This is a genomic window from Arthrobacter sp. MYb229 (genome assembly GCF_002975405.1).
GTDB lineage: Bacteria > Actinomycetota > Actinomycetes > Actinomycetales > Micrococcaceae > Glutamicibacter.
The window spans coordinates 172858-230528 of the sequence record NZ_PCPS01000004.1; the positions used below are offsets into that span (position 1 = coordinate 172858).

Genomic DNA, 57671 nt, shown 5'->3' on the forward strand with positions numbered 1-57671 from the left:
TCGTCGCTAATCAGTACGACTTTTGCTCCTACGTCGCGAGCGCGTTGGAGCAATACGCGAAGGTCGGCAAGCATTCGCCCAGGGGCGAAAACCATCACTGCGTCCTCGGCGCTGATCATCAGCAGTTGGTCGGCCAGTTGAAAGCCACTGGCGGATATGAAATGGGAGGGAAGCCCGATGCGATTGAGCTTGAGAGCAAGATGCTCCGCTGCCAATCCCGAGGCTCCGACGCCATAGGTGATTACCCGCGGGGCCGCCAGCGCCAAGTGCACGGCGCGCGTCATTGGTTCGATGGAGGATTCGGCGAAAGCCAGTTCCAAGCGTTCCGAGGCCTCCGTGTTCACGCTGCGCCAGACCTCCTCAATGTTCCCTCCGATACTCTTGATCCGTTGGCGTGCCCGAATCTCGGGGGAGACCGCGGCGGAGAACGGCGCCGCGACCTGCTGTTTGAGTTCGGAGAGACCGCTGTATCCGAGTGACTGGATGGTGCGCACCACCGTGGCGTTGCTGGTTCGGCTCTCTGCGCCAAGGTCTTGCGCCCCGGCGTAGAGCAGCCGCTCGGCAGTGGTGCGCACTAGTAGTTGGGCCACCGAACGTTCGGCCTTTGATAGTTCTTCCCAGTGGTCGCGGACCCGCTGCTGTAAAACTAACAAGCCTGGATTCTCCGTAATGTCTGTTACATCACCAGATTTTGTTGTATCGTTCATTTCAAGCACTTCCCTTCTTGTAACAGACAATACATCTGTTTATGGGAGCGGCACCAACGGCAACGGGCATTCGCGCCAATAAGGAACACCTTCAATGGAACAGTTGAAACTTCGCACCCTAGAGATTTCGGGAACCCCGCGAGAACGGGGTAGGCAATACGGACAAGGAGCTGCCGACCTAATCACGAAGGCCATTTCCTTCTACACGGAGGCCTTTGACCAACAACTCGGACGCAGTTGGGAGGGGATGCGTGAACGGGCGGCGGCTTGGGTGCCACTGTGCGCCGAGAAGGCTCCGGAGATCATGGAGGAGATCGCCGGGATTGCCGAGGGCGCCGGGGTCCAGATGCTTGACATCCTGTTGTTGAACCTGCGAGGGGAGGTCATCTACGACGCGGCGGCTCTGCCCGCCCCGGACGAAGATGAAGTTGAGGGTTGCACGAGCTTTGCGCTGCTGGATTCTGCCAGCGGAGACGGGCACGTCTACGCTGGACAAAACTGGGATTGGCGCCATGGCACTCGGGACACGGTGCTGATCCTGCGCGTTGTTCAGGACCCGCTGCCAACGCTGATCATGCAGGTGGAGGCCGGGCAGATCGGCCGGCACGGGGCCAATAGCGCGGGCATTGCGCTGAACGCCAATGGGTTGGGTGGCCGATTCGGCACTGCCTTGGGGCTACCGCAGACCTTCATCCGCCGTATGGTGCTGAATCAGAGCGAATTCGCCGACGCCCTGAACACGCTGGTGCGCACCAAGACTCACATCGCCTCCAACGCGTTACTCACTTTCGCGGACGGATTTGCCATTGACGTGGAAACCACCCCGGGGCGCAGTGGCTGGATGTATCCCACGAACGGGCTGCTCGTGCACGGAAACCACTACCAGGCATTCATCCCCGCCCAGCTGGCTGAGAGCTACCAGCCGGTCTCGGTGGACTCCCTCTTCCGGGTACCGCGCACAGAAGCGGGCTTGAGCCAGGTACGCATGGCCACGGACAGCCAGCAGGCACGCCAGCTGATTCATCAAGCCATGTCTGATCATCTGGGCTACCCGGAGTCGGTGTGCACCCACCCGGATGTGCGCCGTCCCGAAGTCCGCCAGTGGTCGACGCTGCTCTCCAGCTGCATCGACTTGACCACAGGCGAGTACTTCATTGCCCCGGGCAACCCCTGCACCAATGACTACCAAATTCTTCCCTGGAACGTCCTTGATGGCCCGGGCAGCCGCAACTCAATCGCAATGGGAACCACGAAGGAGAACGCATCATGAACAGTCCACTTCGCCGTAGCGCCGGACGCCGCACCATTCCGGCGCTGCTCGCCGCCCTTGCTCTCGGCCTCAGCGCCTGCTCCGGAGCCGGAGGCCCCACGGCGGTGCCCGAGGTCGAAGTGAGCTTCGGGCCCACCACCACACCTGCAACCGGGGACCTGGCCAAGGCAGTGTGGATGCTCTCGAAGGAACCGAGCACGCTGGATCCCGACGCCGACAGTGCCACCAGCGCCAGTACCGTGCTGGCCAATATCTGTGAGCGTCTCATGCAGCTCCAGCCGGACCTGAGTATTTCCGGCCATCTGGCGCAAAAGGCCGAATGGGTGGACAAAGCCACGGTCGTGTTCACGCTCCGCAAGGACGTGACGTTCCACGATGGAACCCCGATGACCGCCGATGACGTGCTTTATAGCATGAAACGCCACATGGCCGAGGGCGCCGAGGAATCGGACGAATACGCCAACGTGAAATCGCTGGAGAAGACCGGATCGCACGAGGTCACTGCCCACATGCTGGACGAAGACGCCATCTTCATCCAGGCGATGGCAGGCAACGGTGGCATCATCTACAACCGCAAGGCCCTCGAAGCTCAGGGCGAGGCTTTTGGCGGCCCGAGCGGCTCCGATGCCTGCAGCGGCCCCTATGAGCTTGGCAGCTGGAAGTCCGGCAGCGAGGTCGTTCTGAACCAGGCCGTCGAATACTGGAACCCGGCCAAGGCCGCGAAGACCGAAACCCTAACTTTCCGGTGGGCAGACGAAAATGCTGTGGTGAACGCGTTGATCAGCGGGGAAGCCCAAGGCGCCTACCTGGACTCGCCGGCCGCAGCCGTTCCGCTGCAGGGCAAGGACAATGTCGCCGTGTCCCAGGGGCCGGCCACCAACGTCTGGTCGCTGATTGCCACCGAACGCGGGATCCTGAAGGATGCGAACATCCGCAAGGCGCTGTCCCTGGTGCTCGACCGGCAAGGCATCGCCACCGCCGCATTCGGATCACTGGCCGAACCCTGGAAGACCCCCGTGGGCCCGGGCTCCTGGGGTTATGAACGCGAGACGTTCGAAACCGCCTACGACGCGCTTGAGGGCGCGCCCGCCAAACCGAGCGAGGCAGACATTGCCGCGGCCAAGCAGCTCGTTGCATCCTCCGCATTCCCCAACGGCGAGTTGGTCATTGCCAGCGACGGCAGCTCGGTTCGCAACGTGGTGTCCAACGCCCTGGTCGCGGCCGCCCAAAGCATCGGCCTGAGCGCAAAGATCATCACCGTCCCGCCACAGCAATACGGCGACTTCTATTCGGACGAGACCCTGCGCACCAGTGCCGACTTCTTCTCCGATGAGTACTACATCTCCAAGAACGACCCGGTGGGCTTCTACAAGAACGGCGAGAGCACCGCCCGGGTGAACTATGTCGGATTCTCCGATCCGGCCTACGACGCACTGGTGGCCAAGGCCAAGGCAACCACCGACGACGCGGCGCGCGCCAAGCTCTCCATCGAGCTGGAAGCGCGCTGGACCGAAGCCATGGTCTGGGTTCCGGTGGTTCAGACCCCCGCGACGGTGGCGCTGAATGCCGAAGTCACCGGCGCCCCCTCGTCGGCCGCCTTCATCTACTACCCGTGGGCCGCCGACCTTGGCGCGGCGGCGGGAAAGTAGCCTCACATGAAACGCATTATTGGCCGGCTGGCAGGTATGCTGGTGACCCTGCTGGCCGGGTCGTTCATCATCTTCATGGCCATGCACGCGGCCCCGGGGGATCCGGTCACCTTCCTGATCGGCAACCCCGAGGGCATCACCCCGGAACGAATCGCGGCCGTGCGCGCCCAGTACAACCTCGACCAGCCGGTGCTTGTCCAGTACTGGCTGTGGCTCACCCACGCGTTCACCGGCGACTTCGGGACCTCGTTCCACTACCTGCAGCCGGTGTCGGACTTGATGGCCACCCGGTTGCCCAACACGCTGTGGCTGGTTGGCTATGCCTCGGTGCTGTTCATCATCCTGGGCATCGGGCTTGGCATCGTTTCGGCGATCCGCCGTGGCTCGCGGGTCGACTCGGCGATCACCGGCTCGACGACGCTTGCAGCATCGATCCCCTCCTTCGTGACCGGCTTGCTGCTGGTCTACTTGTTGTCCGTCACCTTGGGCTGGTTCCCGGTCACCGGGGCCGGGGACGGAATCGCCGGACGGCTGCACCACTTGTTCCTTCCCGCGGTCTCCCTGTCCATCGGGGCGCTGGCCATCGTCAGCCGGGTGACCCGGCAGTCGATGATCGAACAGTTGGACGCAGACCACGTCGAGGCGGCCCGCAGCTTCGGGCTGGCGGAACGCAAGCTGGTGGTGCGGCATGTACTGCGCAACGCCTGGGGTCCGGTGATCACCATGGTCGCCCTGGTGGTGGCGAGCATGCTCGCCGGCACCGTGGTGATCGAGGGGGTCTTCGGGATCAGCGGCGTCGGCGCGCTGCTGGTCGACGCCATAAACACCCATGACTTTGCCGTCGTGCAGGCGGTGCTGCTCTACATGATCGTCGCCTACATGCTGGTGACCACGCTGGTGGACATCGTCCACCCACTATTGGATCCACGGATCCGTGCCAGAACGGGGAAACCATGAGCACCTCAACGACCCTGATCAATGCGCCGCGGAAACGCACCATGGGGTATGGTGCGGCCTTCAACACCTGCCTGGGATTTCTGGTCCTGGTGATCCTGGGAGCGGTCCTCGCGCCCTGGATCGCACCGTATGCCCCGGACGAGATCGACTTCTCGGCCATTTGGACCTCGCCCGGGGCCGGGCACCTGTTCGGCACCGACCAATTGGGCCGGGACATCTTCTCCCGAGTGCTCTTCGGGGCGCGCGAAAGCCTGATCGGACCGCTGCTGCTGCTCGCCCTGGCCACGGTGCTCGGGGTGTTGATCGGCACGCTCGCGGCCTGGCACGGCGGATGGGTCGATACGCTGCTGGCCCGCATCACCGACGTGATGTTTGCCTTCCCCGGGCTGCTCTTCGTGGTGCTGGTCATCGCCGTCTTTGGCAAGGGGCCGGCCACCGCGATCCTGGCCCTGGCGCTTGCCTACGCGCCGGTGATCGCGAAGTTCACTCGCAGTATTGCGCTGGCCGAACTTTCCCGCCCCTACATCGACGCCTACAGGATCCAAGGCGTGAGCGCGCCGATGATCTGCCTGCGCTACCTGATCCCCAACATGTCCCCGGCCTTACTGGGCTACCTGGTGGTGCTCTTCGGAGAGGGCCTAATGAGCCTCGCCACGCTGAGCTTCCTCGGCTTCGGTGCCCAACCGCCAAGCTCCGAATGGGGGCTCATGGTCCAGGAGGGCCAGGCCGGGATTATCCAGGGCCATCTCTGGCCAACGCTCGCCCCGGGCTTGGTCATTGCCGCCGTCGTCGTCGCGGTGAACATCGTCGGCGTCCGACTCTCGGACCAGCTCAACGTCAAGAAGCCATAAGGAAGACAATGCTCCTGGAGATCAAGAACCTGCAACTGGATTTCGCCACGCCCGGAGGCAGCACTCGCGTGCTGCACGGGGTGGATCTGCACGTGGAACGCGGCGAGGTGGTTGGCCTGGTAGGGGAGTCCGGCTCCGGCAAGTCGACCACCGTCAGGGCGGCCCTTCGGCTGTACCCCCAGTCGGCCTCATGTACCGGCACCGTCAACGTCAATGGCGAGAACGTGCTTACCTGCGGGGAGGATGCACTCCACTCGGTGCGTTCCCGGGAGGTGGCCATGATTCACCAGGATCCGCGGGGCAGCTTGAACCCGGTGCGGCGCATCGGTGACTCGCTGACCGAACGCCTGGTCCACGTGCTGGGCGTGGACAAGTTCGCCGCACGCGCCAAGGGCACGGAGCTGCTGCGCGCCGTGGGGCTGACCCAGCCGGAGAAACGCATGCGCCAATACCCGCATGAGTTCTCCGGCGGCATGCTCCAGCGTGTGGTGATAGCTGCGGCGCTCAGCAGCGAACCTCAGTTGATCCTGGCCGACGAGGCTACCAGTGCCTTGGACGTCACCACTCAGGCTGAGGTGCTATCGGTGCTGCGCGAGGCCCAACGCTCACGAGGTTTGGGCATGCTCTTCATTACCCACGACCTGCACCTGGCCGCCGCCTATTGTGACCGGGTCTATGTCATGTTCAAGGGTCGCATCGTCGAGGAGCTGGAAGGCAATAACCTATTTGCCGCCGCGCGTGAGGAATACACCAGGGAATTGTTGTCGGCAGTTCCGAGCTTGAAGGGACAAAGACTGTGAGTATCGTCGTTCGGGAGCTTTGTAAGAGCTTCGACATGGGCAAGGGGCGCCCCGCCGTGGTGGCTGCGAACAAGGTCTCTTTCGACTTGGCGCCGGGGGAATCCCTGGGACTGGTGGGTGAATCCGGGTCCGGCAAGACCACGGTGGCACGTATGCTCGTGGGCTTGGAGACTCCGGATTCCGGTAGCGTTGAAATTGCTGGCCGCGACCGCGCACTCAATCGGCGGGGTGCCGCGGGGCGAAAGGAACGGGCCGCAGAAATTCAGATGGTGTTCCAAGATCCGTATGGATCCCTGGACCGCAGGCTGTCGGTGAGCCAGTGTTTGGGCCAGGCGCTGAAGTTGCAATCGCCCCTGCGCGGCGACGAGCTGCAGCGGGCAATCACAGAGCTCATGAACTCTGTGCGTCTTGAACCGCGACTTCTGTCTTCCTTCCCGCATCAACTCAGTGGCGGCCAACGCCAACGTCTGGCCATTGCCCGCGCGTTGGCCAGCAGCCCGAAGCTGTTGGTCCTCGACGAGGCCGTGTCGGCACTGGACGTGTCGGTGCAGGCACAGATTCTTCAGGTGCTCAACGAGATCCGCGCGGAGCGCGGCATCGCGTTGCTCTTTGTTAGCCATGATCTAGCAGTCATCCAGGAGGTCAGTGACAAGGTGATGGTCATGTATCGAGGGGATCCCATCGAGCAGGGGATAGTGTCAGACGTGTTGCAGAATCCGCAGCACGACTACACCAAGCTGCTGATTTCTTCGGTCCCCGGTCTCGGGTGGGACCCAGACGAGGTCATGGCACGTCGTCGGGAATTCGATCTGCTCCAGTCAGTACGCTGACATAGCAGATTCGAATTATTGGTTCGACAGTGTCAAGGCTCCATGTTGAGATTGGTCGGCCGGCAGTCACTACGATCCTCTTTTTTGGGCTATTAAAATTAACTGGGCACGTTGTTCTGGACGCAGCGTGTAGTCGATTTGAAAACGTCATTTGGCCGATGCTAAGGTATTACTCGTTGTATTCCTCCATAGCTCAATTGGCAGAGCATTCGACTGTTAATCGAAGGGTTACTGGTTCAAGTCCAGTTGGAGGAGCTTTCTTAAGGCCCCAACCGCATGACGCGGTTGGGGCCTTATTCATTAAAGCTTCACCCATTGGACTTCGGGATATCTGCGCGATCTTCAGGGGAAACCCTGATAGCGTCGCGAGTTGGGCTCTGGCTAGGATATTTATTAGGTAATCGCGTGTTCGCTCCGGTGCGTTTTGAGACGCGGCGGACGGCTAGAGGTTCGGGTAGTCAGCATGGACTATATAAAACTGATCCTTGAGAGCGAATCGGATTTCTGGTCGGTGAGGTATTGACGGGCCTCGGACACGATTAGTCGGCAGGTAACTGATGAACAGGATGTGAACTACGGGGCATGCATATTGATGCGGTCGCTTCCTATAAGCTCAAGTGGATAGACGATAGACTTTCAAATCGTTAACAGTTACACCCGTGGCATGAGATTTAGCTGTGGGGTTTACGCCTGAAGACTGATACGTAGGCGGTAACCGGAGTGCTAGCGTGGAAACACCGGTTGCCGAGCGATCGAGAATATGGAGAAACCATGTCTGAAGCTGATTCGATGCAAGCAGATGAAAGCCTGAAGTCGAGCGTCAAGAGTGCCAAGGCGCAAGTCGATGGACTCAAGGAGCTTGTCCCGCAGCAGCTCTCGGACGAGATCAAGCTAGGAACCACCTTGCTCAAGAGCAAGGGCATCAGTTTGGGTGTGGCCGCCGGACTTGCGGCGGGCGCACTTGTAGTAGTTTCGCTGTTTGTAGTTGCAGTGGTTGTCACCTTGGTGAACGTGTTGGCTATCTGGTTCCAGGGCTGGGCAGCTGCACTGATCGTCGCAGGTTTCTTCCTGCTGGTGGCAGCAATTCTTGCCCTTGTTATTTATCTCAAGGTTAAGAAAGCCTTGCCGCTGACTCCAGAAGCAGCGATTCGCGGCCTGCGCCACGATATCGGTGTGATCAAGGACGGCAGCAACTTCGACGTCAGCACCTTGGATGAGCCAATGCGCAAGAAGGACGAATCCGAAGAGTCCGCAAAGGACAAGAAGAAGGAACCTAAACCTCCGGCTCCTAGCGCGGATGAATTGGTACTTCGCACAAAGCGTCGCCGCCGCCAGATACAGGCGTTGCGCGACAACTTGGGTCAGAGCGTTCTAGGACCCAAAGCCAAAATCGACAAAGCACGCCAGTTTGCCGAAAACGCCGGAGACTCGGTGACTAACGCTGCTGCCAAGGCACGTAGTTTCGTCACCCCGTCGGTGAACAATGGTGAGAACAGCGAAGCTGATCGTGCAGGACAAGAACGGGTGGAGAAGGCTAAGCCTTTTGCGATCATTGCAGCGTCGGCCGGGGCTCTCGTTGCGATCATTCGTAAGCTGGTCAAGCGCTCCTAGGTTCTTGAACCGATGAGGTGGCGCGGCGATATCACGCAACCGCGCAGCATGGCCTCTCGGAATACAAGGAACTAGTGGGAAAGGCACTGACATGGTTTGGATCGCTATTGCAGCGGCACTATGCGGTGCCTTTTGCCTTGCCTTCGGCGCGCACTTCCAATCGAGCGCCGTAAAGTCTGCCGCCGGTGGTTTGGATGTCACCCTCGGCAATATTGGCAAGCTGATGGGCAATGGCCGGTGGATGAGTGGTTTGCTGCTGCTCGGGCTTGGCATGGTGCTCAATGTCTTCGCATTGGCCAGCGCCCCGCTGACCGTCGTACAGCCAATTGGCGCCATCGCGCTGGTGGTGACCACGGTGGTCAATGCGCGCGAACACAAGCTCACGATGAATCTTCCGACGGTACTCGCGATCGCCGCTTGTATGGTTGGCTCGGCCACGTTCGTACTGATGGCAATCAACGTTACCGGTGATCAGCATCAGGTCAGCAACTCCGAGGAGTTGCTGATCGAGGTGATTCTGGCGTGTGTTATCGCAATGATCGGAATCACTGCACTGTTTTTCCACCGGAAACTCGGGGCTATCTTCTACATCGTAGGGGCCGGTGTGCTCTTTGGCTTCGTAGCGGTGCTGGTACGTACCGTCGCAATCGATGTGCTGCACTTGGGCAGCCAATTCTGGTCATCGGTGCCATGGCTTGCTCTAGCAGCTGTGGTGGTGGCGGGGCTGCTTGGTTCATATTTTGTGCAAAACGCCTATTCAAAGGGACCGCCGGACTTGGTTATCGCAGGACTGACGGTAATTGACCCGATTGTCGGCATCGCCATAGGCATTACGATCCTGGGTGAGCTTCGTCCGGATGTGCCTGCCATGCTGGCTGTGGCCATGGCGCTGGCCGGGGTGCTTGCGATCGTTGGCGTGGTGGCGCTGTCTCGTCATCATCCGGTGGTTCTGGATCGCAAAGCCAAGGCGCGGCATTTAAAAACCCTGTCTAGCCATGACACATAGAAATAGCTAAGTACTTCTCACAAGACAATATGTTGATCGAACAAGGACAATACGTGGCCGAGGAAAAACCGCTGACGATCGTCATCGCCGCCGATACCTACCTGCCGGATATCAATGGCGCGGCCATGTTCTGTTATCGCTTGGCCACCGCCATGAAAGAGCGTGGGCATCGCGTGCACGTCTTGGCGGTACGCGGGGAGAACGGCAAGACCTTCACCGAAGTTCGTCCGGAGGCGATTGTGCATCGCCTGCAATCCCACGCCGTACCAACCCACGAGTACTTCCGGATCGTTTTTCCTTGGGAAGTTAACTCACAGATCAATAAGCTCCTGGCTGATATCAAGCCGGATGTGGTGCACGCGCAGAGCCACTATATGATCGGCCAGCAGACGATTGCCTACGCACGGAAGCACGGTGTGCGCTCGGTCGCAACAAATCACTTCATGCCCGAGAACCTCGACCCGTTCTTGCCATTCCCGAAGTGGTTCAAGAAAATTGTCGCGCGTAACTCCTGGCGCGATATGGGAAAGATCTTCGGCAAGGCCGACGCGGTTACCACGCCCACCCCTCTGGCGGCCAAAGCCATGAAAGACTATGCACGACTGACCAAGGTTTTGCCGCTGTCCAATGGCATTGAAGCCGGAAATTATGAGTTGGCTGAGGGCGAAGAGATAGTTCGCAACGAAGCGCCGACGATTCTTTTTGTTGGCCGTTTAGCTGTTGAGAAGAACGTCAATGAACTGATCGAGGCGTTGGCCATCATGAAGCAGGTTCCCGACGCAGTCCTCGAAGTAGTCGGAGGCGGTGAACAGCGCGCACCCCTGGAGCGTATTGCCCACGAGCAGGGATTGAGCGATCGAGTTCGGTTCCTAGGCCACGTCACTACCGAGGAGCTTCGCCTTGCGTACCTGCGCTGCGACGTATTCTGTCAGCCGGGCACCGCCGAATTGCAGTCTCTGGTGACGTTGGAGGCGCTCTCCGCATCGAAGCCTGTGGTGCTCGCCAATGCGATGGCACTGCCGCATCTTGTCGATGTGGGGGTGAACGGCTACATGTTTGAACCCGGGAACCGCGAAGACCTGGCGCAGAAGCTTGATACGGTGCTGAGCATGGACCAGCAGGCCCGCGAACGACTGGGCGAAGCTGGCCATCGCAAGGTCATGAATCATGCGCAGGAGAAGACCATGAATTCCTTCGAAGCGCTATACCGCGGTCAAAGCGTCAACCAGCATTAGAGCGTGAGGACACCACCGCGACCTCGAATCGAGATTTTGGCTGGTCATGCCCTAGAATATTTCGAGTGTGGTTACCGCTGTGGCGGTAATTCTCATAGTGGGGCGTTAGCTCAGTTGGTTAGAGCAGGGAACTCATAATTCCTTGGTCGCCGGTTCAAGTCCGGCACGCCCTACGGTAAAAGCCACCGAGCGACTTGTGGAAACAAGTCACTCGGTGGCTTTCCTTTTTGCTATGTCGGCCATGAGCCGAGCGAATCCGCAAGTTCAGTCGTTCAGCGGCAATAGGATTGACGGGCGCAAGTCCTCGATCAAGAGCGCTGGATCAATATATTCTCCGTCCAGTCGCACGCCCCAGTGAATGCATCGGCCGGTGCAGTGCGCCCCCACCGCCACGAACCCGAGTTTGGCGCCGGGCTCAACCCAGCTGCCCACCTGCAGCTCACTGGTTACCGGTTCCAGGCTCGTCTTAAAGCCGTAGCCGTGGTCAATAACCAGCACGGGACGGTCCACGACCACCCCGGTGAAGGTGATGCGTCCACGATTCGGGGCAATCACTTGGGCGCCTTCTGCTGCGGCAAGATCCACGCCACGATGACCGGCCGACCATTTTTCGGCCGGCTTATCAAAGGCATTCAGGACCTTCGGCTCACCGGTCAACGGCCAACGCCACACGGCCGCAGCGGTTGGTTGCGCGAGGGAATCCACTGGCTGTGCGTGGGCTCCCGGAGGAATCAATGACAGCACTAGCAGTGCTTGGGTCAGCAGCAGGAGGTGTTTCGAATTCATCTATTCAGCATGCGCGGCCGAATCTGGCTAGACCTCGGATCGATGGCCGTTTGTGGGTAACTTCCGGGATGAGTTTATAGGCGCTAGATCACCAAGGATCTCTGTCAGCCGGACGGGGTCGGTGTAGTACACTTGGAACTGCAGTTTCTTGTCATAGGTGTGTCCAAAATTGGTGCACCAGTCAAGAGATTGACTTCGCGTGCGAGGTTCCACGACCTTTACAGGAAGTGGGCGCAAGTTCCAGTGGTCCGAGAGAATCGGTGGACTTGCGCGGACTGTCAAGCAGTCCGGGCCGCGCACTAGGGCAGATAACCAAAACGGGGATCTGCGTACAACCCAAACAACTAAGAGCAGTTACCGCGGACGCGCATGCGTCCGGTCCGCCACTGCTGAGAGGAGTTGCGACATGCCAGTCGTAACCATGCGAGAGCTGCTTAACAGCGGCGTCCACTTCGGCCACCAGACCCGTCGCTGGAACCCAAAGATGAAGCGCTTCATTCTGACCGAGCGCAACGGCATCTACATCATTGACCTGCAGCAGTCGCTGTCGTTCATTGACCGTGCCTACGAGTTCGTCAAGCAGACCGTCGCCCACGGTGGCACCGTTCTGTTCGTCGGTACCAAGAAGCAGGCTCAGGAATCCATCGCCGAGCAGGCTAACCGCGTTGGCCAGCCATACGTGAACCAGCGCTGGCTCGGCGGTATGCTGACCAACTTCCAGACCGTCTCCAAGCGCGTTCAGCGCATGAAGGAACTGGAAGAGATCAACTTCGAGGACGTTGCCGGTTCGGGCCACACCAAGAAGGAACTTCTGCTGCTCAAGCGCGAGCTGACCAAGCTGCAGAACAACCTCGGTGGTATCCGTAACCTGACCCGTACCCCTTCCGCTATCTGGATCGTTGACACCAAGAAGGAACACTTGGCTATCGACGAAGCTCAGAAGCTGGGTATCCCAGTTGTGGCCATCTTGGACACCAACTGCGATCCGGACGAAGTTACGTTCCCAATCCCAGGTAACGACGACGCCATCCGCTCCGTCAACCTGCTCACCCGCGTTGTCGCAGACGCTGTTGCTGAAGGCCTCATCGCCAAGAACAACAAGGCTGCCGGCAAGACCGAGGGCGCTGCAGAGCCAATGGCCGAGTGGGAGCGCGAGCTGCTCGAAGGCGAGAAGGCAAAGGCCGAGGCTCCTGCCGAAGCTGCAACCGAAGCACCAGCTGAAGCAGCAACCGAGGCACCAGCTGAAGCTGCTGCTGAAGAGGCTCCAGAAGCCAAGTAGTCATCTGACTATCTCTTAGAGTTTGCTTTCACGCGCTACCATGCGTGGAAGGATGCTCAATAAAGTCTCGTGGGACGGGTTGGTTATCCGACCCGTCCCACGAGCGACATAAACTTGAAACCTCCTAGTGAACGGGGATGCACGTGGCAAACTACACCGCTGCTGATATCAAGGCTCTGCGCGAACGCACTGGCGCTGGCATGATGGACGTGAAGAAGGCTCTCGACGAGGCTAACGGCGACGCCGAGAAGGCCATCGAGATCATCCGCGTCAAGGGTCTGAAGGGCGCTACCAAGCGCGAAGGCCGCTCGACCGCAGAAGGCCTCGTAGCCGCCAAGGTCGATGGCACCGTTGGTGTCATGATCGAGATCAACTGCGAGACCGACTTCGTCGCCAAGAACGAGAAGTTCATCGAGCTGGCAAACAAGGTTCTGGATGCCGCTGTGGCCTCCGGTGCCGCAGACGCCGAAGCACTGCAGGCTTACGAGCTGGACGGCAAGCCACTTTCGGAGATCGTCATCGAAGAGGGCGCAATCCTCGGCGAGAAGATCGTTGTCCGCCGTGTTGCCCGCGTCGAGGGTGCAAGCGTTGCAGCGTACCTGCACAAGACCAGCAAGGACCTGCCTGCACAGGTTGGCGTCCTGATGGCCGTTGATGCGGATTCCGAAGCCGCCGCAACCGTCGCCCACGACGTTGCAGTGCACACCGCCGCATTGGCTCCTACCTACCTGTCCCGCGATGAAGTTCCTGCGGACAAGGTTGCAGACGAGCGTCGCATCGCCGACGAAACCGCACGCGCCGAGGGCAAGCCAGAGGCCGCCCTCACCAAGATCGTTGAAGGCCGCTTGACCGGTTTCTTCAAGGAAATCGTGCTGGTTGACCAGGCTTTCGCCAAGGACGCAAAGAAGTCCGTAGCCAAGGTCTTCGAAGAAGCTGGCACGAAGCCAGTTGCCTTCGCCCGTTTCCGTGTTGGTGCCTAAGGGTTCAGCCACACAGTAAGCGAATGCCGCTTCTAGCGAGCGGCTAAACAAGTCAAGGGAGGTGAGCCACCGAGCAACTCGGTGACTCGCCTCCCTTTTCTTGAGCCCGGATGACAAGATAGTTTGAGATCCGGATACAGATTTCTCAACCCCAGGAGACAGACCCCATGCCTACCAGCCCAGAAACCAAACGCCGCCGCGTCTTATTGAAGCTTTCCGGAGAGGTCTTCGGCGGAGGCAACGTCGGCGTTGACCCAATCACCGTGCGTGGTGTCGCCGAACAGATCGCTGCGACCGTCGGCGAGGTCGAGGTGGCAATCGTCGTCGGCGGCGGCAACTTCTTCCGTGGCGCCGAACTTTCGGCCGCGGGCATGGACCGCTCCCGTGCGGACTACATGGGCATGCTCGGCACCGTGATGAACTGCTTGGCGCTGCAGGATTTCCTGGAACAGTGCGGCGTGGAAACCCGCGTGCAGTCGGCCATCGCCATGGCGCAGGTTGCGGAGAACTACATCCCGCGCCGCGCCATCCGCCACATGGAAAAAGATCGCGTGGTCATCTTCGGCGCCGGCGCCGGCCTGCCGTACTTCTCCACCGACACCGTGGCCGCCCAGCGTGCCCTGGAGGTGGACGCGGACGAAGTCTTGATGGCCAAGAGCGGCGTTGACGGCGTGTACACCGCGGACCCGAAAAAGGACCCAAGCGCGAAGAAGCTCGAGACCCTGACCTACTCGGAGGCGCTGCAGCGCGATATCCGGGTTATGGACCAGACCGCGATGACCATGTGCCAGGACAACAACGTGAACATGCTGGTCTTCGGCATGGAAGGCGAAGGAAATGTGGCAAGCGCCATCCGCGGCGAGCGGATCGGCACCACCGTCACCCCATAAGGGTGTTCGTGGCATAGGATTGATTTAGATCTATTTGTTCGGTTGCTTCACCTGCGTGTTATCGCGGTTGAGGCAGCAGAGCGCAGGCAAAGTACTGAGGAGTACCGGTGATTGACGAAACGTTGGCGGATGCCGCCGAAAAGATGGACCGCACCATTGAAGCCGCCAAGGAGGACTTCGCGACGATCCGTACCGGTCGCGCCCACCCTGGCATGTATTCCAAGGTCATGGTGGACTACTACGGTTCCCCAACCCCACTGATGCAGCTAGCCTCCTTCGCTGTTCCAGAAGCACGCACCATCACCATCAGCCCCTTCGATGTTTCGGCCATGCGCGCCATCGAAAAGGCCTTGGGCGACCCAGAGGTCGGTGCCAACCCATCGAGCGACGGCAAGATGATCCGCGTGGTGCTTCCGGTGCTCACCGAGGAACGCCGCAAGGAATACGTCAAGCTTGCCCGCACCAAGGGCGAGGACGCGAAGGTTGCCCTGCGTAACCACCGTCGCAAGGCCAAGGACAGCATCGACAAGTTCGTCAAGGATGGCGAAATTGGCGAGGACGAAGGCAGCCGTGCCGAAAAAGAACTCGACTCGCTGACCAAGGCGCACGTTGATTCGGTCGATGAGATCCTGAAGAAAAAAGAAACTGAGCTGCTGGACGTCTAATGCCAGGCTCGACAGACAACACTGAGGGCAACGCTTCGGCGGTGCCCTCAGTGGCATCCGGCGAAGACCAGCCCATGACTCGGCGTGAGGCCCGCGCTAAACGCGAAGCCGCCGAACGCGGAAACTCACGCGCCTCGAAACTCAAGCGAGCGCTCTCCGGGGCGCAAGCCGAGCCTGCGAAGCCAGCCGGGGCTAAGGCCGCCGACAAGGCGAAACCGGCTACGGCCCAGCCGGCAGCCGAGACCGCTTCGCCGTCCCCAAAAACTTCTGCACCGACCGCGCAGTCGGCCGCCGCTCAGACCGCGCCCCAACGTGCACCCGAAACCGCCAAGCCAGCCGCTCAACCGGCAGCAGGCAAAACCGCAAAGCCCGGAGCGGCTAAACCGGACGCCGAAGCTCCCGCAAAGCCCGAACCTGTTTCGGTGGCTCGCCCGGATAGCGTCAAAGCCCCCGAAGCTACCATCGGTTCCTCCCCGCAGCCGGCCCAGGCCGAAGGCTCGTCGAAACCAGCCGAAGCTGCCGGCGCTGACCAAGCTCCGCAAGCTCCCAAACCGGTAGTCGATGCGGCCAAGGCGAAAGCTAAAGCGCAGGCAAAGGCGCAACTAGTTGCCCCTGCGCCGGCGTCGAAGACCTCGGACGGGCAGCCAGCGGCGGGAAAGCCAGCGGAAGCAACGCAGCCAAAACCTCCGCAAGCGAACAGCGAGGACCTGGCCGAAACCGGCAAAGCCGAACCCGAAGAAGCGGAGATCCCCGCAGAATTGCTGATCGGGGGACCACCGAAGAAATCCCGGGCGGGGCGAAACCTTCCGGCGGCCATCGGCGTGGGCCTTTTGATGCTCGGCTTGGCGATGCTGGGACTGTTCTGGATGCCAACCCTGCTGGTGGTTCTGATCGTGGTGCTCGCCGGGGTAGGTTCCTGGGAGGTGGCCCGCGCGACAACCCATGCGAAAACCGAGGTGCAGCAATTCCCGCTGTATTTGGCGGCCATATTGCTTCCGGTCAGCGCTACCCTCGGTGGCCTCGACGCGTTGGGTTTCGCCTATCTGGGTAGCTTGATCTTGGCATTGCTCTTCCGAATCCTCGAGGGGCTCAAAGGTGCGGCAGCCTCGGTGATGAGCAGCGTCTTCATCATCAGCTGGGTTCCCTTGCTGCTCAGCTTCGCTCTCTTGGTGATGCGTGGCGAGAACGGCAACCTGCTGATTACAACGATTCTGCTGTTGGTGGTCAGCAACGACACCTTTGGCTACGCCGTGGGCGTGCTATTCGGAAAGCATCCGATGGCCCCGAAGATTTCGCCCAAGAAATCATGGGAAGGCTTTGCCGGGTCCATGGTCGGGTCCATGGCCATCGGCGCGCTGGCAGCCAACTACTGGCTGGATATGCCTTGGTGGTCCGGAGTGATTCTCGCCTGCTTCACCACGGTCGCAGCGACCACCGGTGACTTCGCTGAATCCATGGTCAAGCGTGAATTGGGCATCAAGGACATGAGCAACCTGCTTCCGGGGCACGGCGGCATTATGGATAGACTTGATTCGCTGTTGTTCGCCATCCCGTTGGCCTATCTCATCTCGCACCTCTTGGCCTGGAGCGTCGCGGTTTTCTAAACGCGTGAGGCGCAGAACCGGTGACGGATCTGCGCCGGACGGTGTGCCCATGGCAGCAAAAGATTTCACAACACATAAGATTGAAGGGTGCCGCATCATGGCGGTACGCCTAATGACTTTTCGTCTAGAACTAAGGAATAGTCGTGTCGCAGCAACAAGATGCTCCGTTCTCCCGGGTCCCGGACAAGGAATTCGGCTACAACGTAAAGCAGGTTGATGCTTTTCTCAGCCGGGCGCGTGCCACCTTTAACGGCGGCGGAAACGATGATGCCGTGGTGACCAGCCACCTGATCCGCCGCACTACCTTCGCACCGCAAAAGGGCGGCTACCAGGCCCGCGAAGTGGACGGCGCACTGGATCGGCTGGAAGACGTATTCGCCAAGCGCGAGCGTGATGACCTCATTGCCCATCAGGGCGAAGAGGTCTGGTTGCAGCAGGTCGGACGCCTGGCAGCGATCCTCCGCGGGCGTTTGCACCGTGCCAAGGGTGAGCGTTTCCGCCGACCTTCACGCTCCAACGCCTCAAGCTACAACATAGAAGACGTCGACCGGCTCTGCGATCAACTGATCGACTACTTCGAACGCGATGTGCCGATGGCCGTCGACTCGGTACGCCGCGTGGAGTTCCGCTCAGCGGTAGGCACCGAAGGCTATGAAGAGTCCCAGGTGGACGCCTTCCTCGACCGCGTGGTCGAGCTGATGGCTTCGATCGACTAGGAATTTTGAGACGCGCCAACCGCGGCTCTGGCAGACCAGCAGGCCTGTCAGAGCCGCGGTTAGTGCTTTAAAGCGTCCTGGGCTGCATCTCTTCGATTCGTGGTCGAATCAGCGGAGCCGGTCAGCGCCCGTGTCACCAGCTGGCTTGTAGCTGCGCTCGGGCACATGCAGCAGCTCCATCACGCGGTCTGCATTGGCTGGGACCCTGCGCCTGGTGGACTTGGAGACCAGGATCATCACCACGAAGGCCAGCGGAACGCTCCACGCCGCCGGCTGGCGAAGCATCAGCACCCACAGCGAATCGCTGCTTTCCGGCAGCATATTCGATCCGAGCAACGCCAAGCCGCAGCAGGCCGCGCCGACGGACATGCCAGCAATGGCCCCGCGGGCGGTGAGCGAACGCCACCAGATGCCCAGCAGGAGCAGGGGGCAAATGGTCGAGGCGGTAAATGCGAAGACATTGCCGATCGCGCCAGCCAACGCCAAGGAATTCGTGAGCAAGGCAATCAGCACCGGCAGCGCGGTGGCGAGCACCGTAGAGATCCGGAATCCGCGCACGGTGCCCTGGAAGAACTCTTGCGACAGCGCTCCGGCCAAGGAGACGGCCAGCCCGGAGGTGGTGGACAGGAACGCCGCGAAGGCTCCTCCCACCACGATCGCGGTGAGCAGATCGGCGAGGAACCCATCGAAGATGCGTTGCGGCAGCAGCAGGATCGTCGCGTCGGCGTTATTGGCACCCAGATCCTGGGTATAGAGAATCCCCAGCACCCCCAGGGTGGTGGGGAGCAGGTAGAACACCGAGAGCAGGCAGAGCACAATGGCCGTCGTGGTGCGTGCGGCTTGCCCCGAGGGGTTCGTGTAAAAACGCACCAGCACGTGGGGCAGGCCCAAGGTGCCAAAGAGCAAGGCCAGGATGATCGAAATCGTCTCATAGAGGCTCATCCCGCCGATGGACTGCAACTGCCCGGCGACCGCTGCCGCCCGCTCGGGCACCGAGTATTCCGGCATGACCTGGAAGAGCACGAATAAGGTCGGGATCACCAGGGCCGCAAGCTTGAACCAGTATTGGAAGGCCTGCACGAAGGTGACCGAACGCATCCCGCCGGAGACCACTGTCAGGCACACCACCGCGGCGACGATGACCGGTCCGACCCAGCCGGGCAGCCCGGTGGCGATGGATAGGGTCAGCGACGCGCCATGCATCTGCGGGACGATATACAGCCAGCAGATGATCACCACCAGATAGGTGGTGATCTTGCGCAGGAGCACGGAGTCTTCGAAGCGGATCTGGGCGAAGTCCGGGATGGTGTAGGCCTGGGAACGGCGCAGCGGAGCGGCCACAAAGAGCAGCAGCATCAGGTACCCGGCGGTGTAGCCGATGGGGAACCAGAGCCCGGACTGGCCGCTGAGCACAATCAACCCGGCCACACCGAGGAAGGAGGCCGCCGAAAGGTATTCTCCGCCGATGGCCGAGGCATTCCACCAGGGTTTTACGGTGCGCGAGGCCACGTAGAAATCGCTGGTCGTGCGGGAGAGCCGCAGCCCGTAGAACGCGATGAGCATGGTGGCCACGCAAACCATCAGCAGCGCCAGGATGGAAAGCACGCCGGTCATCGAGAGATGCTCCGGTAGCGTCGCTCGTTGCGCGCCGCGGCCCGATTGAACAACAGCCCGGCAACGATGATCATCGGGTAGATTCCCACGCCCAAGATCCACCAGGGCAGGGGAATGTGGAAGAGCGTCACCTGGGCGACCACCGGCCAGAAGGCCAAGATCGCCGAGATGCCCACCAGCATGATGAGCAGCCCCGCAGCGACCGCCACCGCCAAGCGAAGCTGGGAACGGATCAGCTGGCGCACGTAGAAGGTCTCGGCGCTCTGCTCGGGGCGGGCGGCGGCGATATTCAGGCTTGCGTTCTGCGGTGCCTGCACGCGCACGCGTTGCGGGCGCTGTTCGGCAAATCGGTCTTGCTCCGGGCTCACAATGGGCGGATCCGGTTCGCGGCCAATCGTTCACGCAGGTCGGGCAGGGCGCGCCGGGAGATCGGCAGCTCGGCGCCGTGGACCACTACCGCCGCCTTGCCCGTTTGCAGCCGCACCGTCTCGATCTTGTCCATGCAGACCAGATAGGAGCGGTGGATCCGCACATAGCCGGATCCGGCCCACTGCTGTTCGAGGTCATTGAGCGGCACGCGAATCAGGTAGCTGGCATCGCGGGTGTGCAGCCGAGCGTAATCGCCTTGGGCTTGGACATAGCCGATATCTTCGCGGGCAATGAGCTTGGTGATGCCGCCTTGGTCAACGGTGATCATTTCGGGTTTGGCCGGTTGGTCATCGACCAGTTCGCAGATGCGGCGCACCGATTCGGCCAGGCGCTGCGGGCGGATGGGTTTGAGCACGTAGTCGATTGCCGCCAGCTCGAAAGCCTGGAGTGCCTGGTCCTCGTCGGCGGTGACAAACACGATCAGCGGCGGGTGGGTGAAGCGGGAGATGACTCGGGCGATATCCAATCCGGACAGCGCCGGCATGTGGATGTCCAGGAACAGGGCATCGACATCGTTTTCTTCCAGTGCCTTCAGCGCCGCGGCGCCGGAGGTGGCACGGTGGATTTTTCCGATACGCGAATCCTGTCCGAGCAGGAAGGAGATTTCTTCAACCGCTGGAAGTTCATCATCGGCAACGACCACATTAATCATGGCTAAAACTCTACCGTCAGTTAGGCCAATACGTCTGTCTCTAGCCCTTGTGGGGGACGGAACTTGGGGATTCTCAGGGTAATCAGCGTCCCGGCACCCGGAGCGGTGTCGATGAGCAGCCCATTGGCGTTGCCGTAGAGCTGGCGCAGCCGCACATCGACGTTGCGCAATCCGACGTGCATATTCACGGTGGTCCCGGCCAATACCGAGGCCAGCTGTTCCGGGTCCATGCCGGCCCCGTCGTCTTCCACGGCGATCACCGCGTGCAAACCGTCCTCGGTGGCGGTAATCGAAATCCTTCCGCCGTCCGGGCGGGCTTCCAACCCGTGGTGCACGGCGTTCTCCACCAGTGGCTGGAGGCACAGAAACGGGATCTGGGTGGGCAATACTTCGGGGGCGATCTGCAGCGACACCTTAATGCGATCCCCGAAGCGGGCCTTTTCCAGGAGGAGATAGCGGTCAATGGCTTCGAGCTCTTCGGCCAAGGTGGTGAACTCACCGCGACGGCGGAAGGAGTACCGGGTGAAGTCCGCGAACTCGATGACCAGTTCGCGGGCACGCGCCGGATCGGTGTTGATGAAGGAGGCGATCGCGTTCAGCGAGTTGTAGATGAAATGCGGGGAGATCTGCGCGCGCAGCGCACGCATCTGCGCCTCGAGCAGCTGCGCCTTGGACTCGTCGAGCTCGGCGGTGGTGACCTGTGCGGAGACGAAGACCGCGACCTCGCTGACGGCTCGCACGAAGCTCGCCCCGGCGCGTTCGGCCAGGGCGGTGACGGTGCCCACCGCCTGCCCGCCCACCATGATCGGGGCCGCCACCAGATCCAGCCCGGAGGTGCGGTGGACCTGTGTTTTCTGGCTGCCGATCACCGAGGAGCTGACGGACTGGGCGTGTGCTTCGAGATCGGCGGTGAACTCGATGGCCGCGTCGGTGGCGAGGATCGCCCTGGTGTCGCTGATCAGGAAGGCGGAGCAGCCCAGCAGCTTGCGCAGCGCCTTGGCGCTTTTGGCCGCACCCTCTTCGGTGAGCCCGCGTCCGAGGTGGGGGACCGCAATGGACATATGGTGCAGGGCCTGGAAGGTGGCTTCCTCCGCGTAGGTCCCCAGTTCGTTGGTGGAACGGGAGATCTTGAATCCCAGGTAGCCAACGATGGCGATGCCCACGACCACGATGGTGACGATGAGGGTGATCTGCAGCGCTGGTGACATATTTCAATCCTAAAGCCCGCCGCCGTCGTTGACCGTTCGTCGTCACGCAGCGTGCCGTTGAGCGCAGGAATTTATCCGCTAATCCATTGGCGTGGCCGAACCCCTAGTGGGGGACGGGCAAATGACCAATAGTGAACTTAGTCACAATGCACATGTGTGCGTCATCACTACCCTGTTTAACTCGTTCAAGGAGGGCACCAATGAGTGCTGAATCGCAACCCGATGTCACCGATGACATTGATTTTGTGGCGGAAAGGGATTCGGAAGAATTCCAGGAACTGCGCAAGACCCACCGCAGCTTCGTTTTCCCCATGGCAATCTTTTTCCTCGTTTGGTACTTCGCCTACGTCTTGTTGGCGGACTACTTCCATGACTTTATGTCCATCAAGGTTTTCGGCAACATCAATATGGGTATCCTGCTTGGCCTGTTGCAGTTTGTCTCGACCTTCGTCATCACCGCACTGTACGTGCAGTTCTCCAACAATAAACTTGATCCCAAGGCTTCGAAGATTCGTGAGCGTCTGGAAAAAGAGGGCGTGAACTAATGAATTCTTCGCTGATCCTGGCCCAGGGGGCCGAATCGACTCAGGTCGGCAACCCGCTGGTGAATATCGCAATCTTCGCCGCCTTTGTGGGCATCACCTTGGTGATCGTGCTCAAGGCAAGCAAGAACAATAAAACCGCCGCGGACTACTACGCCGGTGGCCGTTCCTTCACCGGAACGCAAAACGGCACCGCCATCGCCGGCGACTACCTTTCCGCAGCGTCGTTCCTGGGCATTGTCGGTGCCATCGCGATCAACGGCTACGACGGATTCCTGTATTCCATCGGTTTCCTCGTCGCCTGGTTGGTGGCCCTGCTGCTGGTGGCCGAACTGCTGCGCAACACCGGCAAGTTCACCATGGCAGATGTGCTCTCCTTCCGCTTGAAGCAGCGCCCGGTGCGTATCGCCGCGGCGGTCTCCACCCTCGCGGTGTGCGTCTTCTACTTGCTGGCGCAGATGGCCGGAGCCGGTGCGCTGGTCTCCCTGCTGCTGGGCATTGATGGCAAGTTGGGGCAATCGCTGGTCATTATCGTCGTCGGCGCGCTGATGATCATGTACGTACTGATCGGCGGCATGAAGGGCACCACCTGGGTGCAGATCATCAAGGCTTGCCTGCTGATCGCCGGCGCACTGATCATGACCGTGTGGACGCTGGCGTTGTTCGGGTTCAACTTCTCCGAGCTGCTGGGCAAGGCCGCCGAGGTCGCCGGCAATCCGGAGCTGCTCAACCCGGGCCTGAAGTACGGCATGAGCGGAACCTCGAAGCTTGACTTCATCTCGCTGGCCTTGGCCCTGGTCCTCGGTACCGCGGGCCTGCCGCACGTGCTGATGCGTTTCTACACCGTGCCAACTGCCAAGGAAGCGCGCAGGTCGGTTGTCTGGGCGATCTGGCTGATCGGCGCCTTCTACTTGTTCACCCTGGTTCTTGGCTTCGGCGCGGGCGCACTGATCGGTCCGGATCGAATCAAGGCCGCTCCGGGCGGCGTGAACTCTGCCGCTCCGCTGCTCGCCTACGAATTAGGTGGCACGCTGCTGCTGGGCCTGATCTCGGCGGTTGCCTTCGCAACCATCCTCGCGGTTGTCGCCGGCCTGACGATTACCGCCGCCGCCTCCTTCGCCCACGACGTCTATGCCTCGGTGATCGCCAAGGACAAGACGACTCCGGAAAAGGAGATGAAGGTTGCCCGCCGCACGGTAGTGATCATCGGTATCTTCGCCATCGCCGGCGGTATCGGCGCCCAGGGGCAGAACGTTGCCTTCCTGGTGGCGCTGGCCTTCGCGGTCGCCGCTTCGGCTAACCTGCCAACCATCCTGTACTCGCTGTTCTGGAAGGGTTTCAAGACCCGCGGTGCGGTATGGTCCATGTACGGTGGCCTGTCCTCGGCACTGCTGCTGATCATCTTCTCCCCGGTCTTCTCCGGTTCGGAGACCTCGATGATCCCAAGCATCGATATGGCCATCTTCCCGCTGGCCAACCCCGGCATTGTCTCGATCCCGTTGGCCTTCCTCTTGGGCTGGCTGGGTTCGATCACCGATCCAGGCGTTGAAGATATTACCAAGCAGGCAGAGATGGAAGTTCGCTCGCTGACCGGTGTCGGTGCCGAAAAGGCGGTCGACCACTAGTCCGGTGCTCAGTTGCGGATAACGATTCAGGGCGGGGGCCGGGATCAGCCAGCAATGGCTGATCCCGGCCCCCGCCCGTTTAATTGCCGGCCTTGGCTCGGCGGCTACTTCTGCGCGAGCAGCCGCTCGACGCGCGGCTTGACCTCGGTGGCCAGCAACGTGATTGATTCCAGGAAGTGTTCCTGGGGCAGCCCGCCGATGTCGCTTTGCAGGAAGTGGCGCATGTGGCCCAGGTATCCGTGCAGGTGGACGATGCGTTCGGCGATCTCGTCGGGGGAGCCGACGTAGTAGGCGCCGGGGGCGGCCGCCTGGGCGTCGAAGGCTCGTTTGTCCGGTTTCGGCCAGCCGCGCAGGCGTCCCATTTCGATGTTCAGGTTGTACCAGCCCGGGTAGAAGCGTTCCACCGCTTCCTTCGTGGAGGGCGCGACAAGCCCCAGCGCCGCTACCGAAACCTTCAGGGTCTGCAGTGCGTGTCCGGCGGCCGCCCCGGATTTGCGGTAGAGCTCTGCCAGCGGCGCAAAACGGTGCGGGGCACCGCCGATGATCCCATAGGAGACCGGCAATCCGAGCCGGCCGGCACGCGCCGACGAGGCTGCGTTTCCTCCGGTGGCGAGCCAAATCGGCAGTTTGTTCTGCGCCGGGCGGGGCACTACCGCCAGATGCGCCAGGGCCGGGCGCGTGGTTCCGGACCAAGTGATGTTTTCGGAGGCGGAGTCGTTGATGCTCATGAGCAGATCCAGTTTCTGCTCATACAGCTCGTCATAGTCCTGGAGGTCAAAGCCGAAAAGGGGGAAGGTTTCGACCGAAGATCCACGGCCGGCGGTGATCTCCACCCGACCGCCGCCGGAGATGATATCTGCCGTGGCAAATTGCTGATAAATCCGCACCGGATCATCGGTGCTGATAATGCTTGCCGCGCTGCCCAACGTGATGTGCTTCGTGGCGGCGGCGGCCGCGCTGATCAACGCGCCGGGGGAGGAGGCCGGCATGGTGGTGGTGTGGTGTTCGCCGATTCCGAAGTAGTCAAGACCGCTGGCATCTGCATGCTTGATGGCTTCGAAGAGGTTGCTGATCGCTTGGGCGGTGGAACCTAGCGAACCGTCGGGGTTTCGCTGGGTGTCGCCGAAGCTATAGGCGCCGATATCCATGGTGGCAAGTTCCTTTGGGTGAGTCGGTTGTCGGGCTAGTTGGAGAGGCGAACCGCATGCAGCAGCCCGTTGAGCTCGGAGGCGTTAAACCTTCCGTTGAAGATCTCGCTTCCCGGTTCGAAGTGCCGCCCGGCGGCCAAGTCGCCGGCATCCACTGCGTCGAATCCGATATGTTCGATAAATCCGCGCAGCACCGTCTTGGCTGCGGAATTATCGCCGGCGATCGCCAGCGCCCTGCGTTCGCCGGTTGCGGCGGGAAGCGCGTCGGGTTCCATCTCGTGATAGCCGATGTGGTTGAAGGATTTCAGCACATGAGAGGCCGAGAGGAAGGCCGCAACGACTTCGCTGGAAGTCAGTGCGGTATTCACGAAGTCGGGGATCTCCCCGTCGGTGGCGGACCAGTAATTCATCGCGTCCACGACGATCTTGCCCGACAGCGCATGGGAGTCGAGGTCCTTGAACTTGTGCAATGGGATGGCCACGATGACCAGGTCGGCGGCGGCCGCTTCGGAGGCGTCGACTGCTTCGGCTCCCGGGGTGACGATCTCGATGATCAGCGAGTTTTCTTCGGCGGGTTTTGAGGTTGCGAGCTTAACTCGATACCCGGCCGCGAGGGCCAAACGGGCAATAGCGGTACCTACGCGGCCGGCTCCAAGAATGCCGATCGTTGCCTGTGGGGCTAAGCGGGCCCCTTCGAGTGTGTTCACCAAAGCCATCCTTCAAAGATTTATGCTGTTTTACAGACTATATTTGCGGCAGAACATCTTGGCAACCCCATTGCTTCGGATATGATGGTGATCATGAGCACCTCACGCAGCACACCCCTCGGCGCCCACCAGCCACTTCCCGGTTTCTTTCCAGGGGACCTCGGGTGGCACCTGGGGATGATTCTGCGCGGACATCAGCTCGCGATGGCGCAGAGCGTCGCGCCAGTGCCGGGGCAGGTGCGCGGATATCAGTTGCTTTCGACCGTGGTGCATCGCGATCCTGCGAACCAGCAGGCGCTCGGCTCCCATCTGGGGATCGACCGCACGGTGCTGACTTACCTGATCGACGAGCTGGTTGAAGCGAATCTGGTGGAGCGCGTTGCCGCGCCCAGCGACCGTCGCGCGCGCAAGATCATTGCCACCGCGCAAGGTGTCAAGCTGCTCGAAGAACTCGAGGTGAAGGTGGCTGCGGCCGAGCAGGAATTGCTCGCCGGCTTGAATGACGCGCAAAGCGCGCAGCTGGCCGGGCTAATCTCAACCCTGTCGGCAACGATTCATAACGCACAGCCCGGTGCGAACCCCTGTGAAGCCATGGATCAGCTGGGCTAGCTGGAACCGCGCGCTGGGTAGTGCGCGACCGATTCCTTGGGCGCCTCCGCAGTGCCGGCATCCTTTGGCCAAGGGGTGGCCCTCGGCAAGTTTGCTCGCGAGCTACGCCCGCCTATTTCCGTTGTCATTGGCTAGCGACAGTTCAATGAGTTTTGCGGTGCGGTAGGGGATGAGCTCCGCCATGGACAGTGCAGAATCCGCCCGATTGACCCCTTCGATACTCAGCAGCAACCCATGGACACGGAAGAGCTCCTCGGCATTCGCCGCGGCGGCGCGCACCAGGATATCTGCCGAGCCGGTCAGCCCGTGCGCTTCGAGTACCTCCGGAATCTCTTCCAGCTTTTTGGCGATATCCTCCAAATGGCGCTGGTCCACATGCAGTTCGATAAAGGAAAGCAGCCCGAATCCCAAGGCGGTTGGCGGGATGCGTCGATCCACGGTGGAGAGAACCTCGGTCTCCAGCCGGTTGAGCCGGGACTGCACGGTATTTCGGCCCAGGCCCAGCGCATTTGCCAGCGCTGAAGCGGTCCGGCGAGCGCTGCTGGACAGCGATAGGAGGATCCGTCGATCGGTGGCGTCTAAAGGCTGCATAATGCGCACATTAGCACTCGCGCAAGGGCCAAGATAGTGCGTTTTGCTTTAATTCTTTTCTTGCCATTGTGCAACATGTGCTATGTGAGTAGCATCACAGGTAGGTGGTAATGCTGAACTAGCCGTCCACCACTGACTACGCGAGAGTAAGGATGCCGATCGTGTCCACCAAGCACATCGACGTAGCCGCAGGTTGCCTACCTACGCACCAGCTGCTCAACGTCTCCGGAGAAAGAACTCCGGACGAAGAACTAGACCATCACCTCACCGGGCTTACCGAACAAGACCTGGCCGACTTCCTGCGCGACATGGTTGTTCTGCGTCGCCTGGACAATGAGGCCACCGCCTTGCAGCGCCAGGGCCAATTGGGCTTGTGGGCACCGTTGCTCGGCCAAGAAGCCGCACAGATCGGCTCGGTGCGCGCCACCCAAGACGACGACTTCATTTTCCCCTCCTACCGCGAGCACGGAGTTGCCTGGGCCAGGGGAGTCAAGGCCGAAGACCTGCTCAGCGTCTGGCGCGGCGCCACCGCCAGCGGGTGGGATCCGCACGAGGTAAATATTGCCTGCCAGCAAATTGTGATTGGCTCCCAAGCGCTGCACGCCGCCGGTTATGGCATGGGCATCAAATTTGACGGCGGAGAGCAAGTGGCGGTGGCCTACTTTGGCGACGGAGCCACCAGCCAGGGAGATGTGAACGAAGCGCTGATCTTCGCCGCAAGTTACCAAGCCCCGGTGCTGTTCTTCTGCCAAAACAACCAATGGGCCATCTCGGAGCCGGTAGCGCTGCAAAGCCGCACGCAGATCGCCGACCGCGCCAGCGGATTCGGCGTGAAGACCTGGCGGGTAGACGGCAACGACGTGCTCGCGGTCTATGCGGCGACCAAGGCCGCCTTGGCGCACGCCCGCCACGGGCTGGGCCCGACCTTTATCGAAGCCGTCACCTACCGCATGGGATCCCACACCACCGCAGATGATCCGACGCGCTATCGCAAGAACGCGCAGCTCGAAGAGTGGAAGGTCAAGGATCCGATCGATCGCTTGGTCAATCACCTGACGGTGCTCGGCGCGGACGTGCAGTCCTATCAGCAGCGTGCGCAGAACGCCGCGGACAAACTCGCCGCCGACCTGCGCGAAGCCATTACCAATATGCCGGATCCCGAACCCAGCGAGCTCTTCGAGAACGTGTACTCCGAGGTCCATGAGCCCAACCGCAGGGAAAAGGAAAACTACCTGCAGTACCTCGCAGACTTCCAGGACGGTGAAGCATGAGCACCTCAATGATGAAGGCGCTAAACCAGTCCTTGCGCGACGCGCTGACCGAAGACGAAAAGGTGGTGCTGCTCGGTGAGGACATCGGCACCCTGGGTGGAGTCTTCCGCATCACCGACGGGCTGAAGGCGGAATTCGGCGAGCATCGGGTGGTTGACACTCCGCTGGCCGAATCCGGAATTGTCGGCAGCGCCATTGGCCTGGCTTACCGCGGCTACCGCCCGGTGGTGGAGATCCAGTTCGACGGGTTCACCTACCCGGCCTTCGACCAGCTGGTCTCCCAGCTGGCGAAGCTGCACTTCCGCTCGCGCGGACGGGTGAAGATGCCGGTCACCGTGCGCATACCCTACGGCGGCGGCATCGGTTCACCCGAGCACCATTCGGAATCACCGGAGGCGTACTTCTCGCATACCGCTGGGCTTCGGGTCTTCGCCCCGTCCAGCGTAGAAGATGCCTACGTGATGCTGCGCCAGGCGATCGACTGCGATGACCCGGTGATCTTCTTTGAACCCAAGCGCCGCTATCACGAAAAGGCGGAAGTCGAGCTGCGCACCCCGGAAAAGACCGGCTCGCCCAAGGCCAAGGTGCTCAATGTTGGCGATGACGTCACGGTGGTCGGCTACGGCCCTACGGTCTACACCCTGAAGGATGCAGTGCTGGCGGCCGAGGATGAGGGCATCGGCTTGGAGGTCATCGACCTGCGCTGCCTGGATCCGCTGGATCTGGACACCGTCGCGGATTCGGTGAAGCACACGGGCAAGCTTGTGGTGGTCCATGAGGCTAGCCGCACCTCGGGAATCGGCGCGGAGATTTGCGCGCAGATCACCGAAACCTGTTTCGACTATCTGGAGCACGCGCCGATCAGGGTGACCGGTTTTGATATTCCCTATCCGCCTTCGAGGCTTGAATCCCATCACCTGCCGGATCTGGACAAGGTGATGCATGCCGTGGATACGGTCATGCGCCGCAACGAGACGCACACTGGAGGTGCCAAGTGATGGCTCCGAATACTTTCAAGCTTCCCGACCTCGGCGAAGGGCTTACCGAGTCGGAGGTCTTGAACTGGAAGATCCAGGTAGGCGAACATGTCACGCTGAACCAGATCATCGCCGAGGTGGAAACCGCGAAGGCAGTGGTCGAGCTGCCCTCGCCGTATGCCGGGATCGTGCAGAAGCTGCATGCCTCCGCCGGTGAAGTGGTACCGGTCGGCGGGCCGTTGGTGACCTTTGGAGACGAAGCCGCGGCGCCGGATGCCGATGCCCCGTCCGGCGATGACGGTGCCTCGGCGGGGCCCGGGCGCACGCCGACACTGGTCGGCTACGGTGCTCCGGCGGCCAGCGCAAACCGTCCGGCCCGGCGTGCTCGCGCAGGTGCAGCCTCCGCTTCGCCTGCCGCCGTTCCTGCGGCGCAGAATTCCGCCAGCCCAGCATCGGAGCAAAGCACCGAAGCGGTCCCTGCCGGCGCTCGCCGGACGGCCACCCGCAGCACCCCGCCGGTGCGCAAGCTCGCGCGGGACCACGGGATCGAGCTTTCCGCCGTGCGCGGCAGCGGTGCGGACGGCGCGGTATTGCGCGCAGATGTCGAAGCGCTGATCGAGGCACCGGCCAAAGCGGCGGAGCCGGCGGCGCCCGCGGTTGGCGCGGCCGCGGCCGATCGCCACGTGAAGATCAGCGCGGTGCGCCGCGCTACCGCGAAGGCGATGGTCGAGTCCGCATTCACCGCTCCGCATGCCACCGAATTCTTGACGGTGGACCTGACCGAATCGATGAAGCTCGTCGAGACGTTGCGCAAGCACCCATTGCTCAGGGACGTGAAGCTGAACATCACGACCCTCACCTCACTGATCGTCACACGGCTGCTGGGCACCTACCGCGCACTCAATTCCCGGTGGGATGCGGCGAATGACGAGATCATCGAGTTCGGCTCGGTGCATCTGGGCATGGCGGTTGCCAGCGAGCGTGGGCTGCTGGTTCCGGTGGTCAAGGATGCCCAGACCAAGTCCTTGCGCGATTTGGCCGAGGAGCTGACGCAGCTCATCGATCTGGGCAGAGCCGGAAAGCTAGCCCCAGCCCAGCTGAGCGGAGGCACCTTCTCAATTACCAATGTCGGTGTCTTCGGTGTCGATGCCGGTACCCCGATCCTCCCCCCGGGGCAGTCCGGAATTCTTGCTCTCGGACAGGTCAAGCGCCGTCCGTGGGAGTTTGAGGATCAGGTGGCCCTGCGCCATACCTCAACCTTGGCGCTGTCCTTCGACCACCGCGTGGTCGATGGAAAGGAAGCTAGCGAGTTCCTCGCCGGTGTGGGCGCGGTACTGGAAGACCCTGGAATGATGAACATTTTTATTTGATTTACCGGGGCTTTCATGAGTAAAAAATTGAGCTGATCGATGGATCAACTCAATTTCAAGCACTACTTTCATAGTTATTCATTGGTTGTTTCGCAATATTTGATGTAATCTCGTTCACTACGTGCTATGGCTCACAACTTGGAGCCCATGGCGTCTGTGAACTGCAGAAGCAGCAACGATCTGTTGAGGAGAAGAAGGATGCGATACTCGCACGCATCGAAGGCACTGGTTTTGTCCGCTGCCTTGGCATTGACCCTAACCGCCTGTGGCGGAGGGACTTCGGAAGAATCCGCCGGAGGCGGATCCGAGGGAGACGCCACCAAGGTCATCACCGCTAACACCACCGAGCCGCAAAACGGCCTATTGCCAGCCAACACCAACGAAGTTGGCGGCGGACGTGTCATGGACCTGATCTTTACCGGTTTGGTCAGCTACGACTCCAAGGGCAAGCCCGTCAATGAAATCGCTGAGTCGATCGAGACTGAGGATTCCCAGAACTACACCATCAAGCTTGCTCCGGGGCACACCTTCTCCGATGGTTCCCCAGTGACCGCTGCTTCGTTCGTGGATGCTTGGAACTTCGGTGCCGCAGCCAAGAACGCACAGCTGAACTCGTACTTCTTCGAGTCCATCAAGGGCTATGACGAAGTCAGCGCCGAGGGTGCAACGAGCGAAGAGATGGAAGGCCTGAAGGTTGTCGATGACAACACCTTCACCGTCGAGCTCAGCCAGCCGGAATCCGACTTCCCGCTGCGTCTTGGTTACACCGCGTTTATGCCGCTTCCCGAAGCAGCATTTGAAGACCCGAAGGCCTACGGCCAGATGCCGGTCAGCAACGGACCATACAAGCTGACCGAGTGGAACCACGACGTCAACCTGAAGCTTGAGGTCAACGAGTCCTACGAGGGCCCACGCAAGGCAGCCAACGGCGGTGTTGACTTCAAGGTCTACCAGTCGACCGAGTCCGCTTACCAGGACATTCTCGCGGGCAACCTAGACGTGCTGGACCAGATTCCGCCATCGGCGCTGGCCAATTACCAGGACGAACTGGGCGACCGTTCGATCAACGCTCCCTACGCCGGTAACGCAACCATCACCATCTCTGGCTACCTGGATCACTTCAAGCAGGGCGAAGAGGGCAACCTGCGCCGTGCGGCGATCTCGCGCTCCATTGATCGCCAGCAGATCATCGAAAAGGTGTACTTCGGCGGCAAGGTCAAGGCCGAAGAATTCACCGCTCCGGTGCTCGATGGCTACACCGCCGATATTCCAGGCTCCGAGGTTCTCGACTTTGATGCCGATGAGGCCAAGAAGCTGTGGGACGAAGCCAACGCCATCGAGGCGTGGGGTGACTCCGAAGAATTCTCCATCGGTTACAACGTCGATGGTGCCGGTAACAAGGAATTCGTTGAAGCCGTCGCCAACCAGGTGAAGAACACCTTGGGAATCAACGCAGTGGCCAAGCCGTACACCTCCTTCAAGGCCTTGCGTGAAGACGTGGGCAAGAAGACGATGTCCGGTGCCCACCGCTCCGGCTGGCAGGCTGACTATCCATCGATGTACAACTTCCTCGGTGCGCTGTACGGCACCGGTGCAGGTTCCAACGATGGCGACTACTCGAACAAGGAATTCGACGACAAGCTCACGGACGGGCTTGCCGCAACGGATCCGGCCGAAGGCGCCAAGATCTTCAACGAGTCCCAGGAGATCCTCTTCAAGGATCTGCCAGCTATCCCACTGTGGTACCAGGCTGTGCAGGGCGGTTGGAGCGAGAACGTCGACAACGTGGAGTTCGGTTGGAACGGCGTTCCAATCTACAACGCCATCACCGGCAAATAGGTTCACTAGCTAAGCTGCCTGCTCAGGTGGGCTTCAGCTGAAAAACGTCTCAGGGAGACCCTGCACCATTTGGGTCTCCCTTTGGCGTGTCAGTCCTGCCTCTCCAAATGAACGTCTGGCGATCGCCGACGGAAAGAGGAAATAAAATGGCCCAGCGCCTTGCGACGTCTCGAGGTGAGACGCGCTCATGTTAAGTTTTACGTTTAAACGATTTCTGCAGCTGATTCCCGTATTCTTCGGTGCCACCTTGCTCGTTTACTTCCTGGTTTTTGCTACCCCAGGCGATCCGATTACCGCGCTCTCCGGCGGCAAGCCGATGACCCCGGCGGTGGAAGCTTCGCTGCGGGCCCAGTACAACCTCGACCAGCCATTCTGGATTCAGTACGGCTTGTACTTGAAGAATCTGGTCACCTTGGACCTGGGCATGTCCTTCTCCGGACAGGAAGTGCGTGACCTGTTAATTCGCGCATTCCCGGTGACCGCGCGACTGGCAGTCATGGCGCTGGCCATCGAAGCCGTCTTCGGTATCCTTTTCGGCGTCATCGCCGGTATGCGCAAGGGCAAATGGTTCGACTCAACAGTGCTGTTCGCATCGCTGATTGTGATCGCAGTTCCTACCTTCGTGCTCGGCTTCGTGCTGCAGTACGTAGTCGGCGTTGAGCTTGGCTGGGCCAAGCCAACGGTTTCCGGCGGCGCTACGTGGGGCGAATTGATTCTTCCCGCCACAGTGCTTGGCCTGGTTTCTCTGGCCTATGTATTGCGACTGACCCGAACCTCGATCATCGAGAACAAGCAAGCCGATTACGTGCGCACAGCAACCGCCAAGGGCTTGAGCCGTGGACGCGTAGTCAACGTGCACATCCTGCGCAACTCGCTGATCCCGGTAGTCACCTTCCTGGGCGCCGACCTGGGCTCGCTCATGGGTGGCGCGATCGTCACCGAAGGCATCTTCAACGTCCCCGGCGTGGGCAGCCTGTTGTTCTCAGCTATCCGCAAGGGTGAGATCCCGACGGTAGTGGCCGTGGTAGGCGTGCTTGTGGTCGTCTTCGTGCTCGCCAACCTCATTGTTGACATGCTTTACGCTCTGCTTGACCCAAGGATCCGATATGCCTGAGAACCAGAATCCTAATCCTGAGGCCGGATTGCCCATCGGCAAAAACCGTGCCGGCAAGATCTCCAAATACCATATTCCACACTTCGTTGCACCGCTGGATGAAACCCCCTTGCAGGGAGTCGACGCGGTCAAGGAAACCGGGAAGCCGCTGTCCATGTGGGGCGAGGCTTGGCGTTCGTTGCGCAAGCGCCCGCTGTTCATTGTTTCGGTTATTCTGATCGTATCGGTGCTCGTTGTCGCAGCTTTCCCAAGCTTGTTCAGCAGCACCGATCCGACCTATTGCGCGTTGGAGAACTCCAATGAAGGTTCCCGTGCTGGGCATCCGATGGGCTTCAACTTCCAGGGCTGCGATGTGTATGCCCGAGTAATCCATGGCACGCGCGCCTCGCTGATGGTTGGAGTGTTCACCACGCTCTTCGTCGTGATTCTCGGCGGTGCCATTGGCGCGCTGGCCGGCTTCTACGGCGGTTGGCTGGATATCATCTTGGCCCGCCTGGGTGATATTTTCTTCGCACTGCCGTTGATTCTCGGTGCGATCATCGTGATGCAGCTTCCCGCCTTCCGGGAAAACCGAAGCGTGTGGACGGTTATCATCACGCTCTCCATCTTCGGCTGGCCACAGGTCGCCCGCATCACCCGCGGTGCGGTCCTGGAAGCCCGGAATGCCGACTTCGTCAAGGCCTCCCGGGCCTTGGGGATCTCAAGGTTCAACTCATTGGTACGGCACGTCATCCCGAACGCCATGGCACCGGTGATCGTCGTGGCAACCGTGAACCTCGGTATCTACATCGTTGCCGAATCCACGCTGTCCTTCCTTGGGCTGGGGCTTCCACCAGATGTGATGAGCTGGGGCAACGATATTGCCGCAGCGCAGAATCAATTGCGAAATAATCCGATGATGCTGATGTGGCCTGCATTGTTCTTGTCCCTTACGGTATTGAGCTTCATCATGCTCGGCGATGCAGTGCGTGATGCACTGGATCCAAAGACCCGAAAGGGGAACTAGCTATGGTGCAGAACGCAGATCCAAAGCCCCTGCTGGAAATCAAAGACCTGGCCATTACCTTCAGTACTCCTGATGGCCCGGTCAACGCGGTGCGCAACGCAAACCTGACGGTGATGCCGGGGGAGACCGTGGCCATCGTGGGCGAGTCCGGATCGGGCAAGTCCACGACCGCCTTGGCCGCCATCGGCTTGCTTCCGGGAAATGGCGAAGTCTCCGCCGGTCAGATTCTCTTTGACGGTGAAGATATCTCCAAGGCCAGCGAAAAGCGTTTCGTCGAGCTGCGTGGTAACCACATCGGCATGGTCCCGCAGGACCCGATGAGCAACCTGAATCCGGTCTGGAAGATCGGTTTCCAGGTGAAAGAAACCCTGAAGGCCAACGGACTGGCGGGGAACAACCCGAAGCAGCGTGTTGCCCAGGTATTGTCGGACGCCGGTCTTCCAGATGCGGCAACCCGAGCGAATCAGTACCCGCACGAGTTCTCCGGTGGCATGCGCCAGCGTGCGCTGATCGCCATCGGCTTGGCCTGCCGTCCACGGCTGCTTATTGCCGATGAACCAACCAGCGCGTTGGACGTCACCGTTCAGCAGCAGATCCTGGATCACCTGGATACCATGACCAGTGAACTGGGCACGGCGGTCCTGCTGATCACCCACGATCTGGGTCTGGCAGCAGAGCGTGCCGAGAAGGTCATCGTGATGTACAAGGGGCAGGTCGTCGAATCTGGCCCGGCCCTGGAATTGCTGCGCAATCCGCAGCACCCGTACACCAAGCGACTGATCAATTCGGCGCCGTCTCTGGCCGCCCAGCGTGGCGACAAGCACGAGCTGGCGGTAGACCAAGTCGCGGCGCAGAAGACTGAGCCGCTGCTGAAGATTTCGAACCTGACCAAGGTGTTCGACATCCGCAGGGGCTTCGGGCGCAAGGACAAGTTCACCGCGGTGGACAAGGTCTCCTTTGAGATCCCGAAGGGCACGACCACCGCGGTGGTGGGCGAGTCCGGTTCGGGCAAGTCAACGATCGCGCAGATGGTGCTCAACCTGCTGGATGCAACCTCCGGTGACATCGTCTTTGACGGGCAGGCCATCGGCAAACTCAGCGAGCGCGATCTGTTCAAGTACCGCCGCCGTGTGCAACCGATCTTCCAGGACCCCTATGGTTCCTTGGACCCGATGTATTCCATTTTCCGCACCATCGAGGAGCCGTTGCGCATCCACGGTATTGGAAATCAGGCCTCCCGGGAGAAGAAGGTCAAGGAGCTGCTGGACCAGGTTTCCATGCCGGCTTCGACGATGCACCGTTTCCCGAATGAACTTTCCGGCGGTCAGCGCCAGCGTATTGCGATCGCACGTGCGCTGGCCTTGAAGCCGGAAATGATCGTCTGCGACGAGGCTGTGTCGGCGCTGGACGTGCTGGTGCAGGCTCAGGTGCTGGAGCTTCTGGACGAACTGCAGCGCGAGCTGGGACTCACCTACCTGTTCATCACCCACGACCTGGCGGTCGTGCGCGAGATCGCAGATAACGTGTGCGTGATGGAGCACGGACAGATGGTTGAGCAGGGGACGGTGGATGAAATCTTCGAGAACGCGAAGAGCGACTACACCCGCAATCTGCTGGCGGCGATCCCGGGTGCAAGCCTGATCTAGGCGCTGTCAACGGCCTATTTCCCGTCCATTTCAGGGCAGTGACTTCATATAGAAGTCACTGCCCTGAGTTCGTTAAAAATGACTTATTCAAGAAATGTTTCAGTTTTTGAGGATGTGAAATAAATGTTGCAAAAACGTTATAAATGAGTTTGCCCACCGTCGCGCGGAAGTGCGTCTTCTGATTGAAAAAACCCAATGTGAAAGAAATCCTTGAAATCTCGCGGATGTGAGCCGGATCTCTAAACTGATCGGTAACAAGGCGATTGTAACCAGATTGTTTCCCGGGGCCACTTGGTAGATGTGAAACGCATCTTTCTATATCCAAGAAGGCAAAATCCGGTTAGTCTATTGCTCAATGGTTCCATCATGTGATGTGTTCCACACTGAGCTTCATGGTTCAGAACTCGTATCGTTCAATTTCTCAAGGAGGCGGAATGCGATTCCAACGTGTTTCGAAGGCAGTAGCAGTAGGCGCAGCGATGGCTCTGGCGCTGTCCGCATGTGCACCGGGCGGCGGTGGCGACCCAGCGGCATCCGAGTCGGGTGCAGCTGGCGGCAACGGGTCGGCAGAAGTTACCAACAGCGGCCTCGCGGATCTGGGGGATATCACCACCAAGGACGGCGCCATCAACGTGTCGATCGGTGCGCCGGAGTTCCTCAGCTACAACGGCTTCACCCCGAACACCTACTCGACCTATAACTCCGGGATCGTGGACCGCATGTTCGCAGGCTTCTCGTACTTCGGTACCGATGGAACCCTGTACCCGAATGAAGATCTCGGCTCCTACGAGAAGGTCAGCGATGATCCGCTGACGATCAAGTACACCATCAATGAGAACGCCGTTTGGTCCGACGGAACGCCAATCACCGTCGCCGACTCGGTGCTCGCCTGGGGCGTGCAGAACCTGAACCTGAACGAAGGCGGCGACAAAGAGAAGCCATTGTTCAACTCGGTCTCCGTCGACTTGGGCGACACCGTGCCAAAGGGCCCGCAGGGCGATGTTGCAGGCAAGGAATTCACCGTCGAATTCGCCGCTCCAGATCCGGACTGGGCCTTGCAGTCCTGGATGCTCCACCCAGCACACGTGGTGGCCAAGGAAGCCGGCATGAGCACCGAAGAGCTGGCCAACGCCATTCTCGCCGGCGAATCCGACAAGCTGAAGGAGGCCGCCGAGTTCTGGAACGAAGGTTGGGTGACTAATCCGGGCACCCTGCCGGACGAAGCGATCAGTCCCGTTTCCGGACCGTACAAGCTCGGTTCCTGGAAGGCCGGCGAATCGGTCACCCTGGTCGCCAACGAGGAGTACTACGGAACTCCAGCGGCAACCAAGGAACTGACCTTCCGCTTCGTTGAAGATGCTGCCATGGTGCAGGCCCTGCAGAATAAGGACCTCGACGTCATCAACCCGCAGCCAACGGTTGATACACTTTCCCAGCTTGAGGCCTTGGGCGATCAGATCAACATCCAGAAGGGTGACACGCTGACCTGGGAGCACTTGGACTTCAACTTCACCGAGGGCAACGCGTTCACCAACTTGGAATTGCGCAAGGCCTTCGCCATGTGCGTCCCTCGCCAGAACATCGTTGACAACCTGATCAAGCCGCTGAACCCAGAGGCTATTGTCATGAACGCCCGCGAGGTCTTCCCGTTCCAGGACAACTATGAAGACGTCGTCTCGGCTTCCTATGACGGACGCTACGATGAGGTCGATATCGAAGGCGCGAAGAAGATCCTGGAAGAGCAGGACGCAGTGGGCACCAAGGTGCGCATCGGCTACTCCGCTCCGAACGAGCGCCGTACCAACCAGGTCGCAGCCATCAAATCCTCCTGTGATGAGGCTGGATTCGAGATCGAGGATGACGGCGATGCGAAGTTCTTCGCACCGGGCGGCGCCCAGGATCGCGGCGACTACGAGGTAGCACTGTTCGCTTGGGCGGGTTCCGGCCAGATTTCTTCGGGTCAGAACATCTACGCAACCGGCAAGCCGCAGAACTTCGGCAAGTACTCCAACGAACAGGTAGACGCCGAGTGGGAGACCCTGGCCACTTCGCTGGATCCGGCCGTGCACCAGGAGCAGGTCAAGAAGATCGAGAAGCTCTTGTGGGATGACCTCTACGGCATTCCAGTCTTTGCCCACCCAGGCCTGAGTGCCTCGGGCTCAGATATCCAAAATGTCCGCCACACCGCGACCCAGGACCAGATCGTCTGGAACGCAAATCAGTGGGTACGTGCAGAGTAACTGCCGGTAGGCACAGAACTCAGACACCGTGAGTGAACGACTGCGGGGCCCGATAGATCGTCGGGCCCCGCAGTGTGTCCACCACATCCCCACAACGGTTCAGAATCGCCACCACCCTGGGCGCCGCGAATCGTTCGGTGACAACGAAAGTAGGACATAGACGCCGTGTTGAAATTCATCGCCAAGCGACTTGGATCGGCCCTCGCAGTGCTGTTTGCAGCCTCGCTGCTGCTGTATATCCTCGTCATTAACTCCGGTGATCCGCTCAAGGATCTGCGCGAAAGCAACGCCGATAATCGCGAGTATCTGATGGCCCAACGCATCGAGTACATGGAGCTGGACCAGCCCTGGTACCTGCGCTACTGGGACTGGCTGACCGGCGTTTCAAAGTGCTTTGTCGGCCAGTGCGACCTAGGACGGAATATCAACGGCGTGGAGGTCTCCGGATTGCTGGCAAATGCCGCATCCTCGACCCTGCGACTGGTGCTGATCGCCACCCTGATCGCAGCGATCTTGGGTATCGCCATCGGTGTGCTCACCGCGGTGCGCCAATACTCGGGTCTGGACTACACCGTCACCTTCCTGACCTTCCTCTTCTTCTCCCTTCCGGTGTTCTGGGCAGCGGTGCTGCTCAAGGAATACCTCGCTATCGGATTCAACGACTGGATCGCGGCACCGGATATCTCCTTGGGAACCTCAATACTTGTCGGTATGATCCTAGGGCTGATCCTGCAGACGTTCCTCGCCGGATCGCTCAAGCGCCGCATGCTGACCTTCGCGGTGGTCACCGTCTTCGTGCCGCTGGCCATGCAGTATTCGCTGTGGCTTAACTTCTACCGCTACCCGCAAATGGGACCGGCATTCATCGTGGTGCTCACCGCGCTCGTCGCCCTCTCGGCCACCGCGATGAGCACGGGACTGAAGGAAAAGCGAGTGCTGTATCCGGCGCTGATCACCGTGGCGCTCGTGCTGATCGCCTACTACGCGACCTTCTACCTGATGGCCGAACCGAACACCTGGATCCTGCTGGGCGGCTTAATCCTCGCGGTGCTGTTGCCCGCGCTGGTCGGACGTTTCATGGGCGGGCGGCTGCGCAAGGTCGCCGCCAGCGTCGCGATGGCCACCGGCTTTGTCGGAGCCGCACTGACCGTGGTCGATCACCTGTTCCGTGCTTGGCCAGGCTTCCTGGACAACAAGGGACGCCCGATCTCCACCATCGGCTCCTCCACGGCGAACTTCGAGGGCGGCTACTGGGACCACTTCCTGGACAATGGCACCCAGCTGCTGCTGCCCACCATTTTGCTGGCAATCATCTCGCTGGCAAGCTACTCGCGCTACACCCGTTCGTCGATGCTCGAAGTTCAGCAGCAAGACTACATTCGCACCGCCCGCTCCAAGGGCCTGAGCGAACGCACGGTGATTTTCCGCCACGCATTCCGCAACGCCATGATCCCCATCGCTACCATCGCAGCCTTCGACTTCGCCGGGCTGATCGGTGGCGCGGTGATTACCGAGCGGGTGTTCGGTTGGAAAGGCATGGGCGAAATGTTCGCCACCGGTCTGGACCGGGTGGATGCCAACCCGGTGATGGCCTTCTTCCTGGTCACCGGCACCGCAGCAATTCTCTTCAACCTGATGGCAGACATTGTTTACGCCCTGCTCGACCCGCGCATTCGCGTCTAGGCGGCCATGACAATTCACACCAATCGTGTCTGGGACATTAAGGACAAGCGATGAGTAACACCAACGACAAACTGCCAGAGAACGTCACCTCCCTTGCAGAACTGGAGGATGCGAAGCTTGCCCGCCAGGCCGAAGATTCAAAAAGCCAGGGGCGCATCGTTATTGGGCGCTTCCTCAAGCACAAGCTCGCCATGACCTCCAGCATCATTCTGGTCTTCATTACCGTGATGGCCTTCAGCTCGGTGGGCTGGGGAGTATTTCCGGGCTGGTGGGATAAGTCCTACCTCAACGCCGGTAGCGTGATCGATGGCGGCAAGCCAACCTTGAGCTTGGTCCCCACGTGGCTCGGCGGCGAAGGAATCCGCTGGGGGGAGAACCCCTTCGGGCAGGACTCCATCGGTAAGGACTACTTCGCGCTGGTGATGACCGGAACCCAAAAATCGATCATCATCGGAGTGGTCGTCGGCGTGGTATCCACCTTCCTCGGAGCGGTCATCGGCGCGATCGCCGGATACTTCCGCGGCTGGGTCGATGAGGTTTTGATGCGCATTACCGACCTGTTCATCGTGATCCCGCTGCTGGTGCTGGCCGCAGTGCTTGGCCAGCTTGCCGGCGCGACCTCCGGCTCGATCATCACGTTGGCCCTCGTCTTGGGCTTGGTGACCTGGACCGGTCTAGCCCGACTGGTCCGCGGTGAGATCCTCAGCTTGCGCGAACGCGAATACGTGGCGGCGGCCCAGGCCATGGGCTCAAAAACCTCACGGGTCATTTTCAAGCACCTGCTGCCTAACACCATCGGGGTGATCGTGGTCAACGCGACCTTCGCCATTGCCGGCGCGATCCTGCTCGAATCCGCCCTGTCGTATCTGGGCTTCGGCGTACAACCGCCGGAATCCTCGCTGGGCCTGCTGATCAGCCAGTACCAGAATGCGTTTACCTCACGTCCGTGGTTGTTCTGGTGGCCGGGCATGATCATCGTCGCCATCGCGCTGAGCGTCAACTTCCTCGGCGATGGTCTGCGAGATGCCTTCGATCCACGCCACACCGGCAAGCGCCGCCGCCGGGCAGGGCTCTTTGCCCTGCCAACCCGTAAGGAGAAGCCATGAGCACCGAAGCAACAGAAGACTATGCACTGAGCTTCAATGACCTGAAGGTCACCTTCGAAACCGCCGGACCCGACGTCCACGCCGTCAAGGGGCTATCCCTGGCGGTACGCCCGGGCGAAGTCGTGGCGCTGGTCGGTGAATCGGGGTCCGGGAAGTCCGTGACCTCCACCGCGGCCATGGGCCTGCTGCCGGAGAACGCCCAGGTCACCGGCGTCGCCAAGATAGGCAATGTCAACGTGGTAGGACTGGAGGCAGGCAAGATGCGTAAAATGCGTGCCACCGACATTGCCATGGTCTTCCAAGAACCCATGACGGCGCTGAACCCGGTGCTGACCATCGAACGCCAGCTGACCGAAGCGCTCGAACTGCACGACGTGGCCTATGGCAAGGAAGCCACCGACCGCGCCATCGAGCTGCTGACCATGGTGGGCATCCCAGATCCCGCCAAACGCATTAGGCAGTATCCACACCAATTTTCCGGTGGCCAACGCCAGCGCATCGTGATCGCCATGGCGATCTCCTGCGAACCGAAGGTGATCATTGCCGATGAGCCGACCACCGCACTGGACGTGACCGTGCAGGCCGAAATCCTGGACCTGCTCCGGGAACTCAAAGACCGGCTGAATACGGGAATTCTGCTCATCACCCACAATATGGGTGTCGTGGCAGATATGGCCGATCAGGTCGCGGTGATGTTCCAAGGAAACCTGGTGGAGACCGGGGATGTAAAGCAGGTGCTGCTGCACCCGCAACACGAATACACCCAACGCCTATTGTCTTCCGTGCCGCGGCTTTCGCGAGTGAGCGTAGAAGAGCCCGCGCCGCGCAGCGAACCGATCGCGCAGGCCGACCGCGAGCTGGTCTTGGAAGCCAAGGACCTGATACTGGAATACGACATGCGCGGCACCGTCTTCCGGGCGGTGGAAAACGTCAGCTTCGACGTCGCAAAGGGCGAGGTGCTCGGCATCGTGGGCGAATCCGGTTCGGGCAAATCGACCATCGCCAAGGCGGTGCTCGGCCTGCTGCCGGTGGCCTCCGGAACGCTGTCGGTCAAGGGCCATAATCTGCCCAAGCTCTCACCACGCCAGGCGCGCCAGGTGCGCAAGCAGATCGGGGTGATCTTCCAGGACCCGGCCGCTTCGCTTAATCCGCGATTCCCCATTGGCGATTGCATTACCGAGCCCATGGTGGTGCATAAGGTCGGCAGCAAGACCGAGCGGATCAAGCGTGCGCAGGAACTGCTGGATGCGGTGAAGCTGCCGCGAAATGTCATCAACCGCTACCCGCACGAGCTTTCCGGCGGCCAGCGCCAGCGTATCTGCATTGCCCGTGCCCTTACCTTGAATCCGGAGTTGTTGATCGCCGACGAGCCGACCAGCGCGCTGGACGTCTCGGTGCAGGCGCTGGTGTTGGAGATGCTCCAGGAGTTGCAGCGCGATTTCAACTTCGCCTGCCTATTCGTCAGCCATGATTTGGCGGTTGTCGATATGCTCGCCGATTCGGTTGTGGTGATGCAAAACGGCAAGTCGGTGGAGCAGGGGCGCGTAGATACCGTGCTGCATGCACCGACCCACGACTACACGCGCAGGTTGCTGGCCGCCGCTCCGGTGCCGGATCCGATCGAGCAGGCGGTGCGTCGTGAGGCGTGGCGGACCTTGAATTCCACGAAGTAGTCCGCGGGAACCGGGCCGGGCAAGGAAGCGGGGCGCAAGCCATGGATCTGGTATCGATCCTGATTATGTCCGCCGTCATCGCCCTCTGCGCGCTGCCGTTCATCGTTGGGGCCTATCGCAGCCTGGATCGCAAGGCTACTGACTTTGACCATAGCGATGAGCAGACGGCCAAGGCGTTGCGGGATGCAAGAAAAGATATTGATCGAGGCAAGGGCTATTACGGGCCTTGAAACCCCGATAGATCAGCATTAAACAGCTAACCGCAGTTCACACGTCGTCGGGTGAACTGCGGTTAGCTGTATTTAAGCGACTGTTAGTCGTCGAGCTGGAGAACGATCTCGGTGACAACCGCGGCACGGGCGTTCGAGAAGATCTGCTCGGTGCCTACCTGCTTGAAGCCGCGACGTTCTAGGACCTTGAGCGAACCTAGATTGTCCTGCACCACGTGTGCGGTCAGCGGACGCTTAGTGAACTCGGCCAGGAACGCGTCCACAGCGCTGGTGGTGATTCCCTTGCCCCAGAACTTGGTGGAGGTCCAGAAATTGATCTCGGGCTTCGAACCGTCAAAGACCAAAATGGAGCCGGCAACGTCGCCTTCGTGCTCGATAGTGCGAACCAGTACCGACTCATCGTTGAGGATTGAGCTCCAGTGATGATCGAATACGGCCCGGTCCGAAGGGTTGCGGGCCTGATAGGCCGCCATCAGGTTCGCCTCGGGTTCCTGCTGGTGAGCAAAGAAGGCGTCCAAGTCGGAAGGGCGGACTTCACGTAGTTGCACGGTAAAGGCCTTTCTTTCGTGAGGTGGTACGCGCCCGATTGAACGCGCCCAGAATAAGTGGGACTTAGTTTCTAGACTACCGGGGATGTGAGAGCCGCGAGTGCCATATTGGAGAGCAACGGCTTTAACCCGGATTTCTTGGTGCGTGGTGAGTGCGCCGAGTGTGCGGTGGAGTTCAACAGGCCAAAGACCGCGTGTGCCCTAAAGCGATGCGACTGCGGGCTTCCGGTGGGATGCATTTGGGCCAGCTGCTCGGTCCACAACGCAATGTAATTATTCTGAAGTTTTCGGACTAAGGCGAGTTCGGCCTTCGGGAGCGACTTCAAGTCGCGGTCCTGAACCTGAAGGATGTCTGGTCGAGAGAGGGAGAAATCGGTATGGAAATCAACCAGTCGGGACAACACCTCCAACGGCTTGCCGCCACTCTCTGCGGCCTTCAGACCGCCGGCGTAGATGTCCTTAGACATATCTACCAGCAAAGCGATGAGGAGCGCCTGTTTGCCGGCAAAATGCCGGTACACGGCAGGCCCCGAGATGCCGCAGGCGGCTCCCAGATCTTCTAAGGAAACACCGGCGTAACCGTGCAACGCAAAGAGCCGTGTCGCTTCGCGCAATAGCGCATCACGGCGTTCGGCCTTGGCACGCTCGCGTTCGGTTGGCTCAGTGAGCGATTGATATCTGCTCAATGCATTTACTCCTTCGAAAACCCCGTCCAACTATGGACAACTATGAAGTACGCCACTAGTGTCAAAATGTAGCTGGACATACACAGTTAATAGAAATTAACCATACGCGCCGGACGGTCAGCTTCCAAGATATGGCCTCCGCGTCCAACATGGCCCGCCATCGATCATTGCGTCAAAAACGCAAGGACGGTGTGGACAACCTCGAAAGAAGAGAGTGCCCGTGATTGATCTCGAACTCGACGAACTGTACCAAGACCTGGTCGACGTCGTCCGTGAATTTGCCCAGCAAGTCGTCGCGCCGGTCAGCGCTAAACACGATGCGGAGCACAGCTTCCCCTATGAAGTTGTTGCGCAAATGGGGGAGTTGGGCCTGTTTGGATTGCCGATCTCCGAGGAATACGGCGGATCTGGCGGCGATTACTTCGCTCTGGCCCTCGCGCTGGAAGAACTTGGTCGAGTCGACCAGTCGGTAGCCATTACCTTGGAGGCAGGTGTCTCACTCGGGGCGATGCCGATCTTCCGTTTCGGAAATGAGGAACAAAAACAGCGTTGGCTGCCAGATCTCGCCGCCGGCAAGAACCTCGCAGGATTCGGACTGACCGAGCCCGGTGCCGGATCTGACGCATCGGCCACGAGAACCAAAGCAAAGCTCGAAAATGGCCAGTGGGTTGTCGACGGTTCCAAAGAATTCATCACGAACTCGGGAACAGACATCACTTCGCTTGTCACGGTCACCGCGGTGACCGGAGTCAACGAGGCCACCGGCAAAAAAGAAATCTCCACGATTATCGTTCCATCGGGTACCGAAGGATTCACCGCGGAACCGGCTTACAACAAGGTCGGCTGGCATGCCAGCGATACCCACCCACTGAGCTTCAACGGTGCCCGAGTCCCCGAAGAGAATCTCCTCGGCGAACGCGGACGCGGATATGCCTATTTCTTGGAGATCCTTGACGAGGGTCGTATCGCCATCGCGGCTCTTGCGACCGGCGCCGCCCAAGGCTGTCTGGATGAGGCGGTAACCTATGCGAAGAACCGACAGAGCTTTGGCTCTTCAATCGGCAAGAACCAGGGAATCTCATTCATGATTGCGCGCATGGCTTCGCGCGTCCACACCGCGCGCCTTGCCTATTACGCGGCCGCGGCCAAAATGCTTGCCGGGAAAGACTTCAAGATCGAAGCAGCCCACGCCAAGCTCGTCGCTAGTGAGGCGGCCATGGACAACGCCCGGGACGCCACTCAGATTTTTGGTGGCTACGGATTTATCAACGAATCATTGGTGGCTCGCCACTATCGGGATTCAAAGATCCTGGAAATCGGTGAAGGCACTACGCAGGTTCAGCTGATGCTGATCGCCCGCAGCCTCGGGCTGTAAAGGCTCAATCCCTAATGAGCCGGGCCGGCGCGCTGCTGAGCTTCAGACTTGCTCGCCGGCACGGCTTGGCTTGAGCGCGCCGGTTGATCTGCACTTTGGGAGCTCACAGATATAACGGCCATAATGGGGTGGGTGAGCATCCAATCTTCTTTTAAAACTGCGGACCATCCGCGCCGTGTCACGCTGATCGGTTCTACCGGATCCATTGGCACCCAAGGCCTGGATGTCATCAAGAATGCCCCGGAGCAATTTAGCGTCGCGGCACTGAGCGGTGGCTACAATCTCAAGCTCCTCGCCGAACAGGCAGTCGCCTTCCGCCCGGACCTCGTGGGCGCGGCGGTAGAGAGCAAAGATGAACTCGCATCCGCGATTGCGCAGGTGGCGCAGGACAAAGGCGTAGGCGACTACTCCCCGGAACTCCTCGCAGGGCCGCAGGCCGCCGCGCAGATCGCTGGCTATATGGAATCTGATGTGGTGCTCAACGGCATTACCGGCGCCATCGGATTGGAACCGACCATCGCGGCGTTGAAGGCCGGACACCTGCTCGCGCTGGCGAATAAGGAATCGCTGATTATCGGCGGCCAGGTCGTGAAGCAGATTGCCGCTCCCGGGCAGATCTCTCCGGTGGATTCCGAGCACTCAGCTCTTGCCCAAGCCCTGCGCTCGGGCACCCCGGAGGAAGTCTCCAAGCTGATTGTCACCGCCTCCGGTGGACCATTCTTCGGATATAGCTATGAGCAGCTACGCGAAGTGACCCCGGCGCAGGCGCTAGCCCACCCAACCTGGGATATGGGGCGGATGGTCACCACCAACTCTGCGACCATGGTCAACAAGGCGCTAGAAGTCATGGAAGCCCACCTGCTCTTTGATGTGCCGCTGGAGCGTATCGAACCGCTGGTGCACCGCCAGTCGATAGTGCATTCGATGGTTGAGTTCATTGACGGTTCGGTGATCGCCCAGGCCTCGCCACCGGATATGCGGTTAGCGATTGCCTTGGGCATCAACTGGCCGCATCGCGTGGCCGGAGCCGCGAAACCCTGTGATTTTTCCACCGCCGCATCGTGGACCTTCGAACCCTTGGACGAATCGGTCTTTACCGCGGTGAAATTGGCGAAGCAGGCCGCTGCCGCCTCCGGCACCCATATGACCGTGTACAACGCGGTGAACGAAATTGCGGTTGACGCCTTCCATGAAGGCAAGATCCGCTTTACCGACATTGTTGAAATCATCGACCGGGTGTTGGAAGACTATACCCCGGTGAACGCCGAGCTTTCGGCGGAGCTAGTGCTAGAGACCGATCGGTGGGCGCGCGCCCACGCAATCTCGTTGCTGAAGGAAAAAGCATGAGCGTATTAATGTTCCTTGGCGGTGTCCTGTTCATGGTCGTCGCCATCGGGCTGTCCATTGCCTTGCACGAGGTAGGGCACCTGCTTCCGGCCAAGAAATTCGGACTGCGCGTTCCGCAATACATGATCGGTTTTGGCAAGACGATCTTTTCGGTCAAGCGTGGCGAGACCGAATACGGGCTGAAGACACTTCCGCTGGGCGGATACATCTCAATGGTGGGCATGTACCCGCCGCGCGCGGCCAGCAAAGCCGGCGCGGCGCAGAAGAAGCCGAGTTTCTTCGACAAAGTCTTCGGGCAAATGGTTGACGACGCCCGTTCGCAGGCCAATGAGAACGTGGAAGCCAGCGACGAAGGCCGGCTGTTCTATCAGCTGCCCATCTATAAGCGCATCATCATCATGCTCGGCGGACCCTTCGTCAACCTGCTGCTCGGGTTCCTGCTGATCGGCGTGGTGATCACCGGTTTTGGCGTGCCCACGGCGACCACCACCGTCTCCGAGGTGTACCAGTGCATCGCGAGCGCCGAAAATTCTGAGGCGACCGAATGCACCGCCAACGACAAGGAAGCTCCGGCCTACGCCGCCGGGTTGCTCCCGGGAGACACCATCACCGCCGTCAACGGCGCCCCGGTGGCGCACGATGCCTGGTATGAACTCACCGGTGTGATCCGTGACCACCCGGGGGAAAGCATCGCCCTGGAATATGAACGCGGTGGCATCATGCATGACACCACGCTGACGCCCTATCTGACCGAACGGCCGGTGCTGGATGCAGATGGCTATCCGGTGACCGACGAGAACGGCGCCATGAAAACCGCGCAGGTTGGGTTCGTCGGGATGGGCTCGCAGGAGAAAAACATTTCCCAGCCGGTCACCGAAATTCCCGGCGTGGTGGGGGACCAGCTGCTGAACATCGGCAACGTCATACTGCACCTGCCCCAGCGCATGGTCGACGTAGCACAGGCCGCCTTCGGTACCGAGGAGCGCGACCCGAACGGTCCGGTCTCCATCGTTGGTGTGGGACGTATCGCCGGTGAAATCAATGCTCATGAGGGCATCGAAATCAATGACAAGATCGCCTCGTTGCTCTCGCTGGCCGGTGGACTGAATCTGGCGCTATTTGCCTTCAACTTGATTCCCTTGCTGCCGCTGGACGGCGGGCATGTGATCGGTGCCCTCTACGAGGGACTGAAGCGTACCGTAGCCCGGATCTTCGGAAAAAAGAACATCGCTCCGGTGGATACCATCAAGCTGTTGCCCCTCACCTACGTAGTCGTTGCTGCGATGCTGGTCATGGGCGGGCTCTTAATATACGCAGACATCTTCAAACCAATCACGATCTTCTAGGCCTGGCGAAATAAGCTGTAGCCATGACTGTTTTTGCTGTTGAATACACCTATGCTCAGGACTCGACCGAACTGCGCAACGAACACCGTCCGGCGCACCGCGCATACCTCGGTGAGTTCCTTGGAGAAGGCTCGGTTCGTCTTCTCGCCTCGGGTCCCACCCCGGCTGCCGACGGTGCTCTGCTCATTTTTGTAGCTGAGGATAAGTCCGCCCTGAATGAGGTGCTGGCCAATGATCCATTCAGCAAGGTCGGCGCGCTAGAGCAGACCGACATCACCGAATGGAACCCGGTCATGGGCCTGCTTTCGCAGTTCGCCTCCTAAAAAGTCAATGCTTATCGACCCCGACCGCAGGCCTTGGCTTTGTGGCCGGGGGTTTCATTGATTCGTTGAGCGACAAGAGCGCAATGAATTTTGGCCTCTCGCGTCCGCCGCTAATCGAATTGCAGCTGCAATTTATGCGTAAGTATCCATCGTTTATTAGCGCCGCCTCTTTGCCGCACAATCTTTGGCCAGGTGAGAAAGCGAGGGGTGAGCGTCCCTTGAGGTGCCGAAGAGCGAATGGGCATTGGTATGCAGGCCATCTTCAGAGGGCGGCGGGAGCATGACCTATCGGCGCGAAAAGAAGAGCAAGAAGCGATATTGCCGCTTTTGACTGAATTGGACTAATCGGGACTGAGCAGCCGCGGCTTTACCGCTGACTGGTTGGTGCACGCGCAGTTATGACCCAGGAGTTCTCACGAGTGTGCCCTAAGTCATATCTAGTGGCGGAATTGAATCTTCTGATCACTCGTTGGAGTAGATGAAGCGTCAGCTTTGTCTACTTATTGATTCACTAAATATAGGAGAAGCACAATATGGCAACAAAGGTCATTACTCTGGTCGGTTCCCTGCGCGCTGGTTCAACCAACCAGCAGTTGGCAGAAGCTACCGCGCTGAACTCCCCAGAAGGCGTTGATGTGAGCGTGTACTCGGGCCTTGACAGCCTGCCGTTCTACAACGAAGACCACGATGTTGAAGGCGGTGTGCCTGCGGCGGCACAGGCATTGCGCGATGCTGTTGGCGCGGCGGATGCGCTGCTGCTGATCTCCCCTGAGTACAACGGCACCATGCCAGCCGTTCTCAAAAACGCCATCGACTGGCTCTCGCGCCCGTTCGGTGCTGGCGCCGTGAAAGACATGCCATCGGTTGTCATCGGCACCGCTTTCGGCCAGTACGGTGGCGTATGGGCTCAAGACGAAGCCCGCAAGGCGCTGAACATTGCAGGGGCAAACGTCCTTGAGAACGTCAAGCTCTCCATCCCCAACTCGGTGGTTCGCTTCGCCGAAACTCACCCGAAGGATGACGCTGAAGTTGCCGAACAGGTTGCCGAAGTGCTGGGCAACATCCGCACCGTTGCAGAAGCCAACTAAGTAACTTTTCTTGAATCTGTGATGAAAAGCCACGGCGCTCGTCGTGGCTTTTCTCGCATCCTTACCAATAGCACGCCAGACGGTGCGATACTTGATATAGAAATACCTACAATCACTTCGGAGGCATCCATTGACTTCGGTCAAACTCGGCATGCCGGCGGCACCACCGCCGGTAATCACTCCACGTCGTAAGACCCGTCAGTTTAATGTTGGCAATGTGGGCATCGGTTCGAACTCGCTTATCAGCGTGCAAACGATGACCACCACCAAGACGCATGACATTAACGCAACCTTGCAGCAGATCGCCGAGGTGACGGCCGCCGGTTGCGATATTGTGCGCGTCGCTTGCCCGACCGATAAAGATGCCGAAGCCTTGCCGATCATCGCGATGAAATCGCAGATCCCGGTCATCGCCGACATCCACTTCCAGCCGAAGTACGTATTCGCTGCGATTGAGGCCGGCTGCGGTGCCGTCCGGGTGAATCCAGGCAACATCCGCAAATTTGATGATCAGGTTAAGCAAATCGCTCAGGCTGCCAAGGATCATGGCACCTCGATTCGTATCGGCGTCAACGGTGGTTCGCTGCACCCGAAGCTACTGAAGAAGTACGGCAAGGCAACCCCGGAGGCACTCGTAGAGTCGGCCATCTGGGAAGCTTCGCTATTCGAAGAACATGGCTTTCACGACTTTAAGATTTCGGTCAAGCACAGCGACCCAGTCATCATGGTCCGCGCCTACCAACTCTTGGCTGAGTCCGGCGACTGGCCATTGCACCTCGGTGTTACCGAAGCCGGCCCGACCTTCCAGGGCACCATCAAGTCCTCCGTTGCCTTCGGCTCATTGCTCTCACAGGGCATTGGCGACACCATCCGCGTCTCCCTTTCGGCTCCACCGGTCGAAGAGGTCAAGGTTGGTAACCAGATCCTCGAATCCTTGAACTTGCGTCCCCGAAAGCTGGACATCGTTTCCTGCCCATCCTGTGGTCGCGCTCAGGTGGACGTCTACACGCTGGCCGAAAAGGTCACCGCCGGACTAGAGGGCATGGAAGCCCCGCTGCGCGTTGCGGTGATGGGCTGTGTTGTTAACGGCCCGGGCGAAGCACGAGACGCCGACCTCGGCGTAGCCTCCGGTAATGGCAAGGGGCAGATCTTCGTCAAGGGTGAAGTTATCAAGACCGTCCCCGAGGACCAGATTGTCGAAACCCTTATTGAAGAAGCTAATCGTTTAGCTGAAGAAATGGATCTTGGCGATGACGAGAATCCTGCCTCGGGTTCTCCCGTGGTCTCCGTCAGCTAGACAGAGCCCGCCCGGGGAAGTGCGGGTCTTGGGACGTAGAGATACTGCGGCCCTACTCGCATTGCTTGATCAAGACCCCGTAGCTAATATCTTTACCCGGTCGCAGCTTGCTCTGCACCGTTCCGCCGTTCCGGATGGTTTTGCCCACCTGCTCGGCATTAACGGTGAAGAGGGGCTGGAATCGGCATGCTGGGTGGGCGCAAATATTGCGCCCACCGCCATGAGCGCTGAACATGCGCGCGCCTATGCTCAGCAAGCGCTGGAGACGCGCCAACGTTTCGCTTCGGTTTTTGGCCCAGCCGAGACCGTGCTGGCGATGCAAGATGTCCTTGCCTCGGGACCCCAGACATTCTTCGACGTCCGTGAAAATCAGCCATTGATGACTATTGCGCACCAGGCGAATATCACGCCGATTGAGTCTCTGCGCGTGGCGACCTTGCAGGACTTCAACCTTGTCTTGCCTGCTAGTGCTGCAATGTTTGAAGAAGAACTTGGATACTCGCCGTTGGACAGTGGCGGTGGATATTACCGAACCCGGGTGCGTCAGTTGATTCGCGAAGGGCACACCGTGATCGACGTTGACGAGTACGGCGAGATTATTTTCAAGGCGGATCTTGGAACCGTCACCACTTCGGTAGTTCAGATCCAAGGTGTTTGGATTAGCCCCCGCTATCGCGGACAGGGACTTGCCGCCGGATATATGGCAGCCACGGTTGACTATGCGCTGCGATTTGCGCCGGTTGTGAGCTTGTATGTGAACAATTACAACGAGCCTGCCATTCGGTCCTATGAACGGGTGGGATTCGAGCAGGCTGGAACGTTCGCGACGATCCTTTTCTAGTACGTCCAGAGATCTGACGCGCGCAGTTGTCGACTGCAGGTTGCTCATTGCCGCAAATCCTCGTGTCGGACCAGAATCGTCTCATCAAGAACTGGTAGAAAACGCGGCGTTTGTGCACGGCATGCCTCGGGCTCAGAGGCCATAATCCGCCGAGAACGGTGCGCAATCTTCTAGACTCGAGCACAGTAACTATCGTGACAGGAAAATCTGTGGCTCTTGCCAATTGCTCTAAAACGTACCTCGCCTCGGCGCTTTGCCTCGCGGCGCTCCTGCTTAGCGGTTGCAGTACCCCGTCTGTTCCCAATGAGGCAACGGCGGGAAGCGCACTGCAGATCAACGCCGATGAACTTGAAAAGCAGCTCAAGGAATTCGTCAAGGACGATTCCAAGGCGAAGATCATATCGGATTCGCAATTGCGCAAAAGTATCCCCGAAGCACAGGCCTGGATTGAGGGATTGAAAGTTTCGCCAAGTAAATGCGGTGTTACCTTCGCCGCTCCGGTCACCGAACAACTTGCCAAGGCCAAGATGTCGGCGGTGGAGTTTGAAGATCGATATCTGACGGTTGCGGTCTATCAAGACGAAGAAGCATTGCAGGCCCAATGGGAAAGCGAAGCTAAGGCGAGCGCCGACTGCGCACGATATTCGGTGACCATCAACGGGAAAACTCTCGCCTACCATTTGGCGAAACAACCAACTAAAACAATGGCGCCGTTCAATGACGCCTATGTGGTGACCAGTAGCGATGGCTCACAAACGCAACAGCAACTCATGGTGCGAGCGGCACAGGGTAACGTGATGGTCGGTATCCAGCAACAGACGACTGCAGAGCAAACGCAAGAGCGCCTCCAAGACGCTTCGGAACGAATCGACGCGTTGTTCGCCGAACTTGAGTAGCACCTCGGGGCTGCGAATTTCCAGCATTTCTAGCCAGGCTTGGAGCCGTGGCGCATTCTAAGGATTGATCTATGACCAAGCGTTCCCTCTGGCTGCTACCTCTGGCTGCAGCCCTGATTCTCACTGGCTGCTCGGGAAGCGATAATGCTGATCCGGTAACGGCGGAGTCGAGCCCCGCGCCGTCCCAGAAGCAGGATCAAACAAGCGGGGCATCGCTCTCCGCAGATCAGGTCAAGGACGTGGTCACGAAGCTTGTGGGCGAGGACTCTACTGCGCAGATCTTGGACAACGAGGTGATGAAACCCCAGTTGGAGAATGCCAAGGCCATGGAAGGCAGCAACGGGATCAAGCCGGAGAAGTGCGCCAAACAGCAAGAAGAGTACACCGTCACGGACCTGACCGGCACAGTGGCGGCATCTGCAACGGTCCAGGGGGACTCCACGGGCAAAGTGATCCAGATATTCTCGATCACCGATGCACAGACCCGGAAAAATATCTCTGAGGCTCTGAAGCTGTCCGACATCGAAGGATGCGAATCGATCAGCGTGAGCGTCTCGGGTCAGGAAGTAAACACGGACCGACAGATATTGGACCTTGACTCAACCGCAGACCAGGCGCTGACGATGGCCACGCAAATGAAGGTTGGGGCGGACGAGTACCTGAATTCGGTCGCGGTGCAGGCTCTCGAAGGCAATAATTTCGTTCTGGTGACATTTTCCAGTGGAACCGTGGAAGCACCCTTGCTCGCGGGAGAAGCGATGAAGCTGGCCGATCAAGCGTTTGCCGAAATCAAATCGTTGCAATAATTAGGCCTTGGGCTTTTATTTCTAACCATTATTCAAATACAGTGGAAGCAACACCATTCAACGTGAGGACTGAATCATGAAAAAACGTTCACTTTGGTTGCTTCCGCTTGCAGGGGCGCTGGCGCTGACCGGTTGCGCGGACTCGGGCAATGAGGCCCCGGCGGCATCGGATGAGGCGCAAGCCTCGGAGCAAGCCCCGGCAGCGGAGCCTTTGAGTTCCGCAAAGGTAAAGGAAGTCGTAGAAAAGTTAGTAGCCGATGAATCCGGCGCGCAGATCATCGACGGTGCTGCGATCGCAGAGTCTCTGCCACAGGCGAAGGAACTGGTCAAAGGCATGAACATCGAGCCTGCCAAGTGCGCGGAACTGGTCGCGCAGCAAAGCTCATGGGACATCGAAGGCATCAATATGGCCGTTGCCACCGTCGCGGGCGCGGAGGCCGGTGAGTCAACCAGCTACAGCGTTGCATCCTACGAGGACGACGCAAAGCTATCCGAGATCAAGAAGACCGTCGAGGCCAAGGATCTGCAGGGCTGCGACAGCTTCTCCATGGAAATGCAGGGAATGAAGCTCAACGCTTCGGCTGAAATGCTTGAAGCCACCTCGGACGCCGAAGTGACCACGGCAACGAAGACGAGCATCAGCATGGAAGGCACCGAGGTGCCGATGGGAAGCTACACCGTTCAGGGTCTTGTCGGCCCCAATGCGGTGTCCATTTCCTACTCCGGTGCGGTTGAGGATGAGCAGGCTAAAATCGACGAGCTGGTCAAGGAGCTCAACGTCGCAGTTGCAGAGTTGGAGAAGGCTCAGTAACGCGAGATTTTTCACCATTCGCCGCCTGCTTCCATTCTGGATGCAGGCGGCGTTGCTGTATGCCAGCTCAACATATACCTTGTGCACTTGCGAATCCTCGTGTGCGCGCGAGAGCATGGGAGGATGGCCACGATTGCAGACATTCGAGTAATAGCAGCAGCGCTGCCTCAGCTCGAGGAAGGCATTAGTGGATATGGCAGCGGAGCGAAGTGGTCGGTGCCCCGCGGCATGGTCATCTGGCGGCGACCGCTGGGGAAAGCTGACACGAAAAGACTCGTTGATCAGGGGCAATCTGTCCCGCAAGGCGAAATCTACGCGGTGCGCACCGCCTCGGAGATTGCCAAGAAAGAACTGATTGATGCTTTCGGAGAACTATTCTTTGATATTCAGCATTTGACCGGGACCGACATTGTGTTATTCCATTTAGAACACATCAAGATAGATCAGCTTCGTGAAGTGATCATCGAAGGGTGGTTGGCGAGAGTTTCGAGCACGACGGCCAACGCCTGGAGAGAAACCCTCCCAGGGCAGTAGTTTTTCTATTGCGGTAAGAATCACGGTAGTCTCCACAGCCTTAGGAATACTAGGGTTTTGCCTATAGAGGTTAGGATTGTGGAAGGCTATTTTTAGGCCAATTACACATCAGATTTTGCATAGCTGAGTCGACCTCCAGTGGCACACCATGGACCGGCGACTTACGGAAAAGGACGCCCCGCGTGGTTTTGAAGCTTTCCACCCTGTTCCTGCGCACCTTGCGCGAAGATCCGGTTGAAGCAGAAGTAGACAGCCATAAGCTGTTAGTTCGTGCCGGATACATTCGCCGCGCAGCACCGGGCATTTATACCTGGCTGCCACTGGGCTTGAAGGTGCTTGCTCGCGTAGAAGCTATTGTTCGCGAAGAAATGAACGCCATTGGTGCTCAGGAAGTTCATTTCCCGGCACTGCTGCCACGCGAGCCTTACGAACAGACCGGACGATGGACTGAATACGGCGAAGGCCTTTTCCGCCTGCAGGACCGCAAGGGTGCGGACTACCTGCTTGCTCCAACGCACGAGGAAATGTTCACCTTGCTGGTCAAGGACCTGTACTCCTCGTACAAGGATCTTCCTGCCTACCTGTACCAGATCCAGAATAAGTACCGCGACGAAGCACGTCCGCGCGCAGGCCTGCTGCGTGGCCGCGAATTCATCATGAAGGATTCGTACTCCTTCAACATCGATGACGAGGGTCTCGACGAAGCCTATGACGCACACCGCGGCGCGTACCTTCGTATTTTCGAGCGCCTGGGCCTAGAAGTCGTGCCAGTGTTCGCGCAGGCAGGTGCCATGGGTGGCTCGAAGTCCGAGGAATTCTTGCACCCAACTGCCATCGGCGAAGACACCTTCGTGCGTTCGCCAGGCGGCTACGCGGCCAACGTTGAGGCGGTCACTACCGTCGTTCCTGAAGCAGTCGATTTCAGCGACGCTCCGGCATTCGAAGTCCTCGATACCCCGGAGACCCCAACCATCGAGACGCTGGTCGCCGCCGCCAACGAGCTGCGCCCGCGCGCCGAAGGCGAATGGGCTGCGGCCGACACGCTCAAGAACGTCGTCGTCGCGGTCATCGACCCCGAAGGAAACCGCCACGTCGTGGCCATTGGAGTGCCGGGGGACCGCCAGGTCGACCTGAGGCGCGCGCAAGCAACCATCGGCATGGCCCTGGACATCAGCGGCGAAGTGCTGGTCGAAGCGGCAAGTGCCGAAGACCTCGCCAAGCACCCAGAGCTGATCGCCGGCTACATTGGCCCAGGCAACGGACTGGACCAGCAGGTGCTGGGCTCCGAAGCCTCCAGCGGGATCACCTACCTGGTTGATCCGCGCGTGGTCTCCGGCTCCAGCTGGATCACCGGCGCCAACGAAAAGGGCAAGCATGTCTTCGGCCTGGTGGCCGAGCGCGACTTCTCCTTCGACGGCACCATCGAGTCGGTTAATGTGCGCGCAGGTGACCCAGCTCCGGACGGCTCCGGCCCGCTGCGTGCCGAACGCGGTATCGAAATGGGACACATCTTCCAGCTCGGCCGTAAATACGCGGCAGCCTTGGATCTCAAGGTGCTGGACAAGAACGGCAAGCTCTCTGTGGTCACCATGGGTTCCTACGGTATTGGCGTTACCCGTGCGGTAGCAGCCCTCGCCGAGGCCTACCACGATGAAAAGGGCCTTGCCTGGCCAAAGCAGGTCGCCCCGGTCGACATCCACATTGTCGTGACCGGCAAAGGCGAAGAGCTGCTGGCAGCGGGCGAAAAACTAGCCAAGGAATTCGAAGCCAAGGGCATGGAGGTTATCTTCGATGACCGTGCAAAGGTTTCTGCCGGCGTGAAGTTCTCCGACGCAGAATTGATCGGCGTGCCAACCATCGTTGTGGTGGGCCGCGGGCTAAGCGACGGAGTGGTTGAGGTCAAGGATCGTGCCACCGGCGAGCGTCGTGACGTTGCCGTTGCCGACGTGGTGGAAGAGCTGACCGCGTAAACTGCCGGTAGCTTTTCACAAGCAATAAATGAATAGAGGTGCAGCGCGGTGCCGGAGATTCTCTCCTTCTTGTCACTTGATGGTGTTGAGTTCAGCTGGACGTCGCTGATCCTGCTTTTACTGGCAGGGTTTGCGGCCGGTTGGATCGATGCAGTTGTCGGTGGCGGTGGACTGATCCAGTTGCCCGCGCTGCTTCTCTTTCCCGGAATGAGCCCAGTACAGGCCCTGGCCACGAATAAGCTGGGTTCCATTTTTGGAACCGCCACCAGCGCGATTACCTACTACAGGCGGACCAGCCCGGACCTGAAAACGGCAATCCCCATGGCCCTGATGGCCATGGTTGGTGCCTTTGGTGGTGCAGCCATTGCCACGATTCTGCCCGAAGAAGCCATCCAGCCAATCATTATCGCCGCGTTGGTGGCGGTGCTTGCCTTCACAATTTTCAAGCCCAAAGCCGGAGAGCTGAGCAAGCTACGCTACCGGGGCAGCGGGCACTACCTGCGGGCGGTAGCGATCGGACTGATCATCGGCGGCTATGACGGCATGATTGGTCCGGGTACCGGATCATTTTTGATCATCGCTATGGTCACGGTGCTGGGGTACAACTTCTTGCAGTCCTCGGCCAAAGCGAAGATCGTCAACCTAGCCACCAACTTTGGCGCCCTGGTGTTGTTCATTCCGGCTGGG

The 57671-nt window shown here is 59.8% G+C and carries 54 protein-coding genes and 2 tRNA genes (2 of these 56 only partly in view); 45 read left to right on the forward strand and 11 right to left on the reverse strand.

Features of this window, described 5'->3' with window-relative positions; genetic code table 11:
* On the reverse strand, positions 1-653 hold the 5' portion of the coding sequence (locus CQ019_RS13485; RefSeq protein ID WP_217990394.1) for a MurR/RpiR family transcriptional regulator. It extends 196 nt beyond the left edge of the window; the window shows 653 of its 849 coding nt (coding positions 1-653); it begins with the start codon at positions 651-653; the stop codon falls past the left edge of the window.
* 148 nt (positions 654-801) lie between these two features.
* On the opposite strand from CQ019_RS13485, the gene CQ019_RS13490 reads away from it, so the two are divergent.
* From CQ019_RS13490 to CQ019_RS13540, 11 genes are all read left to right on the forward strand, one after another.
* Positions 802-1977 (forward strand): C45 family peptidase, encoded by a 1176-nt coding sequence (locus CQ019_RS13490; RefSeq protein ID WP_105569924.1) that lies wholly within the window; start codon positions 802-804, stop codon positions 1975-1977.
* Positions 1974-3626 (forward strand): ABC transporter substrate-binding protein, encoded by a 1653-nt coding sequence (locus CQ019_RS13495; RefSeq protein WP_096287380.1) that lies wholly within the window; start codon positions 1974-1976, stop codon positions 3624-3626. The genes CQ019_RS13490 and CQ019_RS13495 overlap by 4 nt, the downstream gene beginning before the upstream one ends.
* A gap of 6 nt (positions 3627-3632) precedes the next feature.
* Positions 3633-4583 carry an ABC transporter permease gene (locus CQ019_RS13500; RefSeq protein ID WP_105569925.1) on the forward strand — a complete coding sequence of 317 codons (951 nt, stop codon included), beginning with the start codon at positions 3633-3635 and terminating at the stop codon, positions 4581-4583.
* Positions 4580-5434 (forward strand): ABC transporter permease, encoded by an 855-nt coding sequence (locus CQ019_RS13505; protein WP_105569926.1) that lies wholly within the window; start codon positions 4580-4582, stop codon positions 5432-5434. Before CQ019_RS13500 ends, CQ019_RS13505 begins: the two co-directional genes overlap by 4 nt.
* An 8-nt stretch (positions 5435-5442) precedes the next feature.
* Positions 5443-6234, forward strand: a complete 792-nt coding sequence (locus tag CQ019_RS13510; protein WP_105569927.1) for an ABC transporter ATP-binding protein — start codon at positions 5443-5445, stop codon at positions 6232-6234.
* A complete protein-coding gene (locus CQ019_RS13515) occupies positions 6231-7064 on the forward strand; it encodes an ABC transporter ATP-binding protein (RefSeq protein WP_255248476.1) in 834 nt (277 codons plus the stop codon). The genes CQ019_RS13510 and CQ019_RS13515 overlap by 4 nt, the downstream gene beginning before the upstream one ends.
* Before the next feature lie 182 nt (positions 7065-7246).
* Positions 7247-7319 (forward strand) — tRNA-Asn (locus CQ019_RS13520).
* A 516-nt stretch (positions 7320-7835) separates the two neighbouring features.
* A complete protein-coding gene (locus CQ019_RS13525) occupies positions 7836-8675 on the forward strand; it encodes a phage holin family protein (protein WP_096287370.1) in 840 nt (279 codons plus the stop codon).
* 91 nt (positions 8676-8766) lie between these two features.
* Entirely contained in the window at positions 8767-9681 is a 915-nt protein-coding gene (locus tag CQ019_RS13530) for a DMT family transporter (protein ID WP_105553727.1), read from the forward strand.
* 53 nt (positions 9682-9734) lie between these two features.
* On the forward strand, positions 9735-10916 hold the full coding sequence (locus CQ019_RS13535; protein WP_374954793.1) for a glycosyltransferase: 1182 nt from the start codon (positions 9735-9737) through the stop codon (positions 10914-10916).
* A 99-nt stretch (positions 10917-11015) separates the two neighbouring features.
* Positions 11016-11089: transfer RNA gene (locus CQ019_RS13540), tRNA-Ile, on the forward strand.
* Positions 11090-11180: 91 nt separating this feature from the next.
* Here CQ019_RS13540 and CQ019_RS13545 read toward each other — a convergent pair.
* Positions 11181-11702 (reverse strand): M23 family metallopeptidase, encoded by a 522-nt coding sequence (locus CQ019_RS13545; RefSeq protein WP_105569929.1) that lies wholly within the window; start codon positions 11700-11702, stop codon positions 11181-11183.
* 406 nt (positions 11703-12108) lie between these two features.
* On the opposite strand from CQ019_RS13545, the gene rpsB reads away from it, so the two are divergent.
* The 6 genes from rpsB to CQ019_RS13575 all read left to right on the forward strand — a co-directional run bounded on the left by rpsB (position 12109) and on the right by CQ019_RS13575 (position 17836).
* Positions 12109-12981, forward strand: coding sequence for a 30S ribosomal protein S2 (gene rpsB, locus CQ019_RS13550; protein ID WP_105553724.1), 873 nt, complete (start codon positions 12109-12111; stop codon positions 12979-12981).
* Positions 12982-13124: 143 nt separating this feature from the next.
* Positions 13125-13961: a translation elongation factor Ts gene (gene tsf / locus CQ019_RS13555; RefSeq protein ID WP_105553925.1), complete on the forward strand. Its 837-nt coding sequence runs from the start codon at positions 13125-13127 to the stop codon at positions 13959-13961.
* Positions 13962-14128: 167 nt separating this feature from the next.
* Positions 14129-14851 carry a UMP kinase gene (pyrH, locus tag CQ019_RS13560; RefSeq protein WP_096287360.1) on the forward strand — a complete coding sequence of 241 codons (723 nt, stop codon included), beginning with the start codon at positions 14129-14131 and terminating at the stop codon, positions 14849-14851.
* A gap of 107 nt (positions 14852-14958) precedes the next feature.
* On the forward strand, positions 14959-15516 hold the full coding sequence (frr, locus tag CQ019_RS13565) for a ribosome recycling factor (RefSeq protein WP_096287358.1): 558 nt from the start codon (positions 14959-14961) through the stop codon (positions 15514-15516).
* Positions 15516-17120 carry a phosphatidate cytidylyltransferase gene (locus CQ019_RS18785; RefSeq protein WP_258133963.1) on the forward strand — a complete coding sequence of 535 codons (1605 nt, stop codon included), beginning with the start codon at positions 15516-15518 and terminating at the stop codon, positions 17118-17120. The genes frr and CQ019_RS18785 overlap by 1 nt, the downstream gene beginning before the upstream one ends.
* Before the next feature lie 143 nt (positions 17121-17263).
* Positions 17264-17836, forward strand: coding sequence for a DivIVA domain-containing protein (locus tag CQ019_RS13575; RefSeq protein WP_374954794.1), 573 nt, complete (start codon positions 17264-17266; stop codon positions 17834-17836).
* 108 nt (positions 17837-17944) lie between these two features.
* On the opposite strand, the gene CQ019_RS13580 is transcribed toward CQ019_RS13575, so the two are convergent.
* From CQ019_RS13580 to CQ019_RS13595, 4 genes are read right to left on the reverse strand one after another with little or no spacing between them, the layout of a single operon-like run.
* The gene (locus tag CQ019_RS13580) at positions 17945-19450 is read right to left on the reverse strand and encodes a cation acetate symporter (protein WP_096287354.1); all 1506 of its coding nucleotides are present in this window, start codon (positions 19448-19450) and stop codon (positions 17945-17947) included.
* Complete coding sequence (locus CQ019_RS13585) at positions 19447-19818, reverse strand: hypothetical protein (protein WP_255248474.1); 372 nt, start codon at positions 19816-19818, stop codon at positions 19447-19449. Before CQ019_RS13585 ends, CQ019_RS13580 begins: the two co-directional genes overlap by 4 nt.
* Complete coding sequence (locus CQ019_RS13590; RefSeq protein WP_105569930.1) at positions 19815-20531, reverse strand: LytTR family DNA-binding domain-containing protein; 717 nt, start codon at positions 20529-20531, stop codon at positions 19815-19817. The genes CQ019_RS13585 and CQ019_RS13590 overlap by 4 nt, the downstream gene beginning before the upstream one ends.
* 20 nt (positions 20532-20551) lie before the next feature.
* Positions 20552-21739 carry a sensor histidine kinase gene (locus CQ019_RS13595; protein ID WP_105553721.1) on the reverse strand — a complete coding sequence of 396 codons (1188 nt, stop codon included), beginning with the start codon at positions 21737-21739 and terminating at the stop codon, positions 20552-20554.
* Positions 21740-21939: 200 nt separating this feature from the next.
* On the opposite strand from CQ019_RS13595, the gene CQ019_RS13600 reads away from it, so the two are divergent.
* Both CQ019_RS13600 and CQ019_RS13605 read left to right on the forward strand, forming a co-directional pair.
* Entirely contained in the window at positions 21940-22284 is a 345-nt protein-coding gene (locus tag CQ019_RS13600) for a DUF485 domain-containing protein (RefSeq protein WP_096287346.1), read from the forward strand.
* Positions 22284-23906: a cation acetate symporter gene (locus CQ019_RS13605; protein ID WP_096287344.1), complete on the forward strand. Its 1623-nt coding sequence runs from the start codon at positions 22284-22286 to the stop codon at positions 23904-23906. The genes CQ019_RS13600 and CQ019_RS13605 overlap by 1 nt, the downstream gene beginning before the upstream one ends.
* A 104-nt stretch (positions 23907-24010) precedes the next feature.
* Here the strand turns inward: CQ019_RS13605 and CQ019_RS13610 are convergent, their stop codons facing one another.
* Both CQ019_RS13610 and CQ019_RS13615 read right to left on the reverse strand, forming a co-directional pair.
* Complete coding sequence (locus CQ019_RS13610; RefSeq protein ID WP_105569931.1) at positions 24011-25054, reverse strand: LLM class flavin-dependent oxidoreductase; 1044 nt, start codon at positions 25052-25054, stop codon at positions 24011-24013.
* 35 nt (positions 25055-25089) lie between these two features.
* Positions 25090-25761, reverse strand: a complete 672-nt coding sequence (locus tag CQ019_RS13615) for an NADPH-dependent F420 reductase (RefSeq protein ID WP_258133962.1) — start codon at positions 25759-25761, stop codon at positions 25090-25092.
* A 93-nt stretch (positions 25762-25854) separates the two neighbouring features.
* Between CQ019_RS13615 and CQ019_RS13620 the strand changes: the two genes are divergently transcribed.
* The gene (locus tag CQ019_RS13620; RefSeq protein ID WP_181148496.1) at positions 25855-26370 is read left to right on the forward strand and encodes a MarR family winged helix-turn-helix transcriptional regulator; all 516 of its coding nucleotides are present in this window, start codon (positions 25855-25857) and stop codon (positions 26368-26370) included.
* Between the two features lie 102 nt (positions 26371-26472).
* Here CQ019_RS13620 and CQ019_RS13625 read toward each other — a convergent pair whose 3' ends face one another.
* On the reverse strand, positions 26473-26961 hold the full coding sequence (locus CQ019_RS13625; RefSeq protein WP_096287769.1) for an Lrp/AsnC family transcriptional regulator: 489 nt from the start codon (positions 26959-26961) through the stop codon (positions 26473-26475).
* 152 nt (positions 26962-27113) lie between these two features.
* On the opposite strand from CQ019_RS13625, the gene pdhA reads away from it, so the two are divergent.
* From pdhA to CQ019_RS13685, 12 genes are all read left to right on the forward strand, one after another.
* Positions 27114-28232, forward strand: a complete 1119-nt coding sequence (gene pdhA, locus CQ019_RS13630; protein WP_105569934.1) for a pyruvate dehydrogenase (acetyl-transferring) E1 component subunit alpha — start codon at positions 27114-27116, stop codon at positions 28230-28232.
* Complete coding sequence (locus tag CQ019_RS13635; protein WP_096287334.1) at positions 28229-29230, forward strand: alpha-ketoacid dehydrogenase subunit beta; 1002 nt, start codon at positions 28229-28231, stop codon at positions 29228-29230. The genes pdhA and CQ019_RS13635 overlap by 4 nt, the downstream gene beginning before the upstream one ends.
* Entirely contained in the window at positions 29230-30579 is a 1350-nt protein-coding gene (locus CQ019_RS13640) for a dihydrolipoamide acetyltransferase family protein (protein ID WP_105569935.1), read from the forward strand. The genes CQ019_RS13635 and CQ019_RS13640 overlap by 1 nt, the downstream gene beginning before the upstream one ends.
* Positions 30580-30777: 198 nt before the next feature.
* Entirely contained in the window at positions 30778-32418 is a 1641-nt protein-coding gene (locus CQ019_RS13645) for an ABC transporter substrate-binding protein (protein ID WP_105569936.1), read from the forward strand.
* A gap of 187 nt (positions 32419-32605) precedes the next feature.
* Complete coding sequence (locus tag CQ019_RS13650; protein WP_105553716.1) at positions 32606-33532, forward strand: ABC transporter permease; 927 nt, start codon at positions 32606-32608, stop codon at positions 33530-33532.
* Complete coding sequence (locus tag CQ019_RS13655) at positions 33525-34538, forward strand: ABC transporter permease (protein WP_105569937.1); 1014 nt, start codon at positions 33525-33527, stop codon at positions 34536-34538. The genes CQ019_RS13650 and CQ019_RS13655 overlap by 8 nt, the downstream gene beginning before the upstream one ends.
* Positions 34539-34540: 2 nt before the next feature.
* Complete coding sequence (locus tag CQ019_RS13660; protein WP_105553714.1) at positions 34541-36184, forward strand: ABC transporter ATP-binding protein; 1644 nt, start codon at positions 34541-34543, stop codon at positions 36182-36184.
* A gap of 434 nt (positions 36185-36618) precedes the next feature.
* A complete protein-coding gene (locus tag CQ019_RS13665; RefSeq protein ID WP_096287330.1) occupies positions 36619-38424 on the forward strand; it encodes an ABC transporter family substrate-binding protein in 1806 nt (601 codons plus the stop codon).
* A gap of 165 nt (positions 38425-38589) precedes the next feature.
* On the forward strand, positions 38590-40107 hold the full coding sequence (locus CQ019_RS13670; protein ID WP_105553713.1) for an ABC transporter permease: 1518 nt from the start codon (positions 38590-38592) through the stop codon (positions 40105-40107).
* 50 nt (positions 40108-40157) lie between these two features.
* Positions 40158-41213, forward strand: a complete 1056-nt coding sequence (locus tag CQ019_RS13675; protein ID WP_096287326.1) for an ABC transporter permease — start codon at positions 40158-40160, stop codon at positions 41211-41213.
* Positions 41210-42886 (forward strand): ABC transporter ATP-binding protein, encoded by a 1677-nt coding sequence (locus CQ019_RS13680; RefSeq protein ID WP_105569938.1) that lies wholly within the window; start codon positions 41210-41212, stop codon positions 42884-42886. Before CQ019_RS13675 ends, CQ019_RS13680 begins: the two co-directional genes overlap by 4 nt.
* A 41-nt stretch (positions 42887-42927) precedes the next feature.
* Positions 42928-43116, forward strand: coding sequence for a hypothetical protein (locus tag CQ019_RS13685; protein ID WP_096287322.1), 189 nt, complete (start codon positions 42928-42930; stop codon positions 43114-43116).
* Between the two features lie 83 nt (positions 43117-43199).
* Here CQ019_RS13685 and CQ019_RS13690 read toward each other — a convergent pair whose 3' ends face one another.
* Positions 43200-43664: a GNAT family N-acetyltransferase gene (locus CQ019_RS13690; protein WP_096287320.1), complete on the reverse strand. Its 465-nt coding sequence runs from the start codon at positions 43662-43664 to the stop codon at positions 43200-43202.
* Between the two features lie 71 nt (positions 43665-43735).
* A complete protein-coding gene (locus CQ019_RS13695) occupies positions 43736-44350 on the reverse strand; it encodes a TetR/AcrR family transcriptional regulator (protein ID WP_096287318.1) in 615 nt (204 codons plus the stop codon).
* Positions 44351-44570: 220 nt separating this feature from the next.
* Between CQ019_RS13695 and CQ019_RS13700 the strand changes: the two genes are divergently transcribed.
* From CQ019_RS13700 to CQ019_RS13760, 13 genes are all read left to right on the forward strand, one after another.
* Positions 44571-45725 (forward strand): acyl-CoA dehydrogenase family protein, encoded by a 1155-nt coding sequence (locus CQ019_RS13700; protein WP_105553710.1) that lies wholly within the window; start codon positions 44571-44573, stop codon positions 45723-45725.
* 123 nt (positions 45726-45848) lie between these two features.
* On the forward strand, positions 45849-47072 hold the full coding sequence (gene dxr, locus CQ019_RS13705) for a 1-deoxy-D-xylulose-5-phosphate reductoisomerase (RefSeq protein WP_105569939.1): 1224 nt from the start codon (positions 45849-45851) through the stop codon (positions 47070-47072).
* A complete protein-coding gene (locus CQ019_RS13710) occupies positions 47069-48418 on the forward strand; it encodes an RIP metalloprotease (protein WP_105569940.1) in 1350 nt (449 codons plus the stop codon). The genes dxr and CQ019_RS13710 overlap by 4 nt, the downstream gene beginning before the upstream one ends.
* A gap of 23 nt (positions 48419-48441) precedes the next feature.
* Positions 48442-48741: a YciI family protein gene (locus CQ019_RS13715; protein WP_096287310.1), complete on the forward strand. Its 300-nt coding sequence runs from the start codon at positions 48442-48444 to the stop codon at positions 48739-48741.
* Between the two features lie 533 nt (positions 48742-49274).
* A complete protein-coding gene (locus CQ019_RS13720; RefSeq protein ID WP_096287308.1) occupies positions 49275-49829 on the forward strand; it encodes an NADPH-dependent FMN reductase in 555 nt (184 codons plus the stop codon).
* Between the two features lie 130 nt (positions 49830-49959).
* Positions 49960-51126, forward strand: coding sequence for a flavodoxin-dependent (E)-4-hydroxy-3-methylbut-2-enyl-diphosphate synthase (gene ispG, locus CQ019_RS13725; protein ID WP_096287306.1), 1167 nt, complete (start codon positions 49960-49962; stop codon positions 51124-51126).
* A 61-nt stretch (positions 51127-51187) separates the two neighbouring features.
* Entirely contained in the window at positions 51188-51967 is a 780-nt protein-coding gene (locus CQ019_RS13730) for a DUF4081 domain-containing GNAT family N-acetyltransferase (RefSeq protein WP_255248472.1), read from the forward strand.
* A 194-nt stretch (positions 51968-52161) separates the two neighbouring features.
* Positions 52162-52863 carry a hypothetical protein gene (locus CQ019_RS13735; RefSeq protein ID WP_146112473.1) on the forward strand — a complete coding sequence of 234 codons (702 nt, stop codon included), beginning with the start codon at positions 52162-52164 and terminating at the stop codon, positions 52861-52863.
* Positions 52864-52934: 71 nt separating this feature from the next.
* Positions 52935-53669: a hypothetical protein gene (locus CQ019_RS13740; protein WP_105553707.1), complete on the forward strand. Its 735-nt coding sequence runs from the start codon at positions 52935-52937 to the stop codon at positions 53667-53669.
* Positions 53670-53745: 76 nt separating this feature from the next.
* Positions 53746-54480 carry a hypothetical protein gene (locus CQ019_RS13745; protein ID WP_105553706.1) on the forward strand — a complete coding sequence of 245 codons (735 nt, stop codon included), beginning with the start codon at positions 53746-53748 and terminating at the stop codon, positions 54478-54480.
* Positions 54481-54603: 123 nt separating this feature from the next.
* Positions 54604-55014: a hypothetical protein gene (locus CQ019_RS13750; protein WP_105553705.1), complete on the forward strand. Its 411-nt coding sequence runs from the start codon at positions 54604-54606 to the stop codon at positions 55012-55014.
* 182 nt (positions 55015-55196) lie between these two features.
* Positions 55197-56984 (forward strand): proline--tRNA ligase, encoded by a 1788-nt coding sequence (locus tag CQ019_RS13755; RefSeq protein WP_105569941.1) that lies wholly within the window; start codon positions 55197-55199, stop codon positions 56982-56984.
* Positions 56985-57032: 48 nt separating this feature from the next.
* Positions 57033-57671, forward strand: the 5' portion of a protein-coding gene (locus tag CQ019_RS13760) for a TSUP family transporter (RefSeq protein ID WP_105553703.1). The gene runs 168 nt beyond the window's last position; only the first 639 of its 807 coding nucleotides appear in the window; its start codon is at positions 57033-57035; its stop codon lies beyond the right edge, outside the window.

Bases quoted from the DNA above. Each gene is read 5' to 3' on its own strand.
- pyrH (WP_096287360.1), top strand. From the start codon at position 14,129: ATGCCTACCAGCCCAGAAACCAAACGCCGCCGCGTCTTATTGAAGCTT.
- CQ019_RS13685 (WP_096287322.1), top strand. From the start codon at position 42,928: ATGGATCTGGTATCGATCCTGATTATGTCCGCCGTCATCGCCCTCTGC.
- CQ019_RS13745 (WP_105553706.1), top strand. From the start codon at position 53,746: ATGAAAAAACGTTCACTTTGGTTGCTTCCGCTTGCAGGGGCGCTGGCG.
- CQ019_RS13490 (WP_105569924.1), top strand. From the start codon at position 802: ATGGAACAGTTGAAACTTCGCACCCTAGAGATTTCGGGAACCCCGCGA.
- CQ019_RS13600 (WP_096287346.1), top strand. From the start codon at position 21,940: ATGAGTGCTGAATCGCAACCCGATGTCACCGATGACATTGATTTTGTG.
- rpsB (WP_105553724.1), top strand. From the start codon at position 12,109: ATGCCAGTCGTAACCATGCGAGAGCTGCTTAACAGCGGCGTCCACTTC.
- CQ019_RS13680 (WP_105569938.1), top strand. From the start codon at position 41,210: ATGAGCACCGAAGCAACAGAAGACTATGCACTGAGCTTCAATGACCTG.
- pdhA (WP_105569934.1), top strand. From the start codon at position 27,114: ATGCCGATCGTGTCCACCAAGCACATCGACGTAGCCGCAGGTTGCCTA.
- CQ019_RS13495 (WP_096287380.1), top strand. From the start codon at position 1,974: ATGAACAGTCCACTTCGCCGTAGCGCCGGACGCCGCACCATTCCGGCG.
- CQ019_RS13750 (WP_105553705.1), top strand. From the start codon at position 54,604: ATGGCCACGATTGCAGACATTCGAGTAATAGCAGCAGCGCTGCCTCAG.
- CQ019_RS13625 (WP_096287769.1), bottom strand. From the start codon at position 26,961: ATGCAGCCTTTAGACGCCACCGATCGACGGATCCTCCTATCGCTGTCC.
- CQ019_RS18785 (WP_258133963.1), top strand. From the start codon at position 15,516: ATGCCAGGCTCGACAGACAACACTGAGGGCAACGCTTCGGCGGTGCCC.
- CQ019_RS13740 (WP_105553707.1), top strand. From the start codon at position 52,935: ATGACCAAGCGTTCCCTCTGGCTGCTACCTCTGGCTGCAGCCCTGATT.
- CQ019_RS13645 (WP_105569936.1), top strand. From the start codon at position 30,778: ATGCGATACTCGCACGCATCGAAGGCACTGGTTTTGTCCGCTGCCTTG.
- CQ019_RS13710 (WP_105569940.1), top strand. From the start codon at position 47,069: ATGAGCGTATTAATGTTCCTTGGCGGTGTCCTGTTCATGGTCGTCGCC.
- CQ019_RS13530 (WP_105553727.1), top strand. From the start codon at position 8,767: ATGGTTTGGATCGCTATTGCAGCGGCACTATGCGGTGCCTTTTGCCTT.
- CQ019_RS13595 (WP_105553721.1), bottom strand. From the start codon at position 21,739: ATGTCACCAGCGCTGCAGATCACCCTCATCGTCACCATCGTGGTCGTG.
- CQ019_RS13650 (WP_105553716.1), top strand. From the start codon at position 32,606: ATGTTAAGTTTTACGTTTAAACGATTTCTGCAGCTGATTCCCGTATTC.
- CQ019_RS13715 (WP_096287310.1), top strand. From the start codon at position 48,442: ATGACTGTTTTTGCTGTTGAATACACCTATGCTCAGGACTCGACCGAA.
- CQ019_RS13525 (WP_096287370.1), top strand. From the start codon at position 7,836: ATGTCTGAAGCTGATTCGATGCAAGCAGATGAAAGCCTGAAGTCGAGC.
- CQ019_RS13635 (WP_096287334.1), top strand. From the start codon at position 28,229: ATGAGCACCTCAATGATGAAGGCGCTAAACCAGTCCTTGCGCGACGCG.
- CQ019_RS13505 (WP_105569926.1), top strand. From the start codon at position 4,580: ATGAGCACCTCAACGACCCTGATCAATGCGCCGCGGAAACGCACCATG.
- CQ019_RS13510 (WP_105569927.1), top strand. From the start codon at position 5,443: ATGCTCCTGGAGATCAAGAACCTGCAACTGGATTTCGCCACGCCCGGA.
- CQ019_RS13675 (WP_096287326.1), top strand. From the start codon at position 40,158: ATGAGTAACACCAACGACAAACTGCCAGAGAACGTCACCTCCCTTGCA.
- CQ019_RS13665 (WP_096287330.1), top strand. From the start codon at position 36,619: ATGCGATTCCAACGTGTTTCGAAGGCAGTAGCAGTAGGCGCAGCGATG.
- CQ019_RS13545 (WP_105569929.1), bottom strand. From the start codon at position 11,702: ATGAATTCGAAACACCTCCTGCTGCTGACCCAAGCACTGCTAGTGCTG.
- CQ019_RS13605 (WP_096287344.1), top strand. From the start codon at position 22,284: ATGAATTCTTCGCTGATCCTGGCCCAGGGGGCCGAATCGACTCAGGTC.
- CQ019_RS13655 (WP_105569937.1), top strand. From the start codon at position 33,525: ATGCCTGAGAACCAGAATCCTAATCCTGAGGCCGGATTGCCCATCGGC.
- CQ019_RS13500 (WP_105569925.1), top strand. From the start codon at position 3,633: ATGAAACGCATTATTGGCCGGCTGGCAGGTATGCTGGTGACCCTGCTG.
- CQ019_RS13590 (WP_105569930.1), bottom strand. From the start codon at position 20,531: ATGATTAATGTGGTCGTTGCCGATGATGAACTTCCAGCGGTTGAAGAA.
- CQ019_RS13720 (WP_096287308.1), top strand. From the start codon at position 49,275: ATGGCAACAAAGGTCATTACTCTGGTCGGTTCCCTGCGCGCTGGTTCA.
- CQ019_RS13640 (WP_105569935.1), top strand. From the start codon at position 29,230: ATGGCTCCGAATACTTTCAAGCTTCCCGACCTCGGCGAAGGGCTTACC.
- CQ019_RS13620 (WP_181148496.1), top strand. From the start codon at position 25,855: ATGAGCACCTCACGCAGCACACCCCTCGGCGCCCACCAGCCACTTCCC.
- CQ019_RS13610 (WP_105569931.1), bottom strand. From the start codon at position 25,054: ATGGATATCGGCGCCTATAGCTTCGGCGACACCCAGCGAAACCCCGAC.
- CQ019_RS13580 (WP_096287354.1), bottom strand. From the start codon at position 19,450: ATGACCGGCGTGCTTTCCATCCTGGCGCTGCTGATGGTTTGCGTGGCC.
- dxr (WP_105569939.1), top strand. From the start codon at position 45,849: ATGGGGTGGGTGAGCATCCAATCTTCTTTTAAAACTGCGGACCATCCG.
- CQ019_RS13660 (WP_105553714.1), top strand. From the start codon at position 34,541: ATGGTGCAGAACGCAGATCCAAAGCCCCTGCTGGAAATCAAAGACCTG.